At 45.5% G+C, this 45,541-nt stretch carries 34 protein-coding genes and 1 pseudogene; 1 reads left to right on the forward strand and 34 read right to left on the reverse strand.

Translation table 11 applies throughout. The features are described from left to right. Positions 1 to 437: 437 nt before the first annotated feature. The 21 genes from KKC46_15145 to KKC46_15245 form a co-directional block, all read right to left on the reverse strand. Entirely contained in the window at positions 438 to 947 is a 510-nt protein-coding gene (locus KKC46_15145; protein ID MBU1055137.1) for a GNAT family N-acetyltransferase, read from the reverse strand. Positions 948 to 979: 32 nt separating this feature from the next. Next, positions 980 to 1,981 carry an ATP-grasp domain-containing protein gene (locus KKC46_15150; protein MBU1055138.1) on the reverse strand — a complete coding sequence of 334 codons (1,002 nt, stop codon included), beginning with the start codon at positions 1,979 to 1,981 and terminating at the stop codon, positions 980 to 982. A 30-nt stretch (positions 1,982 to 2,011) separates the two neighbouring features. After that, positions 2,012 to 3,019 (reverse strand): ATP-grasp domain-containing protein, encoded by a 1,008-nt coding sequence (locus KKC46_15155; GenBank protein ID MBU1055139.1) that lies wholly within the window; start codon positions 3,017 to 3,019, stop codon positions 2,012 to 2,014. After that, positions 3,010 to 4,320 (reverse strand): KamA family radical SAM protein, encoded by a 1,311-nt coding sequence (locus KKC46_15160; protein MBU1055140.1) that lies wholly within the window; start codon positions 4,318 to 4,320, stop codon positions 3,010 to 3,012. Before KKC46_15160 ends, KKC46_15155 begins: the two co-directional genes overlap by 10 nt. A gap of 168 nt (positions 4,321 to 4,488) precedes the next feature. Beyond that, positions 4,489 to 4,767 carry a hypothetical protein gene (locus KKC46_15165; protein ID MBU1055141.1) on the reverse strand — a complete coding sequence of 93 codons (279 nt, stop codon included), beginning with the start codon at positions 4,765 to 4,767 and terminating at the stop codon, positions 4,489 to 4,491. A gap of 311 nt (positions 4,768 to 5,078) precedes the next feature. Beyond that, positions 5,079 to 5,828, reverse strand: coding sequence for a CPBP family intramembrane metalloprotease (locus KKC46_15170; GenBank protein ID MBU1055142.1), 750 nt, complete (start codon positions 5,826 to 5,828; stop codon positions 5,079 to 5,081). A gap of 49 nt (positions 5,829 to 5,877) precedes the next feature. Beyond that, positions 5,878 to 7,845 carry a RiPP maturation radical SAM C-methyltransferase gene (locus KKC46_15175; protein MBU1055143.1) on the reverse strand — a complete coding sequence of 656 codons (1,968 nt, stop codon included), beginning with the start codon at positions 7,843 to 7,845 and terminating at the stop codon, positions 5,878 to 5,880. A gap of 61 nt (positions 7,846 to 7,906) precedes the next feature. Further along, the gene (locus KKC46_15180) at positions 7,907 to 9,952 is read right to left on the reverse strand and encodes a RiPP maturation radical SAM C-methyltransferase (GenBank protein MBU1055144.1); all 2,046 of its coding nucleotides are present in this window, start codon (positions 9,950 to 9,952) and stop codon (positions 7,907 to 7,909) included. 92 nt (positions 9,953 to 10,044) lie between these two features. Beyond that, the gene (locus tag KKC46_15185) at positions 10,045 to 11,460 is read right to left on the reverse strand and encodes a radical SAM family RiPP maturation amino acid epimerase (protein ID MBU1055145.1); all 1,416 of its coding nucleotides are present in this window, start codon (positions 11,458 to 11,460) and stop codon (positions 10,045 to 10,047) included. 104 nt (positions 11,461 to 11,564) lie between these two features. Then, entirely contained in the window at positions 11,565 to 11,843 is a 279-nt protein-coding gene (locus KKC46_15190; protein ID MBU1055146.1) for a Nif11-like leader peptide family RiPP precursor, read from the reverse strand. 56 nt (positions 11,844 to 11,899) lie between these two features. After that, entirely contained in the window at positions 11,900 to 12,163 is a 264-nt protein-coding gene (locus tag KKC46_15195; protein ID MBU1055147.1) for a Nif11-like leader peptide family natural product precursor, read from the reverse strand. A gap of 120 nt (positions 12,164 to 12,283) precedes the next feature. After that, entirely contained in the window at positions 12,284 to 13,471 is a 1,188-nt protein-coding gene (locus KKC46_15200) for a hypothetical protein (GenBank protein ID MBU1055148.1), read from the reverse strand. Continuing rightward, on the reverse strand, positions 13,455 to 14,609 hold the full coding sequence (locus tag KKC46_15205) for an ABC transporter substrate-binding protein (GenBank protein ID MBU1055149.1): 1,155 nt from the start codon (positions 14,607 to 14,609) through the stop codon (positions 13,455 to 13,457). Before KKC46_15205 ends, KKC46_15200 begins: the two co-directional genes overlap by 17 nt. A gap of 83 nt (positions 14,610 to 14,692) precedes the next feature. Beyond that, positions 14,693 to 17,599 (reverse strand): NHLP bacteriocin export ABC transporter permease/ATPase subunit, encoded by a 2,907-nt coding sequence (locus tag KKC46_15210; protein ID MBU1055150.1) that lies wholly within the window; start codon positions 17,597 to 17,599, stop codon positions 14,693 to 14,695. A gap of 38 nt (positions 17,600 to 17,637) precedes the next feature. Next, positions 17,638 to 19,842, reverse strand: a complete 2,205-nt coding sequence (locus KKC46_15215) for an NHLP family bacteriocin export ABC transporter peptidase/permease/ATPase subunit (GenBank protein ID MBU1055151.1) — start codon at positions 19,840 to 19,842, stop codon at positions 17,638 to 17,640. A gap of 20 nt (positions 19,843 to 19,862) precedes the next feature. Beyond that, positions 19,863 to 21,134 (reverse strand): NHLP bacteriocin system secretion protein, encoded by a 1,272-nt coding sequence (locus KKC46_15220; protein ID MBU1055152.1) that lies wholly within the window; start codon positions 21,132 to 21,134, stop codon positions 19,863 to 19,865. Positions 21,135 to 21,159: 25 nt separating this feature from the next. Further along, positions 21,160 to 22,734: a TolC family protein gene (locus KKC46_15225; protein ID MBU1055153.1), complete on the reverse strand. Its 1,575-nt coding sequence runs from the start codon at positions 22,732 to 22,734 to the stop codon at positions 21,160 to 21,162. Positions 22,735 to 23,207: 473 nt separating this feature from the next. Beyond that, positions 23,208 to 31,889, reverse strand: coding sequence for a cyclic beta 1-2 glucan synthetase (locus KKC46_15230; protein MBU1055154.1), 8,682 nt, complete (start codon positions 31,887 to 31,889; stop codon positions 23,208 to 23,210). Between the two features lie 106 nt (positions 31,890 to 31,995). Beyond that, positions 31,996 to 32,868 (reverse strand): serine protease, encoded by an 873-nt coding sequence (locus KKC46_15235; protein ID MBU1055155.1) that lies wholly within the window; start codon positions 32,866 to 32,868, stop codon positions 31,996 to 31,998. A gap of 50 nt (positions 32,869 to 32,918) precedes the next feature. Then, positions 32,919 to 33,068, reverse strand: a complete 150-nt coding sequence (locus KKC46_15240; GenBank protein MBU1055156.1) for a lmo0937 family membrane protein — start codon at positions 33,066 to 33,068, stop codon at positions 32,919 to 32,921. Between the two features lie 80 nt (positions 33,069 to 33,148). Then, positions 33,149 to 33,370 (reverse strand): BON domain-containing protein, encoded by a 222-nt coding sequence (locus tag KKC46_15245; protein ID MBU1055157.1) that lies wholly within the window; start codon positions 33,368 to 33,370, stop codon positions 33,149 to 33,151. On the opposite strand from KKC46_15245, the gene KKC46_15250 reads away from it, so the two are divergent. Next, positions 33,362 to 33,508, forward strand: a complete 147-nt coding sequence (locus KKC46_15250; GenBank protein ID MBU1055158.1) for a hypothetical protein — start codon at positions 33,362 to 33,364, stop codon at positions 33,506 to 33,508. The genes KKC46_15245 and KKC46_15250 overlap by 9 nt on opposite strands. A gap of 5 nt (positions 33,509 to 33,513) precedes the next feature. Here KKC46_15250 and KKC46_15255 read toward each other — a convergent pair whose 3' ends face one another. From KKC46_15255 to KKC46_15315, 13 genes and pseudogenes are all read right to left on the reverse strand, one after another. Next, positions 33,514 to 33,675: a hypothetical protein gene (locus KKC46_15255; protein MBU1055159.1), complete on the reverse strand. Its 162-nt coding sequence runs from the start codon at positions 33,673 to 33,675 to the stop codon at positions 33,514 to 33,516. Between the two features lie 498 nt (positions 33,676 to 34,173). After that, the gene (locus KKC46_15260; GenBank protein ID MBU1055160.1) at positions 34,174 to 34,488 is read right to left on the reverse strand and encodes a BON domain-containing protein; all 315 of its coding nucleotides are present in this window, start codon (positions 34,486 to 34,488) and stop codon (positions 34,174 to 34,176) included. 347 nt (positions 34,489 to 34,835) lie between these two features. Then, positions 34,836 to 35,210 (reverse strand): annotated as a pseudogene (locus tag KKC46_15265) (histidine phosphatase family protein). A gap of 60 nt (positions 35,211 to 35,270) precedes the next feature. Next, positions 35,271 to 36,614 carry a DUF2254 domain-containing protein gene (locus tag KKC46_15270; GenBank protein MBU1055161.1) on the reverse strand — a complete coding sequence of 448 codons (1,344 nt, stop codon included), beginning with the start codon at positions 36,612 to 36,614 and terminating at the stop codon, positions 35,271 to 35,273. Continuing rightward, positions 36,611 to 37,219 (reverse strand): chemotaxis protein CheB, encoded by a 609-nt coding sequence (locus KKC46_15275; protein ID MBU1055162.1) that lies wholly within the window; start codon positions 37,217 to 37,219, stop codon positions 36,611 to 36,613. Before KKC46_15275 ends, KKC46_15270 begins: the two co-directional genes overlap by 4 nt. A gap of 135 nt (positions 37,220 to 37,354) precedes the next feature. Continuing rightward, complete coding sequence (locus KKC46_15280; protein MBU1055163.1) at positions 37,355 to 37,714, reverse strand: hypothetical protein; 360 nt, start codon at positions 37,712 to 37,714, stop codon at positions 37,355 to 37,357. Between the two features lie 245 nt (positions 37,715 to 37,959). Continuing rightward, the gene (gene glgP / locus KKC46_15285; GenBank protein MBU1055164.1) at positions 37,960 to 40,506 is read right to left on the reverse strand and encodes an alpha-glucan family phosphorylase; all 2,547 of its coding nucleotides are present in this window, start codon (positions 40,504 to 40,506) and stop codon (positions 37,960 to 37,962) included. A 265-nt stretch (positions 40,507 to 40,771) separates the two neighbouring features. Further along, complete coding sequence (locus tag KKC46_15290) at positions 40,772 to 41,044, reverse strand: hypothetical protein (protein ID MBU1055165.1); 273 nt, start codon at positions 41,042 to 41,044, stop codon at positions 40,772 to 40,774. A gap of 39 nt (positions 41,045 to 41,083) precedes the next feature. Further along, complete coding sequence (locus KKC46_15295; GenBank protein ID MBU1055166.1) at positions 41,084 to 42,562, reverse strand: B12-binding domain-containing radical SAM protein; 1,479 nt, start codon at positions 42,560 to 42,562, stop codon at positions 41,084 to 41,086. A gap of 132 nt (positions 42,563 to 42,694) precedes the next feature. Further along, positions 42,695 to 42,901: a hypothetical protein gene (locus KKC46_15300; GenBank protein MBU1055167.1), complete on the reverse strand. Its 207-nt coding sequence runs from the start codon at positions 42,899 to 42,901 to the stop codon at positions 42,695 to 42,697. Between the two features lie 96 nt (positions 42,902 to 42,997). Then, on the reverse strand, positions 42,998 to 43,948 hold the full coding sequence (locus KKC46_15305) for a mechanosensitive ion channel (GenBank protein ID MBU1055168.1): 951 nt from the start codon (positions 43,946 to 43,948) through the stop codon (positions 42,998 to 43,000). Between the two features lie 5 nt (positions 43,949 to 43,953). Further along, the gene (locus KKC46_15310) at positions 43,954 to 44,475 is read right to left on the reverse strand and encodes a hypothetical protein (protein ID MBU1055169.1); all 522 of its coding nucleotides are present in this window, start codon (positions 44,473 to 44,475) and stop codon (positions 43,954 to 43,956) included. 501 nt (positions 44,476 to 44,976) lie between these two features. Further along, on the reverse strand, positions 44,977 to 45,363 hold the full coding sequence (locus KKC46_15315) for an OmpA family protein (GenBank protein ID MBU1055170.1): 387 nt from the start codon (positions 45,361 to 45,363) through the stop codon (positions 44,977 to 44,979). Positions 45,364 to 45,541 lie beyond the last annotated feature (178 nt).

Here is a 45,541-nt window from a genome sequence, read left to right on the forward strand (position 1 = left end):
CGCATTTGGAATTCACATGATCTCCACGTAGATAAATCAACATCAATTCCCCCTTAACAAAGGGGGCAAGGGGGTTGTTTAGTTCGCAGACTCCAATGCCCATAGTCGTTTCATATCATACAGTATCCTACATTCTTGATATAACCTCCAATTTCGGGTTGCACAATATTTTTATTACAACCCCCTTGATCCCCCTTTTTTAAGGGGGAATCTGTCAGGGTAACCGCATTTGGATTTTTTATACACTCTGTTTTGATTAATTTACTGTTTATTGAGAAAATAGAAAGCACAATCAACACCTTTTGTCATTCCTGCGAAGGCAGGACACGCAGTGAAGCATTAGCGCTATCCAGTAATTACATTGGGTTTTTGATACCGGATCAAGTCCAGCATGACGGTTTAAGTTGTTTGTACATAACCATTATTTCTAAATGCGGTTACCCTGTCTTTTTAACAAAAATTATCTTTCCATCATCCGGAGCATAAAAGTCTACAAGATATGCATCTTCAATATATCCCGCTTTATGATAAAAAGCGCGGGTTGGTTCATATTGAGCTCTTGAGGATGTTTCGGCATAAATTCTTGTTCCACCCATTTCCCTTATAATATTCTCAGTCATTTTATTAAGAAATTTTCCAATTCCACAGCCCTGGAAGCCTTTTGCTATAACGATCCAGTAAAGATCAAAGCTTGATTGAGTTCCGGCAACAGGACCATAGCAGGTATAGCCGATAAGCTCATTGTTTTCTTCTGCGAAAACGAAATAATATCCGCTTTGAATGTCTTTTGAAAGTCTTTCCTTAACCAGTTCGGTGGCAATTTCAACTTCGCTTTCTGAAAAAAATCCGGTTGCTTTAACTATTGCGCTAACTTTTTCAGGATCATCTTTTAAAGGGATTTCACGAATTGTCAAATTACCAAGATCAGATGATGATTTTACAGCCATAATAAATTTATACTCTCCATGTAGTAAAATAATCAGATATCTTCAATTATTCTTTTGACAATATCCGTGTATCCGAGACCTGTAAAACCTGATGCCGCCACAAATCCGCCATCGGGGGAAAGGCAGGGATTGGCATTGATTTCCAGAACCCAGGGTCTGTTTGATTCATCGACTCTGAAATCTACCCTGGCATAGCCTTTCAGCCCGAAAAGATCCCAGCACTCCCTTGCTATACGTTTCATGGATTTAAGTATATCCGTGTCTTCATGGCCGAAATTAAAGGTTCTGTTTGTATGAAGATATTCAAACGAATCGGTTTTCCATTTTGCATTATAGTCTACTATTTTATACTTGTTATCCGGATAGTTTTTAAAAATAATTTCAGCCGGAGGAAGAACATCTACGCCCATTGGGCCGGAGAGCATGGAAATGTTAAATTCACGCCCTTTTATATATTCTTCGCAAAAACACTCACCATTGTTATGTTCTCTGAAAATTTCAAGCTTTGATATAAGTTCCGAAGCGCTTGTAGCAGATACTACTGAATCCTGTCCCATTCCTATTGATGCATGTTCCCAAACGGATTTGATTATATATCGACCTTCAACTTGGGCCTTTTTTTTTAATAAATCCAGGGTATAAGCTTTAGCAGTATTTATGCCGCAGGTTGCAAGATGTTTTTTCCCAAGCAGCTTGTTTGATGTCATGAACATGGCTTCAGTTTTAGAGCCTGTGTAGGGAAGTTTCATGAAATCAAGAAATGAAGGTGCAAGATGTATCAGGCTTCCGCATCCATTTACAGCTTCTACAAGATTAAATATAAAAGCAGGATTATGTTTTTTCAGGCTTATGTCAAGAGCTTCCATGTTAAAATCGAATACAAAAGAAAGCGGATCAAAGCCGAGTTCGGCAAGGGCTTTTGAAACAGCCTCAAGCTGTATAAGTACATCCTGTTCGTCTTCATTTGCATTGTCCGAAACACCGGCATGTAAAATACCGGCTTTTTGTTTTTTGGTATTATTTTTTGTTTCCATTCAATAACTAAAGTCCTATAGAAAATACCTTCATTTCCGGTTTGATTTGTTACTTTGCTTTAAAAACGGATACCTTTCTAATGCCGATTCCATTATTTCATAAATCAGTTCTTTATAGCCTGTTCCTGATAATCTGCAAAGGATAGGAAGATCGGAATGTATGGGATGAAGCCCTGCAAGAGGATTAACCTCTATAAAGTTCGGTATCCCCTTAGCATCCGATCTTATATCTATCCTTCCGGCGTCTTTACAGCCAAGGCCTGTCCATGCTTTAATAGCAACTTTTGCTGCCGCACGGGCCATTAAATCATCCGATAAACTATATGTCACAAGCTCTTCGTATTTTTTCTTATTCATATACGAATAGGAATCCGCTTCAGCCTGTTTATTTAAATGAATCTCGATTACACCTGCAACTCTTGCCTTTTTTCCTGTGCCGATAATTCCAACGGTAAATTCACGACCGGGAAGATATGTTTCAACCAAAACAGGTTGTTTGAACCTGTCAAGCAGATTCGCGCATACAGCATAAAGCTCTGCTTTGTTATGTGCTTTTGAAGCGGTACTTATTCCTTTTCCTGTCCCTTCAGCCACGGGTTTTGCAAATAGCGGGAAAGGAAGAGAAACGGAACCGACATCGGCTATTGTTTCTATAAGTGCAAAATCAGGAGTAGGTATGCCCATATTTTGCATTATACGCTTTGTAACGGCCTTGTTAAGAGTTAAACTTAAGACTAAAGGATCGGAAAAAGTGTATGCAATTTCAAAAGAATCCAGTAAAGCCGGAACCTGAGCCTCTCTTCCTGTGCCATGAACACCTTCGGCGATATTAAATACTATATCCCAGGAGTTGCCATCTGAAAGATATTTTACTAGTGTTTTGATATGTCCGATTCTTTCGGTTTTATAGCCAATGTCCAACAGTGCTGTTTCAATGGCGTCTATGGTTTCTTCGCTGTCGAACTCGGCACAATCTTCCTCGCTATAACCCATGGCAATATATTCATTGCGCAAATCATATGTTATGCCTACAAGCATGATGTTTCTTCCCCGTAGCTTCTTTTAAGCGATGTGTCGGGATAGGAAAAAATCAGTTCCTCATAATTTTTAAGAAGAATATTATCTCCGTATCTTCCCATTACATATTCAGGTAAAAGCGGTATTTTACCACCACCTCCGGGAGCATCTATAACATAATTTGGTAGTGCCAGACCACTGGTGTGTCCTCTAAGTCCTTTTATTATTTCAAGCCCTTTTTCAACCCGAGTCCGAAAATGACCGGAACCTGTAATAGGATCGCACTGGTACAGATAGTAAGGGCGAACTCTGATTTTTAAAAGCATATGGAATAAATTTTTCATAGTATCCACATCATCATTTATTCCTTTGAGAAGAACCGTCTGACTGCCAAGTGGTATTCCGGCATCTGCAAGCCGGGTACATGCAAGGCTGGTTTCAGGCGTAATCTCCTCAGGGTGCATGAAATGGACGTTTATCCATAAAGGGTGATAGCGTTTGAGCATTTTAACAAGTTTTGGCGTAATTCGCTGCGGCAGTACTACAGGAGCCTTTGTTCCAATACGAATAATTTCTATGTGCGGAATACGGCAAAGACGCGAAAGCAGCCATTCCAGGGCTTCATCTGAAAGAGTTAACGGATCGCCTCCTGAAAGGAGTACATCTCTTATGCTTGTATTGCTTTCAATATAATTGAGCGCTTTTTCCCAGTTTGCAGCTGTATAATTTAAAGATTCCGTTCCGCCGACCATCCTTGATCTTGTGCAATAGCGGCAGTATGTGGAGCAAAAACCTGTAACAAGAAATAATACGCGGTCAGGATAACGATGCACAATGCCCGGAACCGGACTATCGGCATCTTCTCCAAGAGGATCGTCTTTTTCCCCGAATGATCTGCAAAACTCGGCTCTAACGGGCACAACGGCACGTCGTAGAGGATGCAAAGGATTTGTCTTGTCCAGAAGGCTTGCATAGTAGGGAGTAATAGAAAGGGGAAGTACTTTGCTTTTAGACTCCATAGCATCTCTTTCTTCATCGGAAAGTGTCAAAATTGCAGAAAGAGTTTCAAGATTACAGATGCGGTTTTTAAGCTGCCACTGCCAGTTGTTCCATTCGCCGGGAGTTGTACGGAAAATAAACTGTTTTCTTAATATTCTTGAAGGTGGGCGTTTGGCTGGCCGAATCGGAAGAATTCCCGGTACGGGTTTTGCTGAATAGACAGATTGGTCCAAAGAATTGATCAGCGATGGAGGTTCATCTATCTCATTTTGTTCGGTCTGTTGATTATCGGATTGAACATTCCGATAATCAGGAGGCTTCATGGTTTTTCCTGAAACCGCGCCACGGTTTATTGAACGTGCAAATTTTTGCATTTTGTATGCTCCTTTATTGGGGATACTTTGTTTAATATAAGGGATATTATAGCTAAAATTATGGTCTTTAACTCAAATATTATAAAACAGATTGTTAAACGTGCAAAACGTCTTTTTTTAAGGTGGTGTAAACAGTAAGTTTTTTCTCTTTTGAAAAAAGTACTTGTTTAAAGAAAAATATGCAGACAGGTACTTAAAGATTACGGTAAGTCTATAATAAGTTTGAGAATGCCGATTTAATACGGCATGGACATTCGAACTCAATAACGCAAGCGGAGGTTCGTCAGGATCATTTGATTCAGACTTCCTTTCAGATGTTTGCGCAGAGCCGAAATGAGGCGATTCAGACCCTTTGCCATATTCATTTTTTGAAGCTAAGCATTCATATTTGTGCATTTTATAAACTCCGCAAGATATTATCATTGATAATATCATAAGCAAATTAAACCAAATATCAACAACAAAATTCATGGTTTCATAAAAACTTGAAAATACTTATAGTCATATTTTTTTGCATGTCAAATAAAATAATTATAAAAATAATGCAAAATTTATTATGTTTAATTTCAATTGTATATAACCTATTAATTGTGACAGAGGTCAAGCCTCTGGCATCATCAGGCCCGCATCTTATAACTTTTCTTGCAGGGTTGATTTGAAACCGGCTCCCCTGTTTGCAAAAGAAATACAGCGGAAGGCAGGGGTTCTTATATTACACTTCTTATAACAATCACAAGCAGCAAAACCACGACTCCTATTATGCCGTATTCGGGATGGGTCACGGTCTCGTTTTTACCGGCAAGAAGGCCCGGCAGTTCATTGCCAAGCCCATATAAAGCATATACAATCGCATTCCACATTCCATGAGCAAGTCCGGCAACAAGCAGGGATTTCGACTTATAATACAACCCGCCGAATATAAGGCCTACTAAAGAAGTTCCTATAACATACAACAGAATTTCCCATCCTTTAAGTTTATAAAAAATCCCGAAAGGCAAATGCCAGAGACCGAAAATAAACGATGCAAAGACAATAGCGTAGAAGGGAGAATAAGTTTCATATAATTCTTTCTGGACTACACCCCGAAAGAAAAGCTCTTCGGTGAAAGTGGCTATTGTTCCCAAAATTATTGCAGATATCGGGATGTTAACCGCTAATTTTAACCAATCCGTTGATGTCATTTCCTTGCCCAGCTTAAGCCCACCCGACATCCATCCTATAGCTAATGTCAAGCCAAGTACTACTGATACCATCAATATTGCTTCAAGGTAATAGGAATGGCCTCCCACTATAAAACCCATTTTTGAGACAGGTTCATCTCTTCTGAAAAGAAAATGGTATAGTAAACCTAAAAAGCCTACAATAAATGGAATATAAGAGGCTGTTTTATGTCCGAACAGACTTGGCAGAATAAATGAAAGGAGATAAACAATTAAGATAATAATAGTGATTCGCACAAAGCACCTCTTTTTCATCAAATGTTGATTAAGTTGATTCTCTTTGCTATCAACCTTTAGTAGGTTTGGCGCCTATCCAGTAACCTGCGGGGTAGTCCGTCGGTTTTGGGAAAGGCCTGTAAGGAAGCTCTATTGCCAAAGCCAAAATCCGGTCATCAATTATTAACAACAAGTTCTGATCTATTAAAAACTTTACCGTCTTATCAAAATCATTGCTTGAAGCCCCCTCCTTATTAATAAATGTTTTCCTTAATACATCAATTTTTTGAGCTGCATCGCATGCCAAATATATTTTTGCCTCTAGTCCATCTAATTCATGAATGGTACGAACTGCAATCGGACGTGTATCAATAATATATACATTTGATGCCTTTCTTACAATCAGCAGTTCAGGCCGATCAAGCTCTTTTCCCCAGAAGAGGTTGTTCCATTCTTTTACTGCTCTTTTGACTTTGTGCAGTCCGGTTCTGGAATTCGTTCCAATAAGGATAGATAAGATGGGATCATTGTCACGTTTTCTGCGTTTTACATCTTCAAAATAGCTGGATAAATCCATTAACTCTTTTTCAGGCAGGTCATAATTGAAAGCAATCAGTGGGTATGGTTTAAGATCCAGCTTGTAGCGGTCTGCATGCCAATAATAATCACTATATCTGTCATATCTGACCTGATTTACGGAATCCGGAGGCTCCAGGTGAAACAACAGGGGGATAATCTTTGCCATTTCATCATACCATTCATCTTTTTCATCCGGAAAATCAAACATGATTTTCCAGACGGAACGAATGCCATACTGGCGCGCCCACTTGAGATACTGTATGTTCTGCCAGGCAAAGGTCCCCTTTTTCATAAGGTGAAGTATTTTACTATGCAGACTCTCAATGCCCGGTTGTGTCCAGATGACGCCACTCTCCGACATAATCTTAATATCTTCCCGTTTGAGGGTTGTCCGAACCTCATAAAATATCCGGTATCTACTACCCTGGTGGATAAATTGCTTAAAAAGATCCGGAACATGTGAGGAATGTAATGCATTATCTACAGCCTCTATCCTGTCTATGTTGTAGCGGTCATGCAATTTTGCTATTTCATTAACGACTTGTTCTACCGGTTTTGCTCTTTGTCCGTTATTTCTTCCGTTCAAACCGCAGAACCTGCATTTTCCCCAGAAACAACCCCGCGATGTTTCAACAGGCAGACAGGATACAAGCGTTCGCTTCAATTCCGGAAAACCGGCGAGTGTGGCGAAATACGCATCATAATCAGGGGGCAAAATATTTTTTAAAGACGACAAGGTGGCCCTCGGGAAAGGATCAGAACACCCGTTTGATTCCTGCTTGACCTTCGGATAGCCTTTTATCCTGTGAAAAGGTGCAAAAACGCCGTAAGAAATCTCATCTATGGGCACATGAGCCCCATTGCCTAAGATAGCTTTAACGAGAGGGACTATTAACTCGTCAGCTTCACCGCTTACTACATAATCTACAAATTCAAAATTTTTGTGGGTCGCTACCCCCATGGTGGTTTCGCAATTTGCGCCACCCATCAATGTAACGATTTCGGGGCATTTTTCCCGCACCCTTTTAAGCAATGCAAGGCTTGGCAGGTGTTGTTGGAAAGTGGAAGAACACCCGACCATGCGCGGATTTTCTGCGGCAATGCGGTCTGTAATCTCTTCAATATAGCTTTTCACTGTTTTTTTGACAGCGCGAAGTCGACCCCGAAATGTATCCGGCGGTACATAAGCTGATAACTTCAACTCGCCTATGAGTTTATCAAGATATATTTCATCAGTATCGGTTTTATCCTCAAATACAAGACTTGAAAAAACCCAATCGGCTATCCCGAATGTGGAAGATGATTTTTCAATCATCACATAATCTTCTACTTTAATATGGTTACATAAAAGAAGATTGCCATAAAGGATTTGAACCTTGATTTTACTTGATGCCAGAATGGAAGAAAGTATTCCAAGCGCCAAAGATGGCCGCTCAAGAGCAGCAAAAGGCATGTTCACCAGAATTATATCACTTGAACTTTTAATTTATTCACCTCTTTTTGAAAGTGGCTCTTTTGTCTTAGATATAATATTGCATATTGTCTATCAGAACATTTCCATTTTTGTTGCAAACATCTTCGCACAGTTCCTCTTGTGCCGGATTAAAAAGCCCAAGAGGACAGTCCTCCACTTCGGATAGGGGATTCATTTCTTCATCAAAAGCAAGCGATAAAATCCTGTTGTCAATTTTAAGCATGATTTTACTGTTCAGCATATAATCGATAGCCGAATCGAAATTTTGTGCTAAGACACCATCGGATTTATATAATTTCTTTAATTTATCCGGATTTTTTGCAGCATCACATGCCAGGTATATTGAACTCTGAAGTTCATCTAACTCAATAGAGCTGTTATTGGTTACGGGACGTGTATCAACGATTTTGACTAGCGGATTTTTTTCCTTTATGAACAGAGCAGGCCTTTCATAATTTTTATCCCAGAAATTGGTTCTCCATTTACGAACGGCATTTCTTACCATTTCCAACCCATTGCGTGATCTTATTCCTATTAAATTGGAAAGTAAGGGAGTGGACTCTTTCTGGGAACGGTTTGAATCTTCAAAAAAATATGTTTGGGCCATTAAATCAGCCGGTTTTAGCCTGTAAACCATTCCATAGGAAATAAATGGTCTCAAATCCAGATCGAACTTATCCGGGTGTTTGCAATATTCGCTGTAGCGATCAAATCTAACCTGGTTTATGGCATCCGGCGGTTCCAGATGAGACAATAAGGGGATAATACCAGCCATTTCCTCATACCATTCATCTTGTTCATCAGGAAAGCCGAACATGATTTTCCATACAGACCGGATTCCATATTGACCGGCCCATTTCAATAATTGTATGTTCTGCCAGGCAGATGATCCCTTTTTCATTATATCCAGCACCTTGCTGTGAAGGCTCTCTATCCCGGGCTGAATCCAGTTTACTCCCGCTGTATGCAACAACTCAATGTCTTTTCGTTCAAGGAAAGTCCGAACCTCATAGAATATCCTGTATTTTTTGGACTGCTTTGTCAGTTTGTCAAATAAGTCCGGCAGATGTTTAGGATGCAATACGTTATCTACCATATCTATACGATCAATGCCGTAACGTTCGGCCAATGTATTGATTTCAGCAAGTACTCTTTCAGCGGGTTTTATCCGCTGGCCGTCCTTAGACCCGTTCAGGCCGCAAAAACGGCATTTCCCCCAGAAACATCCGCGGGAGGATTCTACCGGCAGAGATGATATAACCGATTTCTTTAACTCCGGCATAGAGTTTAACGTCGCAAAATAATCATCGTAATCCGGTATGGGTGATTTACTCAGAGTTTGAGAATCGGCACGGGGGTAGCCATCTTCGGAATTATCCTTGTTTATTCCCGGATAGCCCGACCGGCGGTGAAGCGGTGCAAAAACCCCATAGGGTATTATTTCAGCGGGTATGTTTATCCCATATTTTATGATTGCCTCAACGAGTGGCTTTATCAGGTCATCAGCCTCTCCGCTTACAACATAATCAATGAAATCGAAATTTTTGTGGGTCGCCACTCCCATTATAGTCTCGCAATTAGCGCCTCCTATCAATGTAATGATATCGGGGTTTCTTTCCTTTACTGTCTTAAGAAGTGCGAGACTTGCTAAATGCTGCTGAAATGTAGATGTGCATGCCAGGATGCGTGGTTTTTCTGAAAGAACAAGCCTTGCAATTTCTTCAACAAAAGCTTCTCCTGCTTCCCTGATTTTTAAGATACGTTGCTTAAAAAGGGCTTTGTCCAGACGTTTTAAAAGAGGAACATTTTCTATCAGAGCGTTTATATAGTCATCGGAATTTCCATTTGTTTCCGGAAACACCTTCCCGGAAAATATCCAATCCCCAAAGGAGTTTTCAGGCGGGATCTTTTCTACGAGAATATAGTCTTGTTTTTTGATGGTTTTAAGAAACAGGATGTTGGCATAAAGGTTGGTAACATTGATATTGCCGGCTCTAAGCAAAGATGAAAGAAGGCCCAAAGCGAGTGATGGCCTTTCTATTGCAACAAAAGGCATATTTACCAGCATTATATCAGTTTGTCCTTTAATCATATTCCATCCTTAATTCAAAATAACTTACAATCGGGATTGCTTTTACAGATACTGGTTCAAGATTAAGCCTGACCGGTCTTGTATTGGTGAGTTTATAAGGCATCGTCAAAAATTCCGTTTTGAAAAATTGATTGCAAAGTTGCGATGACCGCAAAATAATCTGCGCCGGAGGCAAGCAGTTTCCTGTTAATTTCCATCGTATTCATCTCACCTGATGCGATCATATCACCCATCTCCTTTAAAAAATCATGCCCCGAAAAACTTGTTTCCCTATACTTTGAACTAAAACATATCCCATCATTTGTAGAATGGTATTTCAGGTCCTGACGCAACTTCAGTACCTTGTCATTTTCAAGATTCGATGAAATATTTTCGGAAACGACTTTCTTTAATATTTGACGGAAATCATCCCCATTTATAAATGTTCCTTCAAAAAATACTTTATAGCCTGAAGGCCATTTTTCGGAAGCGGGGCAGGGACTGATCAGTTTGATCTTTTTGGTTGCCATGTTGACAACAAAGCCGCTCATACAGGCAATTGTACTACCATCGGCTGTTACGGTTGGATCAGCGTTTGAATACAGGTGACGTCCCGCTCTGGCTTTTTTTAGATATAACGGTTTGTTATAAAGCAATAGTCTGGCATTTACCAATTCTTCCGGGGTGAAATTATCATGAATACGCCTGAGCATAGAGGTCGAGAGAACCGAAAACCGTGTCGAAATGGCATGAAATCTATTTTGCATATTCAACAGTTCACGCGTTATCTGCACATTGCGCAAGGGCGCAGCCGTTGTGGTTTGGGGCAGTTCCCCGATAATTTCATGAAAATCCTTTATATAATCCAGATAATGTGGATTATCCATAGGCTCGGTAGCCCAGTAGCATACGGATGTCTGACAGGCATCTCCAAAAAGATCTGCCACGGCCTCCAGCACTAAACGCCATAATTTTGTATTTTGTTCCGTTCGTTCAAATGCACCCTTGAAATCCTTGGCGGATACACCACAGAAAGGACAGCCCATCGAACAGCCATCACTTAATTCAAAGGCAAAAAGAGGATAACTGAATATTTTGGAATGTCCTCCCAGTTCGCTCTCACACCTTTTGCTTTGACGCTGCCGCCAGGCATGAAAGCGCGGCTGTTTTTCCGGAGTATCGCCATGTGACCGCATAAGTTCGTTTGCATTACAGATTCCCGAGGTCCATTGTGCCCACATTTTGGCAAGCGGACTGTCCCCCATATCTTCGGCAAGAAGCGGGAGGGGATCGCTTCGGTCCCATACGGATGCCAGGTCCTGAGGGTCAATATCCGCCCCGCATCCGCGGGCAAATTCCTTTCCTCTGTCAGGGTGCTTTCTTAAAGCATCAAGAAATTCACTATCGCCATAAATGCGTTCGATAAGGCGCTTGGTATGCGCAATGGTTTTTAATTCAACCTCGCTTAAAGCTGATAATTTATCTCGAAACAGTTTAAAAACTGACTCATTTATTTTATTGGATACCATTATTCCTCTCAAAAAAAGACAATTTACTACCCGCCATAGAGCAGAGCGGGATTACCATCAAATGGTAATCCCGCTATCCTATTAATCCATAATAACGGCAGTGATCAAATAACTCCTACGCAGACCGTAACGACAACACCTGTGACCGTAACGGCTGTGGCATTACCGGCGCCGCCTGCTACCTTTTCGAGATCATCATCACTTAACTGGCTCTTGGCCTCTTCAGCAAATTTCGTCAACTCATCTTTGCTGAATTTATAGCCATTTTTATTTGCAATAGATACGATTTTGTCCATATCCGAACCTACAGCAGTTATTTCATCCTGAAGGCTCTTCTTCCCCTTGATTTCTTTCTGAAACCTCTTGATTTCTTCTTTGCTCATATCAGATCTCCATTTTATTGTTATTGATTCCGATTATTGCAATACGGTGATAGAGTCTATATCGCTGCACCGGCTAGTACTGATACAACGGCGCCGCCTGCTACCTTTTCGAGATCGTCATCACCCAGCGCGCCGTCTGCCTGGCTTGTTTTTTTGGCATCGATTGCGGCTTGAAGCTCTTTCTGTGTGAATTTATAGCCGTGTTTATTGGCACGTTCGACAATTTTAGCCAGGTCACTGCCGACTTCCACAAGTTCCTTTTGAAGCGCCTTGTTTTTATTTGCTTCGGTTTGGAATCTTTTGATTTCTTCTGCGCTCATTTTTATTTTCCTTTTTTTTGATGTTGATATTTGCGTTGCATCCATAAGATCGTCACAAGGAGCAACAGTGGGTGTAAGAGCTCTAATTATGTTTAGATTATTATCACCTCCTTTTCATTTCTACAGGTTTGATGTTTTAAGGGCCTTTTGGAGATATACAGGAGCATCGTTTGAGGCCAGCTCTTCAAGAGTCAGTAAAGTCAGTGCCAGAAAAATATCGGTTCTGTGATTAACATTGTCAGATCCATGCATAAATGCCCTGTCAAAGTGCTCTAAATTTTCAGCCGCATATTTTGCAAGTTTCTGGAGTATTTTAAAAGCGCCGTCCGATAGTGGCGGGGACCCCAGGTAATTTTCAATTCTGCCCCCTTTCCGGTACTCGGGAAAATTTTCCAGACCGAGGAAGCAAAGGAACCAGTCTGCCCGAAAGTGCCCTATCGCCGCTGTAATTCCCATGTAGTCGGCGATCAATTCGTCTAACAACCGGCTGCGCATGGAAGAGAGAACGTGCCGTGTGAAGTAGTGGGCGCACTCATGGTCACGCCGGATTATAATCGATAAACGTATCCAGTCTTCTTCGGATAGCCCCATTGCTTTGGCCGGTATGCCGCTGTAATGGCCGTCGCTAATGATGATAAACCGGTCCTGATAAAGATCCTTTTGCAAAACGAGACGTTTAAATTCTTCATTCCAGCTTTCTCCGGAAAAATCGAAAGGTTTATCAGCTTCCCATCTTTTGCGATACCTGCCAACCCTGTCCCAGTTATTGTATCCGGCTATCATGATTGCGCCCATGGATTCGGGGATAGGGGCAGGCTCATTTTTTTCGGTGAGGGCCTGAACAAGGGCTACAAAATCTTCTCTGGCAGCCGTGATAATGATGGGCACTTGTCCGGCCGCCGTTTGGTGCAGGTTCAATCTGAGGTCTTCAGGTCTTTTTAACTTCAGGCCGGTTGCCTGTGAGATTTCTTCAGGATGGATGCCCTTATTTGTGACGGATTTATAGAATTCCTCTTTGCTGATTCCCTTTTGAATGGGAAACCAGAGCTGTACCAGCGGGATTTTCAGGGAATCGAATATGCCTTTGCCGTCGGCAGATGACAGATACTCTTCCCAGGCTACAATATGAGGTTTATCAGGCAGGGGCAGGTTAAGAGGTGGTGTCAAACTGCTGTGGTCAAACAGGTTCTCGTTATATTCTATGAGTTCATCTCTCTCATTGGGTGTTGCTCCCAATGATGTGAGTACAAAAGACCGAAAATGGACACGGCTTTTGGCGAAAGAGTCTGTTTTATTGGCTGGTGACATATTCGAAACGTCCGTTTTTAACAATTTTTATGGAGATATCCATGTCCACGATATCGCCGTTTTGGGCAAAGGTGTGAGACCCTGTGACACCCTCCCATTTTTTTAGTGCGTGAAGCTCATCGGCAAGCTTTCGGGGAACGGTAGAATTTGCCTTTTCAATGGCGTATGCAAGCAGGTACACGGTATCATATCCTTGAGCGGCAGAAGAGTCGGGGTTTACTTTGTATATTTCTGAAAATTTTCGGATAAAATTCCGGGCTTTTTCTATTGGAATTTCCGTATGGAAAACTGAGCCCACAAAGGTGTTTTCAGCGCTCTCCCCGGCGATATCAACCAATTCGGGTGTATCCAGCCCATCACTGCCGATAATGGGAACCATGATGCCCAGTTTTCTCGCCTCTATCAGAAAAAGGGCTACTTGGGGTGTGACACCGGCCAGGAAAATGGCATCAAAATGGAAATTTTCTTTCCAATATAATAAATCCTTTCTGAAAGTTCTTGAACCGCTCAAAGAATCATAATCTATTCGATCAAGAATGGCTATTCCGGTTTGTTCCGCCTGCATCTCAAAAGCATTGGCCAATCCCTGGCCATACTCGTTATTGGAATGATAAATCATCATGTTTTTATAGCCACGCTTTGCACAGAAATCGGCCAGTTCGCTGCCGAAAACGGCATCGCTCGGGATGTTCCGAAAAACAAGCTTAAAACCCTGCTGGGTTAATTTGGGGCTTGTGGAGCTGGGAGACAGCATGATAAGGCCGTAATACTCGTAAATAACTGATGCCGGTATGGATACATAGGAATTATAGTGCCCTATGACTGCTATGATATCCTTGTTTTCCGCGAATTGCTGGGCCACGATCTGACCCGCGGATACGGCAGCTTTATCATCTTTCTTGATCACCTGTATTTTTCGACCGAGTACACCCCCGCTACTGTTAATTTCCTTAACGGCGAATTCTATCCCATCCCATAAACCATCCTGTAGTTCGGACCATGGTGCAGCGGCTCCAATGATAATATCGCCGGTTGATTTATCGGCACGGCGAGCCCGTTCCTCAGCAAGGTTATCCGCCTGAGTGCAGGCCATCATTACTAAAAAAAGAATTGCCGAGCCGATAAGTTTTATTTTCACGATAGTGCCTCCTGCTGCTGACTCTCATGAAATCTTTATTCCATCAAATAAAGAGACGGTATAATGAGAGTATAATAAGAAAACTATGCGAGCTGCCTTTTTGCCAGATCAGCGAAAAACCCTTCAAGGGCCATGAGTTCGTCATAGGTTCCCGTTTCCAGAATTTCACCGTGCTGAAGGACAAAAATCCGGTCAGCGTTGATAATCGTGCTGAGCCGGTGTGCGATTACCACACGGGTTACCTGAAGCTTCTCAAGGCTGCGGCTTACGATCGCCTGAGTGTGGTTGTCCAGTGCACTGGTAGCTTCATCAAAAAAAAGAATCCTGGGTCTTCTGACAATTGCCCTGGCTATGATCAATCTTTGTCTCTGGCCTCCGGATAGTGTGCCTCCGCCTGCGCTGACAACCGTATGCATACCCATGGGCATGGCTTCAATGTCTTTATCAACGCCCACCATCCTGGCCGCTGTCCAGGCATCATCAAGAGTCAGGTTGGAGGTTCCGACAATATTTTTAAAAATATCACCCGGCATTACTTTAGCATTTTGAAGCACGACACCCATCTGGCGCCTGACTTCGCGGATATCAATGGATTCCAAATCTTTACCGTCGTAATAAATGGTGCCTGCTTCCTGGGTATCAAAGCCGAGCAAAAGCCTTAACAGGGTTGATTTCCCTGATCCTGACCCTCCAACGAGTGCGATAAACTCTCCCGGTGAAATCTGCATGGAAACATCTTTCAATATGAGCGGGCCATCCGGGTTATAACGAAAATATATATTACTGACTTCAATCTCACCGGCCAACTCACCGGGTTTGGCCTTCGTTTCATCAGACTCCGGTACGTTTTCAATTATGGGCTTTATCCTCTCATAAAGAGGGATTATGTTTAAAGAGGTCGTGATGGATGCAGCCATCTGCAGCATGGCCGCCTGGAAATTACCGTAAGCGGCATTGAATGCCAGAAAATTACCCGTGCTCAATCCGCCTTCGTTTGATTTCCAGATTACCCATGCAAAGATGGCCATTGAGGCTACTAAGGGGAAGACGGCATTAAAGGAAGTTACAACGTTTTGAATCATGCCCGCCTTGTAGGCGAATTTTTTTTTCTCAGCGAAATTTCGTGTCCACTCGGCAAAAGCACGATCTTCTGTGCCGGAAACCCTAAGCTTGGCAATACCTGTAATAAACTGCAAAACCATGCCTGATATTTTACCTTCAATTTCAGTCATTTGTCTTTGATAATTTACAATCAGATAACTTGCAAAAACAGTGGAAAGAATGCTGAAAACGGATAATCCAACCCCAATTATGGCTAGCTTCCAATCGTAATAGAAAAGGAGTACCAGATTAAAAGCAGAAAAAAGACAGGCCAGTATGGCGTTTACGGTAACACCTGAAAGAATCTGCCTTATCTGGTTGATTCCCATCGCCCTTTTCGCCAGATCTCCTGCGGTGTAATTGCGAAAAAATGGTACGGGCAAGGCTATGAGTCGATCCCAGAGCGCCGTTTGAACGGTTGAATCCATTATTCCCTCTATGCGCAAAAGAGCGATTCCCTTGGTAACATTGAACATGACGGTCGCTACCGCAGATGTTGCCAGAATGATGGAGATCTGCATGAGCTGGCCTCGAGCGGCTTCGGGTATAATCGTGCCGAAGATGATGCCGGTCATGATCGGTGTGAGCAGGCCGAGAAGAGCGCCGATGATTCCCATGGAAACAACTGTTGCCAAGGTTCCTGAACATCCATGAAATCCGAACTTCAACAGGTCGGCTCCTGTGAGAGGTCGTTCCGGAAATGGTCTGTAAAAGCAGAAGGCCTCTGAATCCAGGGTATCCGCCATCTGGGAAGTTACTTTAATTTGGGTTCCCTTGACCGGATCATGGAGATGATATTTTCTTGGCGAGATGGGAATCAATGCTACCGGCTGTTTCCCTTCGTTTATAAATGCGAGCAGGGGACCGTGGTCGAAACGCCACCAGGTATCTCGTAAAATGACGCTGCGGATACGAAAACCGGAAGTTCTGGCAATATCTTCCAGTGAGGTTTTCCGGCTTTCCTCCTCCGGACCCGAGGGTGATCGCACCTTAATATTGAGGGCATTACCAACCATCTCACAGGCGGATAGCAATGCTTCCTCTTCTCCCCTCCTTGGTACGGTTTTTTCCTTTTTTGTCTCAAGAATATCCCCAAGGCGGGAAAAGGAACTCATCAGATTGTAACGGTCGGATTCGCCTTTTTTCCGGAGACGCTCCTGTTCAGCAATTTCAGTTCGGCCTCTGTTAATATCAATGCATTTCAAAACAAATTGATGGAAGGCTTCAAGCGCGTGGCATTGGGGATCTTCTAAAAGAAAGGACGACATATCAATCACATTAAAAAGTGTTTCACCGGATGTGACGAGCCATGCCTTTGTGGATAAGGGGAAAAAGCTTTTGTCTGGAATTTCGGGCCAGTCTTCCCGGCCCATCAATCGGAGTTTGCCTTCTATAAGACTGACCCAAATGGTCTCATCCGGCGTACTGAAAGTACTTCCATCCTTATCCGATATCTGAGCCCCGATTTCTATATTTTTGAAGTTTCGTGGGAAAATATTGTCATCGCGGATTCCTGACGAAAGTCCGTCAATCCACATTGCGACAAGGTTTTTGATCGTTTTACTGTGTTCCGGATCAATGGCGAGTTCAATAAATCTTGATCTTGCACATGCTACCAGTGATGTCCCAGGACCACCCACAGCCATCAGGGATGTGGCCTGACCAAGCTGGTCCACATTCATCCCAAACAGAGCCTCTCCCTTTTTAGCCCGAAAAAGATGAATGCGGGGGCCGACGGCATCTCCCTTGTCTGTCCGAACGGAAAACACATCCACCTGACCGGAAAGGACAATAAAGACCTTTTCAATATCGGCAAGAAGAAGAGGCCGGTTACCTCTTGTTTCGAAGGGGGTGCCTTCTTTTAAAAATATGTCGAGGTTCTCTTTCAAATTATTTAATTTCCCACTTGGTTAATATGTCGAGAAACTTATTGTTCCCCGATTAATTCAGCGTAAGGCCCCTCGGCATTGCGCATCTCTTCATGGGTGCCTCTTTGTAAGACCTTCCCCTGGTCAAGAACGATTATTTCATCACAATCTCTGATTGTGCTTAAACGATGTGCCACAATAATACAGGTACATCCCCGACGCCTGAGATTGTCATCAACGATTTTCTCTGTGTGGGGATCAAGGGCGCTGGTGGCTTCATCCAGGACAAGGATTGTCGGATTATTAACCAGTGCCCTGGCTATTTCCAGTCTCTGGCGTTGTCCACCGCTGAAGTTATTTCCTCCCTCTTCAACATTGCTCGAATATCCCCCCGCGCGCATAGCAATATCCGGATGGATACAGGCATCTTTTGCAGCATGGATGATTGTGGATTCCGGAATGGATTCATCCCACATGGCCAGGTTGGAACTAATTGACTCTTCAAACATAAAGATATCCTGATCAACCATGGCTAATGAATTGCAGAATATATCCCGCGGTATTTCATTCATTTTTTTGCCATCAAAAAGGATTTCACCTTCCCAGGATTCATAAAGTCCGGTAATGAGCTTTGCAATGGTTGATTTGCCGGACCCGGAACCTCCAACCAAAGCTACCCGCATTCCGGGTTTCAGGTTCATGCTGAAATTTTCTATTAATGGTGGAGCCATGCGGCTGTAACCGTAAGTAATATTATTGAGACTCAGATTACCGGATAGTTTTACGGCCGATGAATCCTCTTGTTTCGATTCCTGATCTGAAAAGTTTGGGGGGAGACCTTGCTCAATGCTAAAGCGATTGTCTACGGGATAACTCTGGACATCATCTAACCGATTCATATCGGCCTGGGTTTCCTGAAGTGTACTGCCTAAATTGACCATATGATTTACAGGCTGCATAAAGCTGCTCATGAGGCTTTGAAAGGCGACCAGCATACCCATGCTCAAATAACCGTCCATAACACGCGCGCCCCCGATACCCAGAATTACTACCGTATTCAGACTTGCAAGAAATGGCGGAACCAGCGAAAGGAGTTGGCTGGAAACGGCTAACTGCTGTTGCGCATTCAGTACCTTGGCCTGATATCCGGACCACTGGGAGAAAAAATCAGATTCTGAACCGGTGGCTTTCAGTGTTTCGATCATTTGGAGGCCGTTCATCGCGGTTCCAATCATCTTACCCGCCTCCTGCTGCAAACGCATATTAAGGTCCGTTCGTTTTCGGGATACATATTTCAAAACGGCAAGATTCAAGAGGGCGATAAAGATACCTACAAGGGTAAGCACTATGTCGTATTGTAACATCAGGATGGCATAAAACATAATCATGGCAAGATTAATGATATTTGTCGCCAACTCCCCTGAAAGTAAGTGAGCCACCTTGTCATTGAGCAATACACGGTCGCCTACCTCTCCCCCGAATCGCTGGGCAAAAAATTCAACCGGTAATCTGAATACATGCCGGAAAAATTTGCTGGAAGAGGTAAGTGCAAGCTTGGTTTCAAACCTAAGGAGGTAGTACTCCTGAAGCCATGTCAGACCGCCCCGAATAAGGGCGGTTAATCCCATTGCCAGCAGTAATGGCCTCAGCCAGCCCTCCATGCCGTCGACCAGAACATTATCCACAAAGATCTTGGAAAATATCGGAATCACGAGCCCTGGAATTACAAGAAAAAGACCGGCAAGAACCACATAGGTGAGTGCTGATTTGGTGCCGACAAAACGTTGACGAAGGGCGCGGAAGAGGCTTTTTTTCTCACCCCCCTTTTGGAAGTCTTCTGTTGGTTTAAAAACCAGGACAACCCCGGTAAAAGATTGATCGAATTCTTCTACAGAAATCACTCTGGGGCCTACGGCAGGATCATTCAAAAAAGCGCGACCGTTTTTAATCCCTTCAAGAACAACAAAGTGGTTGAAATTCCAGAAAACGATCATTGGAAGCTCAAATTCCCTAAGCCCGTCCGGTTCCTTTTTATATCCTTTGGCCTCGAAACCGTATTTTCGCGCCGCCTTAAGGATGTTACTTGCCTTGCTGCCGTCACGCGAGATGCCGCACTCAATTCTCAGCTTTTCAAGAGGAACAAAGCGATGAAAATAGGCTAAAATCATGGCAAGGGATGCCGCACCACACTCCACAGCCTCCATCTGAAGAACCGTCGGTGTTTTGACCCGCTTGTTGCTCCATACTTTTTTCGGTTCGTCCATTAAAGAATATCCTTTATAGCTTACTCCTTACCCACACCGAGGAAGCTTTTTTTGAACATGGGAACGATCAGGCTAACGGGACGTTGTTCGGAAATGGTAACCGATGAATAACAGAGTGTTCCCGTATTGACCTTGATGGGAGGCCCATTAGAGGAAGACCATTTATAGCCGCTGGGAGTTCGTGGATCAGGAATCAGATCCGCGCGTACTTCTATGGGCGCTCCTCCCTGAGAGAGATTTTGTACCAGCGCTTCGTTTTGAAGATCTCTCATCATACCCTGATGTGTAGAAGGAAACTCTGAAACATAAGTTACCATTCCCCGTATGAAGCCGTATTTTTCCTGTTTAACGGTGGATGGAGAAATCTGTGCAGCCATGCCAAGCCGAATCTTTTTTCCCTGCCTTGGGGGAAAGTACAAGACGGCTTCCAGATTCTTGATATTTTTTCCAATGAGTTCAATACTGATAAGCGGTATGCCTTTACCGACAACGGAACCTTCATCAACAGCAATTTCCAGGATGCGCCCCGTATAGGGACTGACGACTTTAGAAGTATCATTCAGATCATTTTGTAACTGATCAATGTTTCTTCTCGCCTCGCTTATTTTCTGTTCCATGGCTCTTAGATCTTTTTCCTGCTGGTTTTTGAGTTGCAGCTTTCTGATAGAGATCTGTTGCAGTTTGTTGAGGTTTTCCCTGTTCTGTTGCCGTGTATTATTTAATTCTTCCTGTGTGTCCATCATCTGTTGCTTTGTAATCAGGCCCATGTCCATAATGACTTTCTGGCTCTCAATTTTATTTTCCAGGTATTTAATGCGGACTTTCAGGGTGGCTATGGTGCGGTTCAGATTAGCCTTCTGATTTGACATGGACTCTCTTTCAAGTTTCATTTCATTTGATCCAAAAACTGCAATTTGCTCACGTTCGCCCAAAAGCTCCTGTAAAACAGCCCTGGCCGATTTTATCCGGTCTAAAATTTCGGGCTGTTCCAGGCGGGCAACGATCTGACCACTGTGAATTATATCATCCACACTAAAATAAAGGTTTTGTACACGGCCTGCGCTATTGGAAACGATTTTAAATACGCCTCCTGATTTCATTAAAATTCCCTGGCCTGCCACTTTATCCGGAATGGTTCCCCAGAACCCCCAGAAGATTGCACAGGCCAGGAGTCCCATCGCGGCGATGAGAGCAACCCAGCCCTTTGGAGTGGTGATCCTCATCAACTGATCGAGTTGCTCAGGAGAGGATAACCTCTCCAGGGCAACTTTACGAAAGATTTGATCGGCCATGGCCTGTGATCCTCCTCAATTTGTTCTAACGGTTCTGCTTGTAATCGGGAATTTCCGCCAGTTGTTCCATAGTGATAGTATACTCCCCATTGTACTCATGCAGCAGTGTTCCTGTTGCAAAACGAAGTTGCAGCAGAGCGCCTGCATATTGCCTATGAGAAACAACATCGGCTAACAGGGCATTTCTATACCTATCCTCAATTTCCACGACATCGATTACTGTGGATAGCCCCATCTTAAGTTTTAATTTTTCGTTTTTCAGAGCCTTTTTATAGCTGGCAACTGATTTTTGTGATTCCTGAAGTTCCTTTGTCCTTTGTATGAGAGCATTTATGGCTATGGCAACATCGGAATGGATATTTCTCTCCAGGTCAGTTGATCGAATACGCGCCTGTTGATAGGAAGATTTTCTCTGATAATAAAGCCCCTTAGGCGCATTGTTCCCGAAAGGATAAACTAAACTGATCATGGCTGAGCCGTTCAAACCGCTTATGTTTTCCTGAAAAGCATCATAATACCCTGATTCGCTGTCACTTTCTTCAAGTCCTTGATAGCCCAAGCTCAAAGAAAGATCCAGTTGAGGCCGCATATTTAGTCTGGCGGCCGAGAGCAGTATCCCGGCGGATTCCTGCAACTTTTTTAACGCTATCAGATCGGCGCGTTTTTCAGTTGATATCTGAAAAAATTCTTCTCTCTGGTTTATAATTGAAAGTTTCTTTTCAGACAGAAGTTCAGGAAAAACATCAGCAGGAGTGGGAAGCTCAATAATCTTGCTGTATTGAAGCCCCATAGCAATGCCTAATCGCTGATAGTTTTCATACAGATTTTGTTCTCCTTGTATTCGATTGCCTGTTTTTGAAGCCAGACTTGCCCTGAGCTGGTCAAGATCAGAAGATGGCCGCTCATCAGCTTCTACAAGTTTTTCAACATCTTCTAACAGTTGTTGCGCCCTGGATTCCGTCTCTTTGAGGATTTTGAGATTCATAAAGGCCGCTAAAAGTGTCCAGTAAGCATTTCCCGTTTCCAGCACGGATGCTGAGACCGTGTGACTAAGATCCATTTCAGAAGCTTGAAGCCGGATTTTAGCCGACATCTCTTCAGCCCCTGCGGCTTCTTTGCCGCTACCCTTGAGAAGGGGGAAAATCAAGGCGAAATTGACACTGCTTTTATTTGTGGTTCGAGCGCCAAAACTCAGATCATCGTTGCGAGTCATCTGCAGATTTGGTTTTATGGTGATGCCGTTTCTAAGCTGTTTGCTCAAGCTCATCGTATATGTGGTCAGATTTTCCACATCTTTTGAACGCCTGTATAACACCCTGTCTGCGGCTGTCAGAGGTGTGTTGTTGCGGGTACGATTAATATCAGTTATTAAGGTCGGGTCGAACTGTCCCTGAGTTTGTTGCAGCGCCCCTTTGCTGATTTGCACTTCCTCTTCTTGAATTTTTATGGAAGGTTGATGGGAGAGAGTCGTTTTGATGGCATCAATGATACTAAGCCCTTTAGATTTTTCCTGAGCAATAATTTGCGCCGGAACAAAAAGCAGCAAAGAAAAAAAGATAAGATAAACAACGCTGATATAAACCTTTTTCTGACTGAGCATAGATTACCCTGAATTAAGCCCACGATTTAAATTCTTTCTTAACTTTCAAAAAATACGGCTGGAAATAATTTAAAGCAAAGGAGCCACTTTCAAAACGTTTCAGTTTGGTCAAGCTCAAGGCGGGCGAAAATTTCAACCAAAGGAATACATTGAGTATTTCGAGGATTGAAATTTGAGCCCAACGCTTAAGATCGGCCAAAATGGGGCGTTTTGAAACTGGCTCAAAAAATATATAAGAAGAGTGAGCCACTTTCAAAATGTTCCGATTTAATTAACATTGCAAATAGTCTGCCAATGGCTGACGATAAGTAAAATGAGTTGGCTAAGCAAAAGATAACAGCATATTAAGCTAATAAAAGAAAAGAGCTGGAAAGTATGAAACAAGTTATTTGGTCTCAATATTTGGTGGAATATCTATATGCTGATGGATATATTTAAAGAGAGCCAGACAGCTTATTTATCTGGCTCTCAAGTCAATCAATTTCGTTGGTAGTCACTCTCACCTCTACCGAGTGTTCCTGATGGTCGTCAATAAGGGTAATTGTTTTATCCTGTTGCGTGGCGCCGTCGACGATCACACTCGGTGTGTTGTCGTCAGGCTGCGTGCGCAGAACTGCAATGTGGTAGACGGTTTCCCGATACCGGTAATGTAAAGTGAAGCCCTCCCAATCCGCAGGAAAAAGCGGTTTGATACTCAGCTTATCCACTTCCAGTTTCAAACCCAGAAGTGATTCCACGATCAGCCGGTACATCCAGCCTGCCGAACCGGTGTACCACGTCCATCCGCCACGGCCGGTGTGAGGTGAGACTGCATAAACATCAGCCGCAACAACATAGGGTTCGACTTTGTATGTTGCAACCGATTCAGGAGAGTTTGCGTGGTTCACCGGATTGATCATTCCCATCAGTTCCCAGGCACGCTGGCTATCACCCAATTTAGCGAAGGCCATCGCCAACCAGATTGCCCCATGAGTGTATTGCCCGCCATTCTCACGTACACCGGGGACGTATCCCTTTATATAGCCTGGATTTAAATCGGACTTGTCAAATGGCGGGTCCAGGAGTTGGATCAGCGCCTGGTCCCTGTTGATAAGATGTTGATCCGCCGCTTCCATGGCAATGCGCGCACGTTCGGCATCACCGGCGCCGGAAAGAACAGACCAGCTTTGCGCAATCGAATCAATCCGGCATTCAGGATTACTCGCCGATCCAAGAGGCGAGCCGTCATCAAAGTAAGCGCGTCGGTACCATCCACCATCCCAGCCATGTTGCTCAATATTCAGACGCAAGAGAGCCGACTCTGCTTCGCAGCGTTCGGCGAAGGATAGATCGCCACGCCTGCGGGCAACCTCTGTAAATTGCATAAGCACAGCATACAGGAAAAAACCAAGCCATATGCTTTCGCCTTTCCCCTCTATACCTACCATGTTCATGCCATCGTTCCAGTCGCAGGAGCCCATGAGCGGCAATCCGTGCTTGCCGTAGTTGAGACCTCTCAATATGGCTTTTACGCAATGTTCGTACAAACCGGCTGATTCCTGAGACCGGCCGGGCAAATCGTAATAGGAATCCTCTTTTGTGTTTATCGGGCGGCCCTGAAGAAAGTGGATGGTCTCATCCAGCACACCGTAATCTCCAGTGCTCCTAACGTAGCGGCACATGGCCAACGGCAGCCAGAGGTAATCATCAGAACATTGTGTGCGCACCCCGCGGCCAACAGGAGGATGCCACCAGTGCTGCACATCTCCCTCAAAGAATTGACGGCCTGCGGCAAGAAGGAGGTGCTCACGGACGAGGCGGGGTTCAGTGTGGATGAGTGCCATAACATCCTGTAGCTGATCGCGAAAACCGAAGGCGCCACCGGACTGGTAGTAGCCGCTGCGTGCCCATAGCCGGCATACTATAGTCTGGTACAAAAGCCAGCCATTGGTCAACATGTTGAGAGACTGGTCAGGTGTCTCCACGTTTACAGCACCGAGCGTGTGTTGCCAGTATTGCCAGACCGATTCGAGCGCCTGGCGTGCAGCAGCAGTTCCCCGGAAACGACGGACTATGTTACCGGCGTCCTCGGCATTTTGCCCTACACCAAGCCTGAATACTATTTCACGCTCCTGTCCGGCTGCCAGCTCGAAGTAAACCTGAACCGCAGCACAGGGATCCATTGCAGCTCCCACCCTGTTGGAAAGTCGCACTCGGGTCATAGCGGCCGGACTGGCAAGCCTACCATTGCGTCCGATAAATTCAGTCCGGTCACCACTTACCGTCCGGGTCGCTTCGTCCACATCGAAAAAGGCGGTACGGTCGGGGAATTCAGTATTGTAAGGATTCCGCGCGAAGAGCGCTCCGCTGTTAGGGTCAATTTCGGTTATTACATGCATGGTCGATTTGGGTCGCAGATCTCCCAGAACCCATTCAACAAATCCGGTAGCGGAAAGCCGGCGTGATCTTTCTGACTCGTTTCTCACCTTTAAGACTGTAAACTTGATTGATGCGTCCAAGTCCACATAAATCCAAACCTCGGAACAGATGCCACGTTCTGTGTGCTCAAAGACGGTGTAGCCGAATCCGTGCCGTGTAACATAAGGCGTCAGCCCACGGGTTGGCAGCGGCATGGGGGACCAGAAATGGCCGCGCTCTTCATCACGTAGGTAGAACGCTTCCCCGCTTGCATCACTCACGGAATCATTGTACCAGGGAGTGAGACGAAATTCGTGGGCATTCTCAGCCCAGGTATAGGCAGAGCCACTCTCCGAGACGACGGTTCCAAAGTGCGGATTCGCCAGTACATTCACCCATGGTGCCGGTGTAACCTGATCACGCGTAGTCGTAATGATGTACTCATGGCCGTCAGGGGTAAATCCTCCAAATCCGTTGAAAAACAGCAAATCATGGCGAGGCATAGCCGAAACTGCCTGGGGGGAAGCATCACGGTGAGTCCGCGTCTGTGTGAGGCTTGGTACCATGGATGCCACAAGGTTTCTCCGGTTAATCTGGTCAGCCAGCATACCCCTGCTGTCGGTGACTATTGCACGGGCGACTGTTTGGAGCAGGATGCGTTCCTCGCTCGATATCTGGTCCGCGGGCCTTACGAAAATGCCGCCCGGTTGATCTGTCAAATGGGCTCCGGCGCCTTCGGCGATGAGCCCCATGATTTGTTCATGGAGTTGTTGCCTGTAACCGGCGTGATCCTCGTTCCAGATCACCAGGTCTACAGCCAAGCCTTTTAAGCGCCAGTATGTATGTGCTTGTATAAGTTGACGCACCAGTTCAATATTTGCCGGATCTTGAATCCGCAGGAGTATGATCGGTAAATCACCTGAAATAGCGTAGCCCCATAGGCCGGATTGCCCACGGTTATTCTTGATAATAACACTTGCGTCGGCGCGCAGGGAAGCATTGGCATAGATCACCGAACCGGCGAGATGTCCATAGATCTGCGCTTCGCCCTCCGTGGCATTGATCTGTCGCAAAAAGATATCGCTGTGTGTCCATGCCAGATCGAAAACCCTATCCGCAAGACGCCGGTCCTGGTATTTCTTGACCAGACTTAAGGCTATTTCGCGAGTTTCACCAATGCCTGAGACAATATTGACCGTTACCGTTTCTTCAGCATCGAGTGTGATTTGATAACGGATCGAAACGATCGGATCCAGCACGGAGCCATCACTGCCCGAGAGGGGTGATGCATCACCCATTGCTTGAGGGTTTGCAACCGTATTTCCGCGGCCAATAAACCGCAAGCGGTCAGTCTCATAAGAAATTTCTCCTATCTTAGCGCCATGAACAGCCATCAAGTGAAACATCCATGGAACGTTCTCGCCCTGGGATCTGGGCCGGCGCGTGCAGAGAATCGCCCGTTGTCTCATAAGAATTTCGGTCTGAACAAAAAGATTACTAAACGCCGGATGCAATGTATCTGAGGCCGCTGAGGCAAGGACAACCTCTGCATAACTCGTAACATCTATGGATCTGCGTTTTCCGGAACGGTTGATGATTGTGATACGGCGCAGCTCGATATCATCTTCAGGCGAAACTGCAATTTCCGTATGCATATCAATGTCATGATAGCTACAACGGAACTCAGCTTTTGCCTCCGAAAATATCGTTTCATACTTATCCGCTTGTTTGAGCGCCGGTTGATAAGCCGTTGACCAGAATTCTCCGCTTTCCATGTCGCGGATGTAACAGAAGGAGCCCCAATTATCACAGGTAGTATCTTCACGCCAGCGTGTTACGGCCATATCTTTCCAGCGGCTATACCCGCCGCCGGCGTTAGTGACCATTGTGTGATATCTGCCGTTTGACAACAGGTGTACTTCCGGTTTTGGCGTGTTTGGACTGCCGAAGACGCGTATCGGCGCTTGTGCGTCCAGTAAATCTGTATGGCTGTCGGAGAGCTCGGCAGAGTGAACAAAAAACGTAGTAGCTTTGGGAATTCTCTCCTGAAGCAACAGCATGGTTGCCTGGAACATGGGTTCCGACTCAAATCGCTTCTGCATCGGGCGGTCTAAAAGCACATAAGCCAGAGAAAGAAAGCTCATGCCCAGATGATGTGCCATGAAGGACTTTACCACGGCGCTTGATTGTCCGCGCGGTAAACGTGAAGGAGTATAGTCGATTGCTTCATAGAAGCCGTATTCACCGATAAAGTTCTCAGCTGCAAGTCGCTCAAGATTCAGGCACGCCTCTTTGGGTGCAACCATCAGCGCCAACGCCGTGGCATAGGGTGCAATAACCAGATCATCTGCGAGCCCACGCTTGATACCTAAGCCGGGTATGCCAAATGCGCGATACTGGTAATTAAGTTGAACATCGGTTGCGTTGTACCCTGATTCAGAACTGCCCCATGGCACCCCTCGTTTCTTCCCATACTCTATCTGCCGGGCCACCGCCGCCTTATAAGTCTGGTCTAGCAGTGTGTGCTCGTAGGTTGGCATCACCAAAAGCGGCATAAGGTATTCGAACATTGAGCCACTCCACGAAAGGAGTATTTGTTCTCTACCGGCAGTAGTCAGCAAACGCCCAAGGGCAAACCAACTCTCCTGCGGCACATGTCCCTGAGCAATTGCTATGAAACTGCAAAATCTTGCTTCGGAAGCCAGCAGGTCGTAGTAACTTGTATCCCGCCGACGTTCACCAACGTTGTAACCTATAGCCAGTAGATTGCACGCCTCGTCGTACAGAAAGTCGTATTTCATACGGGAAAGTTCGTCGATTTTTTGTGCCAGCTCTTCGATAGTCCTAATCCTCGCAACGGCGCTCCGGGTTGCCTCCGCAAGGTAGGGACTGATCAAGTGCGCCTCTGTATCAAGGTTGGCTAATTGGCGCAGCGTTGGGATTTTATCAATATCAGGAATCTCGCTGAGCCTGTCCGGCGAATCCGGCAATGATGTCCAGGCCGTAAAAAGTATTAGCTCATCGAGGGCAGCCCGGCATTGTCCGGCAAGGGCATGCACCCACCAATGTGCCTGGCTTTCAGGTTCTGCATTGAAAGCATTGACACCGGTGATGATTTCCGCAACAGATGTTGCCAACTCATCAAGGCACAGGCGCAATGCCGCAAGCGTGGTTGGAGAGGAATCTATTGACGACTCCAGCAATTTATTAAGTTGCAGGAGTTGGCCTGAAGCAGTTTTGCCATACATGTCCCCGATGATATTTACAGTGTCTCTGATTCCTTCAAACACTCGCGGTCCTATAATCGGGTCATCAGGTAGAGCGAGCAGACCCTGCCGCAATGTCAATAGGTGGCCTGCAAGGTTTCCGCTGTCCACGGTCGAGATGTAGGCAGGTTGCAGCGGTTGCAGGGATTTTGTGTCATACCAGTTATAGAAGTGGCCACGATGACGTTCCAATTCTTCCATCGTATTGAGAGCATTTGTCGTGCGCTCGATAAGTTGTCCGGCCGTGATATAGCCGAAGTCGTAGGCAGACAAATTTGAAAGAAGCGATAGACCCATGTTGGTCGGCGACGTGCGATGCGCAATTACTGCAACCGGGTGTTCCTGATAATTGTCAGGGGGCAGCCAATGATCTTTGGGGCCAACGAAGGTTTCGAAAAAGGCCCATGTCCTGCGGGAAAGTTTCCGGAGAAAGGTGGTCTGGTCAGCCGTCAGTCTTGTTTCCCTATGAGCAACCTGTCGGCTGATCCACCAGGCAACAACAGGGGAGATAAACCAGAGTCCCAGTATAGGACCGGCTACTGCCAATGTCGTCGGCATAGAAATTGTAAGATAGATAATTGTTGCACCAGCAAGAATCGGAGCAATCCACATTGACAGACAAAAAGAACCAAGCTTCGCATTGTTACTGCTATAACGTTCGTTCGACGTGCTCCATTCAAGAAGCCGTTTGTGGGTGATCAGCATCCTCCAGCACGTACGCAAAATCGCATCGAGACTGAAAAATGCCTCATAGGGAAGGCAGATGAGCGTAAATACAGCCTGAGCAATGTGCCGGCCCATGAAGTGAATGCTGGCAGTAAGGTGCCGGCCCAGATGCACATCGCTTGGCTTCTGAATCGCTTGCAGGAGAGAGGCAATCAAAGAAGGGATCAGGATAATTCCGAGCACCGATAGGGTCCATAACAAGGACGCCGACAAGACCGTCCAGCCCAGCAGCAAAAGGATTGTCAATGCCGCAGGCACGAGACTGCGCCGCAGGTTATCGAATATTTTCCATTGGGACAGCCATGAGAGCTGATTCTTTTGAAGATGTTCATCAGGGCTTGGAACATCCGACAGCAACCATTGCAGTAGCTGCCAATCACCGCGTATCCAGCGATGCCGGCGAGTTACATCCGTATTATAGCTGGACGGATATTCCTCATAGACCATCACATCACTCAACAGGCCCGACCGCGCGTAACAACCTTCTAAAAGATCATGGCTGAGAATCCGGTTTTCGGGAAAACGTCCTTTAAGCGTTTGCTCGAAGGCATCAACCTCGTATATCCCCTTACCGACAAACGAGCCTTCGCCAAACAGGTCCTGGTAAACATCGGAAACTGTACGCGTATAGGGGTCGATGCCTGGCTCGTTTCCGCACATTGCCGCATACCGCGAGCGATTCATCCCTGGCAGGCTCTCAGCTACACGTGGCTGGAGAATACCGTATCCTTCGCAAATACGCTGCTTGTTTTTGTTATATTGCGAACGATTCAGCGGGTGCGCCATGGCGCCTACAAACTGCCAAGCCGCATCGCGTGGCAGTTGAGTATCCATATCCAGGGTGATCACATACTTCACGTTCGACAAGACCAAAGTGTTGCCAATGATGAGGGAAAAGCGATCCCCCGCATTTTCCTCGCCGCGCAACAGAGCATTCAATTCCGATAGTTTCCCCCTTTTGCGCTCATAACCCATCCATATCCGATCATGAGAATTCCATCGACGGGGGCGATGAAAAAGGAAGAAGGGGTTACCTTGAGGGTGGCTGTATTTGTTATTCAAAGCTTCTATCTTCTGACGGGCAAGCCGCAAAAGCGGTTCGTCTTCAGGAAGCGTTTCTTCATGTGCATCACTAAAATCGGTCAACAGGCCAAAGTGCAGGTTGGCGTCCCGATTTGCCAAAAATCGCACTTCCAGAGACTCTGTCAGTTCTTCTATGCTATGCGCGCTTATAAGCATTGTTGGAACTACGGTCAGAGTACGAAATTCCGGTGGGATCCCTTTTGAAAAATCCAGGCGCGGTAGTCTTTGGGGTGTCGCCAGTATAGTGGCCAGCCAATTCGTCAGAGCAACGGCAAGCTGACTTACGCTCAGAAGCGAAATGAGTCCGATCAGAACTATTGCCCATCCAGGCAATATACCGGCATCCTCCTTCATAAGTAAGCTTCCTGCGAAGATTGTTGTCAGCAGCGTGATTATACCCAGAAAGAGGGGTAAAGGAAACCGGCGGCCCAATCTCTTCAGATGCTCAGACAAGGAAAGGCGTACCTCCATCTCCTGTTCAAGTTGAAGCAATCCCTTGTCGATCAGGTAGAATCCGACATGTGACGCGCGATCATCGCCTTTGTTTCCGTCCGTACCATTTTGTGCCATCCCGATAGCTTTATTCGCCACCTCCCTTTCGGAAAAGCGGCTGTGTTTTGCTATATTTTCAATTACATGGCGGTAACGGTCACGGGTAGAAAAATCCATTTTATTGTATATGCCGGTGGGATCATTGCGCAGAGTCTGATCAACAATGCTCATTGACTCGACGAATTCTTTCCAGTCCATTGCGCCCAGAAAACGAAGACTGCCGATGCTGTTACTCATGGAAACCTGATCCGCAGCCTGTTGCTGGTTTTCCGCCTGCACAAGTTGCCGGATTGTCTGGCCGCACTCGGACAACCGCTGTTCAAACCAGGTAAGTGGTAATGACAGAGCCGGACCCTGCCCCTGTAACCGGCGTGTCATTTCCGCGATAAACGAGCCAACTAACGGCGGGTTCGATCGGGCCATGTCTGCGATTACCAGAATCAGGCTTTTAGGGTCCTTCGTAGCGCTTTCTGTCATCTGGTCTGCCCAATAATCGGCCAGATTGCGATCGATTCTATCAGTAGCGATCCGGGCGGTAACACGCCGAAGATTTTCGATCAGTGCCAGACGCAGCATAATGGGTATTGCCCATAATTCGCCTAACTTCAGTGTAGTGGCAGTCTGGTAAGCTTTGGCAAATCTGCTGAGAATCTCAGGGTCTACCCGCCCATCGCCATGAGAGATCATTTCCAGCGCAATGTCATAGACGCGCGGCAGATCAGCCGAAGGGCCATTCACCAGGCGGGGAAGTTCCCGGCTATATCCTTTAGGTAAATGCCTCCTGGCAGTGCGAATCTGCTCTTCAATCAGATAGAAGTTATCGAGCAGCCATTCCCCGGCAGGCGTAATCCGACGGTTTGCTTTTACCGCCTCTGTAAGCAAATTATGTACGTCTATAAGGATACTCTCATTTTCGGCCAATCGTCCCAGAAGTCGATCCCGAGGGTGTCCGGAACTTAAAATATGTGAATTTGCGAGTGTCTTGCCATGTTGCTCCATTTGATCGGCGCTGAACAACTCCTCTCGAAGCGGCGGCTCAACACAGGCAAGCTTTTGTGACAAATCGTTGCCGCGAAGGTTTGCCCAAATATTGGATAGGTCCTCAAAAAGGGCCTTGATGTTGAACTTCATCTTTCAAACCTCTCTAAAACTACCCATGGGTGCAAAACAAAAAGGGAAGATATCAGAATTAGATATATTCCCAAATTTCTGCGGATATACATTTATCAATAAAACTTTAGGGATTCAGTTGATATTTTGACCAATAATCATAGTTTTGTATTGGAGTTTTTATTGCTATGTCCATAATCTCTCTTATTCTTGATACAGGTTCTATTAATGCAAAGTCCGAACTGTTGGAAGCTATCAAAACTCCTAGCAGGTTTATATTCCCCGTAGCACTCATTACAGGACTTCCGCTGTTTCCGGGAAATGCTTTTATGTCTAACAAGCTGCATCTTCCATTTGCAAATTTCTTATTGTCGATTTTTATAAATTCTTCACCTGTAACCATTGCTATAATACCGAACCTACCCATAGGTCTTTGTTCTCTTAATTTAAAGCCGGTATCTCCCGGGAAACCAAATGCCACAACTTGCTCCGGCGGCAAAGCATCTTTAACCGGCAGTTGATTATCTTTTAAATTATTCGTTTCATATATAAAAGCTCCGAAACTGTTCGAAAAATCGCCTTCTATTACCGGAATCGGCAATTTGATTACTGCAACGTCAACTGCGTCGATTTTGTCATTGCCGTTATCCGGATGAAAAATCCAATTTTTCCTGGGTAATCTCAGCAAGAGAATTGAGCTTTTTTTGGTAACTTCATTAAATATGTTTACACGCGAACGCAAATCATGATCGGTATCCACCACATGTCTGGCTGTTACCAGAAATAAACTATTGCCGCTTAATATAAAGAAGCCCGTTCCTTGCGGGTTACTAGCGGTAACAGACTTAACATTACCCTCTTTTAATGTTTCTGTAAGATATTCGAGTCTTATTACTGTTCTTCCAATCTTAGCGTAAAATGATTCCTGATTATCCCCGGCAATTGCATTACCGGTTAATCCAATTAACAGTAAATATATTACGATAGCTATTCTTGCCATTTTTTACCTCATGTATAATTATTAACCGCATTAAGTTTGGGCTCCTTTATCTAAAGGGGCCTCCGCCCCTGAATTACTCTAACCAGTACAACTATAATGGCGATGACCAGCAGAATATGAATAAAACTACCCATAGTATAGCCACTCACCAGTCCTAACAGCCACAAAATTATCAGTACTACAGCGATCGTCCACAACATGTAAGCCTCCTTTTTGATTTTTAATTTCCACCGTCTGTAATTGCATCACTATGCCAGCCGGTAGTAATCATAAAGTCACTTTAGCCTTGGGCTCGGACTACTTTGATGGTCATCCGGTTATTTACGCTCTCCACACCGTTTACGTCTCTGGCGAGTTTGGTGGCCAAGTCAAATTCGGCTGCGTTGCCGGCTTTACCGTATAAAGTTACGTTGCCATTGTTCGTTATTATAGTTTCTGTCCTGTTTATCTTCATTCCCTCTTTCATGTTTTCCGTGTTGAGATTTATCTTGTTGTGGCGCATTCCGGCCTTGTTGCTGTGAGTTCTGCCGTTGGACCTTTCCGGATTGTTGTCTCGATTGTTGCGGCGTCTCCCGGTATTGTGGTTGTGAGTGCTGTTGTTGGACCTCACGGGGTTGTTGTCTCGATTGTTGTGGCCTAGCTGCCTCACGGTGTTGAGGTTGAACCTCGCGATTTTGTTCCCGGTGTTGAGTTCCGGGCCTCAAGTCCTGGACACCCCAGGTATTTTGCTTCTCCCAATGTTTGCTCTTTTCCCAGTTGTTCCAGTTCCGTTGGACTTGTTGGTGGGGTATTCTTTGGTAGTTCCATTGATGTCCTTTCCAACGATGCTCTCTGTAGTCATTCCTCCAGCCTGATGGTATCCCTCTATAAAAAGATGGAACCTGTTGATAGTAGCTCCAACCTGAATTATAGTTTTGTGAGCGATACCATCGCCCTTGCCAAGGACGCCACCACCAGCCATTATAGAAAAAAAAATCCACATCTATGTCAGGGACTGCATAGACATAAGTTTCAGGTATTACTACCACCTCCGGAGGAGCTGCAAATATGAGGGGTGGAGGCAGAGGAATGCTGACGCCTACATCTACCCTTCCCATCGCCATTGTTGTAATTGGTACTGCAATTATCAACAGAAAAAGTATTATTCCTAAAAGTAATTTTTTCATTTTGTTGCCTCACCTATAAAAGTAGAACATACTGCTGTAAAAGCATGTTCTGGTTTTGCTAATCATTATTGTTTTTATCTCTTCATTTTATTTAACCGCAGAGTTGGCCTTCTCTCAGTCAGAATCTTTCACTTTTCTCCTATTTCACGATAAGATCATTCTTTACTGACTTGACTCCATTTACACTCCTTACGATTTCACCCGCTTTATAGACGGCCTTTTGAGAATTAACGAACCCGCTTAATTGAACGGTTCCCTGGTAAGTTTTGACACTGATCTGAAATGACTTGAGAAAATCATCTGCTCCGAGCAGAGATTTTACCTTGGTAGTGATGACCGAATCGTCAATATATTCACCTGCACTTTCATGTGTGCGTGTTGATGCACAGGCTGCAAAGGTTGCGATCAGCATAAGAAGCATTAAAAAGTGGATAACGATGTTTCTTTTTTTCATAATGGGAACTCCTTTATAAGTTTGTGGTTAAATGATTGGTTGTGAAACCATTGTTCCGGCAGTATTACAATCTTTGGCAAAATTTTTCCGGACATATCGGCCGCAATCTTTTCATTTATATGATTAAAAAAATCACACCATAATAATTGCAAATAGCCTGCCAATAACCAAAGGAAAATCAGAAGTTTAGATTCAACGTTTAATAACAGGTGATTAGATTAAAAAGACATAAAAGCTAAAAGCTTTGAAATAAATTATTTAGCCTCAACATTTGGATGAACCTCAGTATATTGATGGGAGGCGGATAATCTAATGTCGATGCCGACATAACTCGTGATATCCTTATTTTATTCAAATAGCAGCAAATACCGCTGTGTCCATTGTAATTTTTTTTGAGCAGACGAACTACTCCTGGCAATATCGATACCTCTTTCCCCTCCGGTTGGAGCATTCCACCCCGGATCGGCTAATCAGCGAACATAGGTATCATGAAACTTGCGATTCACCTCTTCAGGGATTTTCCCTTCCCATTGACCGTAAGCAATTTCCCTCAGCACTTCTTTGAGTTGCATTCGTATTCCTATCGCATTGCAAAGAGGTTCGGCTGTGGCTATGGCACGGCGTAGTGGACTGAAAAAGACGGAAATCCATGGGAGAGATTTATAAGCATCGGCAAAATCTTTTGCTGAAAACGCGTACCAGTGCCTTGATTGTGTCGGCATTCATCTGTGAGCCGTAAAATTCGTAAAAATGAGGGTCATAATGCATGGTGCTTTTCCTTTTTAGTTCTCTTTCCCTGCACACAAAGCAGGTTCGGCTTCGAGCGTTTTGCGCACGCGCGCCAGCCGCGTATCGATCCTCGCACGGTCATGCGCTGACTCGAGGGTGCGTTCAGCCAGTTCAGAGATCCATAGCATTTGATTGCGAAGCGCCCGTCGCCGGTCCGGGCTGGCCGTCAGACCGGCGATTGTTTGAAGCGCCCCGAGAATCCGCAACATGATGGCGATATTGCCTTTGGCGCTGCTTCGAATTTGATCGAACGATTCGGCCAGCAAGTCTTCAAAGGTCGGTCCGATGGTGATCACCCTCAGTTCCCCTTCCTCGTGGCGGTGCGAGGAGGGTATTTGCCGAGGTGCAAGTCGCGCCAGAATCGCCGTCAGATAATCCACGCACATCACGGCCGTCGTGGTATCGTTGATGCTGGGGGAGAGTGCACGCAACGCCATATCCACGATCTGTCGGATACCGAAAGCAGAATCGTGTTCCACCGTGCGGTAACGGTTGATGCTGTATGCAGCCTGTAGGTCGGCGATGATCTCTTTTTCCGGTGGGTCCTCCAGAGCGAGCGAGGCCAGCGTAGTGTTACGGACCACAAACGCACCGATGCTTTGTTCCATCCGCACGATGGTCTGGTGTTCCCGCGCCAAACACAGGAGTGCTGCGATATCCACGTTTTGGATATAACCATTCCCCCTGGCTGCGACTGCCTGCCAACTCCACTCCGGCAGGTGGAGCGGCGACTGATACTCATCGCCGTCAACTGGTCCGTTTCCAAGCTTCTCTGGAAAATGCCGATCAACGGCTACCATAGTTTCGGTGGCAACCGAGGCTATAATGTTCGATGCCTGGATCGAAGAGGCAATGTGATGAATAAAAAAAATGAGGACGCTGATGCCACCAATTGCCAGAACGACACCGAAAGACACTGCCAGGTTCGGAATAAACCCGCTCTCCTCACCGCCGCGGATGGTGCGTAACACAACCAGGCAATAGGTGAAAATACCAGTGAAGATTCCGAGCACGACCTGCGTGACGCGGTCACGCATGAAGTTCCGCAGGATGCGCGAGGTGTATTGGCTCGAAGCCAGCGCCAGTGTTACCAAGGTCATCGAAAACGTGACCCCCGCCACGGTAATCATTGAACCGGCAATTGTGGACAACATCCCGCGCGCGCCCTCCGCGCCGCCGCCAAACAGGAGCGGCCATCGGGCCAGCCATCGGTCACTCCCGGCGGAACCCGCTTTAACCAAAGCCACCGCGATGGCGATACTGACGGCAACAATCAGCGAAGGTACGAACCAAAAGCTTGACCGCAGATTGCTCCATATTTGCTTGAGTTTATTCATAAGTCAGATCCCGTTTCCAGCTCCTGAGCGTGCGAAATTTGTACAATTTCTTGAGCAATATCCTCAGGTGAATGAATAAAATCTATAAATCCGCTTTCAATTGCGCTCTCAGGCATATCAGGCTGCTTGGCTGTATCGAGTTTCTGTGCGATGGTAATGCCCCCCATCTCTTTTATGCCGCATAACGCCGCCGACCCGTCTCCATCAGATCCGGAAACAATGACGGCAATAAGTTTGCCGTCCAAGTGCTCCGTCAGGGAACGCAGAAAAACCGTAATCACGTCAGGCCATCCCCAGGGCTTTGATATCGGCTTTAGACGGAACTCTCCTTCAAAAACGTGCAAATCACGTTTTTCCGGGATGATGAACACACGGTTTGCTTCGATGAGCAAGCTTTCCGTGATCAGCTCAACCGGCATTTCGGTAAAATGCGGGAGAATCTCGTGGAGTCTGGTGGCCACGGTTCTTAGGTGATTAACGATGACAATTGCAACACCCATATCGGCCGGCAGATGCCGCAGCAAAGGGGTATAGGCGTCAAGGCCGCCTGCCGAACCTCCCACGCAAACGACAGGAAAGTCTTTTGCAACACTTCTAATCTTCATTGGCAATTACCCCCTTTATGTAAGAAAGCCGTTTGCTTCAACGGGAATGCTCCTCGGGAGCCGATTCATCGACCCAGTATCCCTGGAGATGGTAATGTCCATTCCATTCCCCATCTTTTTAAGCAACTTTGGGATTTAGTTAAAACACTCCCGGACTTTCGCTGCAATCTGGCGATCTGTCATCTGATCAACTGTTTCCACAGCCTGGATGAGGTGATCAAGATGGTCATCTTCTAAACGTTTCTTGAGCTCACCTTTTGCCTCTCCCGGATCAAAAAGCAAAATGGATTCGGCGTTACGAAGAACCGAAATGATCTCATCGCAGTAAATGTTGAGTTGGTAGGCAAATTTTATATCCTGCCTGCCATCCGCTTGAACCTTCTGAGCTTCATAGGGGGTAGTCGAACGTACCCCGTCAAACCTTCCGGGCTGTTTTTCTGCATTTGATTGGATAAAGCTTGATTCCTCGTTCTTGCCCGAAACTGTCACAATCATCAGTGCGAATGACGCGGACTGCAACCCGGCTGGTCGCTGCGGAAATTACACTCGCATTAGCAACGTTTTGTTTTTCTTCCAGTTCGATTCCAAGAAATTCTAAACCATCGCAAACCCGGCCGTAAACAGCGCAAACTTGATGCTGGATGAACCGCCATTAATCGTCAGTATTCGTGGGTTAGTCGGTTTCATTGATTATTCTTTCGGCATTGTTGCTTTCATTTCTTTTTCATCCTTTGATCGGATCAGCGCTGCCACAGAATTTGCGGGCTTTCCAGTGGAACCGCAACACCGGAACAGAGCGGTATCAGTCTTGCTGTATAGTCTGTCGCAGGGCGGTCGGCAGATACAGCAGCGCCGTACATGTGACCACCCAACGAGCCTGTTAGTTGACGAACGGGTTTCATCTCCTGCCTTACCGGTGCATCACCGTTTATTCCGTCTGCATAAAGCTCGACTATCACCGCATCCGGATTCAGATCATTTAGATAGACCTGAACTTCATATAAATGCTGATTGTCTTCGGTCTGAATCTTCATTTCGCCGAAACGCAATGTTGGCCAAAGTTTCTCCAGCGCCTTGCGCCAATTAACTATCTGTATAGCCTTCGCACCTTTATTGGCAGCACGTTTTATGTAGGCTGACGCCGCAGGCAGGTAATGTTGTTCGGTGTATTCGCGCACCGTGCGGTTGGCGGAGAAGCGCGGTGTTAACTGCGCCATGCTTTCACGCATCCGCGCAACCCATGCGACAGGAATGCCATTGTCGTCTCTGGTATAAAACTCAGGGATTACTTCCCGCTCCAGCAGGTCGTAGAGTGCATCAGCTTCGGCAGCGTCCCATGCCGGATCATCGCCATGCTCCTGGCCGTCTCCCAACGCCCATCCCACTTCAGGTGTGTATGCTTCCGCCCACCAGCCGTCCAGTTCCGAAAGATTGATGCCTCCGTTGACAAGCACCTTCATTCCGCTTGTTCCGCAAGCCTCCCAGGGCCGCCGCGGGGTGTTGAGCCATACGTCCACACCCTGAACCAGATGCTCTGTTAACAGCATGTCGTAGTCGCTCAAAAAAACTATATGAGATCGGATTTCCGGCTGCCGGATAAAATTTATCCATTCATGGATCAGGGCCTGCCCTTCCAGATCATCCGGATGAGCCTTACCCGCAATAATGAGTTGTAGCGGGCGATTAGGGTTGGATAGCAGACGAAGCAGCCGCTTTGGGTCATGCAACAGCAGGTTAGGTCTTTTATAAGCAGCGAAGCGCCGCGCAAAACCCAGCGTTAAAACATTTGGATCAAACAGACGTTTAACATTTTCAACCACATCGTCAGGCGAGCCGTAGGCGGCCAGTTGTCTGGAAAAACGTTCGCGGGTGTATGAAACAAGAGACTTACCGGCATCTATGCGAAATTGCCAAAGGTCGGCGTCGGAAACGCGGCGAATATCCTGCTCCACAGTTTCCATTGTTCCCAGCCAGCGGTCTTTTCCACAGACCTTCGTCCAAAGATCGTCGGCTTCTGCTGAGTCCCAGCTTGGCATATGAACTCCGTTAGTTACATAACCAACGGGTACTTCGTTCGCCGGCCAGTTGTGAAAAAGTGGTTCAAAGAGGTGACGGCTGACTTTCCCATGCAAACGACTTACGCCATTCACCGCTCCGCTGCCACGGATTGCCAGGTAAGCCATATTGAAACTTTCCGACGAGTCTTTTGGGTTCCGGCGGCCCAGGGCCAGCAAATCATGAAGTGTTATGTTAAGCCTCTGCTTGGCATAACCATCAAGGTATTGTTCGATAAGAGAAGGAGCAAAAAGGTCAAATCCTGCGCTAACCGCCGTGTGGGTGGTAAACAAGTTCCCCGCCCGGGTTGCAGCCAACGCTACTTCGAATGGCTGCCCGGTTTTTTCCATGAAACTGCGGGCGCGCTCCAGTACGGCAAAGGCCGCATGTCCTTCGTTCAGATGACAGACTTCAGGATGGATGCCAAGCGCGTCAAGCAGTCTCCATCCTCCGATGCCGAGCAGCAATTCCTGCTTGAGACGCAGCTCTTGCCCGCCTCCATACAACTCGCTGGTAATTCCCCGATGTACTGGAAAATTCGCCGCATCATTGCTGTCCAGCAGGTAAAGCTTTACTCTGCCTACCTGAACCTGCCAGGCTCGCAACCAAACCGAATAACCGGGCAGAGAGATTTCCATGCGCAACCACTCGCCGTTTTCCTGGCGCAAAGGGGTGATCGGCAGCTGCCCCGGATCGTTATACGGAAAGAGTGCCTGTTGATTCCCGTACTTGTCGATTACCTGTCGAAAATAGCCTTGCTGATAGAGCAAACCTATGCCTACCACCGGTACGCCCAAGTCGCTGGCGGCTTTAAGCTGATCACCGGCCACGTTGCCGAGTCCGCCTGAATAGATGGGCAGCGCTTCGCTCAACATGAATTCCAGGCTGAAATACGCGACGCAGGTCAGAAGAGCCTGCGGATGATATTGCTGAAACCACGCCTGCGCTTTTTCCAAATGATGCTTGGCTTGCAGCAGACCATCAATGTCTTTGCGGAATTCAGGATTGGTAAGTACTTGCTCAAGCTGATCCCGCGAAACTGTCTGCAATACAACCCAGGGGTTTTGCGTAAGTTCCCAAAGAGCCGGATCAAGCTGCCGCCATACTCTATCGGTGGCATGATTCCACGATGAGTGCATATCCAGAGCAAGCTTGGCTAAGGAATCAAATCCTTCGATATCCATAGGCAGAAGACTGTATATCGGGTGGCTGGCACGTGCTTGCTCGGTCATAATTTCTCCTTATGAATTGGATTTACATGGAAGGCCTGAGATTGTGGAGCCATAGCCTAAGCGCTATGGCACTATTTTTAGGTAACCAGCATTAGATAATCATTACAGCTTGAGCCAGTTTCAAAACGTCCCATTTTGGCCGATCTCTGCGTTGGGCTCAAATTTTAATCCTCGAAATACTATATGTATTCCTGTGGTTAAAATTTTCGCCCGCCTTGACCTTGACTAAACTGAAACGTTTTGAAAGTGGCTCGCTTGTTGAAAATCAGGTTTGGTGAGTGGTAAAGTTATGCATAGCCTTAATAATATCAAGAATCGCCTCATGTATTCCTTCGGCTGATGAATGCGGTTCTATTGTTTCTTTTTCCCCGGTATGGACCTTAGACTTGAGCTCCTGCAATTTTTGAGCATGTGTTTCAAACTGGATACGATGTTCTTCTTTCAGATCTTTGATATGATCGGAATTAATTTTTTTAATAAGTTCGTCGGCCTCTGCCATTAATTGTTCTATGCTTTTTGCTTTTAAGTTTGTTGTCATAATGTTTCCTTTCCATTTTTAAAAGTAATACCGCCCAGTTTAAAGAATATATTGTTCACATATTTTGCGGTAATGATGCCCATATATTGAAAGTGTGACAGCCAATGGTATCTGCTTGGGCTTGCTGATTAGCGTCCAGATCATAAGTTTCCAGTATTGAAAACGCTCTTTCCCTAAAAAACCAAGCCGGAAAGCGGATCGAAAGAAAGAAAGGAATCGCTGAAAATTTATAGGCTGTTTGATTTCGGGCACCTTTAGTTCCTTAAGCAAAGTTCTGACCCGACGGTAGTAGTTTTTAGGAGAATATATCTGTTTCATAATCGATTTATACCCGGCTGAAAGCTTGTCTATGCCCATTTGGGGAATTATATTGGTTGTTCCGTTAACATTATCTCCTGAAAAGATATTGTCCACCCGGCTTTCCCGTTGAAGCCGCTCAAAAAGGCGTGTTCCCGGAATGGCCTGTAGCATTCCAACCATTGCGGTTACGATTCCGCTCTTTTGAATAAAATCGATCTGCCGCTGGAAAATAGAAGGCATGTCACTGTCAAAGCCCACAATAAAACCGCCCATCACCTGTAACCCGGAACGGTGGATAATTTTGATACTTTCAAGAAGATCCCGGTTTTTATTCTGGGTTTTGTGGCATTCTGTAAGGCTGACCTCATCGGGTGATTCGATACCGATAAAAACAGAATCAAATCCGGCCGTTACCATCATGTCCAGAAGCTCAGGATCATCGGCGAGATTGATAGAGGCTTCAGTGAAAAACACACATCCCTTTTTATCTTTGCGCCATTCGATAAGAGCGGGCAGTAAATGCGTTTTAAGGTAGCCCTTATTTCCAATAAAATTGTCGTCAACAAAAAATATGCTGCCGCGCCAGCCGGAAGTATAAATAATGTCCAGTTCTGAGATGATTTGCCGGGGTGTTTTCAAGCGTGACCGGTGACCGAACAGAGCCGTCACATTGCAGAATTCGCAATTGAACGGGCATCCCCTGGAAAATTGTATGTTCATGGATGCATATCGGTTCATTTTTATCAGATTCCATGAGGGAACAGGAGTATCGCTAAGATCACAGAAACCGGAAGCCCTATAGATTTTTTTTGCTTGTCCGTTTTGTAAGTCCGACAAAAAAGCTGGAAGTGTCAATTCTGCTTCGTCGAGAACTAGATGGTCTACCTCCTTGAATTCCTCTGGCTCAGAAGTAAAAAGCGGCCCTCCTGCAACGATTTTTAAATTCAAAGCCTTACAGCGGGCGATGATTTGTTTGGCTGATATACGCTGAACCGCCATGCCTCCGATAAAGACCATATCCGCCCATAAAAGATCTTTGTCCGTAAGACTATCCACATTTACGTCCACAATACGTTTAGACCATTTTTCCGGTAAAAGAGATGATACGGTAAGCAGGCCAAGCGGCGGGAAAGCCGACTTCTTTCCGATAAAACTTAAAGCGTACGTATAAGACCAAAAGGTATCCGGAAATTTTGGGTAAATCAGTAAAATGTTCATATAAGCAGACTCCTTTCTCTTCTTCCGACGGCCTTCTTGATCTTATCTTTAACTTGTTATGTATCTTCATTACGTTAGTATAAGCCGACGATTGGGAGGTGAATTTTATCAAAAACAGGTTGGTACTAAAGTTTATGAGTTTTTAAAACGAGCAATAACTTTGTCATAATTATCTCTCAGCTCATCTACTGCCTTGTCCATTCCCGATTTCACTTCATCCCAGGTTTCCCCGCTTGCTGACTTGAGCTCATTGAATTTTTCTGAAGCCGATTTTCTCTTCTTTTCTAACATAGCTATCTGATGGTTGTATTCGTCCCTAACATCATCTTGAAGGCCCATAGCCCCAGCTTTGAGTTTATCAAGTTTTTGATCATAAGCTTTAAGATCGGCTTCGATTTGTTAATAAATAGTAACGAAAAATAAATTATATAATGATCATTTATCCTTTTTAGACTCGGTCCACTCTTCCAGTTTACGGGCGGCAACATCACGTCCACCGATACCAAAGGCTATGGCAGCAGCTACAGCCATTGCTCCTAAAATCAGACCGAAGGCCAGATGGATTATCTCGTTGGCCAAACCCATATGACGGATTGCTATTGAGCCTGACAGTATCAGGATCGCCACACGAGCCACGACCGACATCAGGCCCGCTTGAGCAGTTCCACTTGCCTGTATAGCCTTAGATGCCACATTCGCCAGATACAGACCGATAACGATAATGATCAGACCCAACAGTATATGACCACCAAAGACAACAAGCTCTTCCATCAGATAAGAGAGAGATTTAAAGCCTATCAAATCAGACGCTTCAAATACTGCGATAAGCATAATCGTTATCAGTACCAGGTAGCCGGCTATTTCCGAAAGAGTTCTCTTTCCTTTTTCCGGCTCTTTACCTATACCCATCTGAAAAAGAATTGAATTGAAACCAATGCCGGTCATGAGTTCGGTGATAAATCCCGAAACTACTTTCCCGACCACATAGGCAATTGTTATGACTAACACAGCCGCAAAGATAGCCGGAAGCGCCCCCATGAACAGGTTCAACATGTTGCTGGCCGGTTGGGTGATAGAGTCCAGAGCCAGCGCATTAAGTGCGGCAATCATCACCGGGATAAGGATGAGTATGTAGACAATCAAGGCGATCATTTTGGACAGAGAAGTTACTTTTATCCGATTACTGAACTTGTCCAGGCCGGTGGCAGCCAGCAGGGTACCCACAAGTTGTCTTACTATACGGGCAACGAACCAACCGATTACCCCGATCACACCGGCAGCCAGGATATTGGGCAGGAAAGCCAAAAATTTGTCCAGCATACTCTGCACCGGCTTGAGTAAGCCCTCAAGATTCAGTGCGCCTAACACCGCAGGTAGAAACAGCAAAAAGATCAGCCAATATATTCGCCGGCCGTTTTCGTAAGTGGTACCCGCTTAGTTTCTTCATCGCTAATCCTGCCACCTATCCGCTCGTCAAATTTTGCAACACCCATTACCTTTGTGATGGCCAGGCGTGACACGGCTGCCGTTATCCAGGCAACCAGCAGTAAAATACCAGCTCCAAGCAACCGGGGAAGAAATTGAAAAATATGATTCATAAGTTGCTCCAGAGGATCTATTACCATGGTGAGCCGTAAGGCCTCGAAAAAGGCAATGAGTACCAAAGCCATGATAAGCCAGAACAGGCCCCTGCCTATCACCTGGGCTGCGCTTTGCGCTTTACTCTCTTCTTCGCCCATCGCGCCTGAGATTTTACCGGCCAGCTTTGTACGCTGAAGCACATTGCGGACGACGGTAGATACGATTAATGCAACTATCCAACCGGCAAGCAGGATGGCCAGGGCGCCGATAAGATTAGGCAAGTAAGCAACAATCGATCCGATGATCTGATTTAACATATCTTTTACTACCATCTCAGTACCTCCTTTATTTTATTGTGACTAATATCTTATTGTGGCAATGTTAAGTAACCAATCTAAAAAGGACACTCCTCTTGATTTCATCCACATTATCGACGGGCCTTTTGAGAAGTAAATAAGCAGCTCAATTGAACAACACCGTGGTAAGCTTCAACACTGAAAAGATAATATCATTATAATAGCAAAGAGCCTGCCAATACCCGGAGAAGAATTATAAGTTTGATTTTATCCTTTAATAACAGGAAAATATATTAACAGGCGATAACAGTCTAAAAGTATGAAATGATTTAATTGACCTCAATATATGGTGGAACCTCAGCATGCTGATGGGTATAAAGAGGAAGGTCGGGCTATCCTGAGCTTATGCATCCTACAGCGGATTCAATAGGGGCCCGGAAATTGACTTAAAGATATTTTCCTTCTCGATATGTGGTTTACTTCAGGAAGTGATCGGATCAACTTAAAACGTCTTTCCGGTTCCTTGCTCTCGTGCTCCTATTGTACAATGATTTCAAAAAGAACTCTCATGTTTGCCTTTTCTGCTTTTGAGTAAATCTCTTTAGGCGCTACTTCGTGGACTTTCTGGTTTGTCTTCCCGTAGCCGATTATGGAAAGCCTATCCCGTGCAATGACGACTTCGTTAATTAGGTATTCCCTAACGGCATTTGCTCTTCTTTCGCTTAACTTCTGGTTGTAAACATTCGTACCGAAAGCAGAGGTATACCCTGCAATACGGATTTTAGCATTAGGGTTTTCTTTCAGAAGCCGGACATTCCTTTTCAGTATCGTCTTTGTTTCCGGTTTAAGGGTTGAATGATCGAAATCGAAATGTATGTCCTCAAAAGCAAGAATAATGATCTTCGGCTCAACTGATGCAACCATAACCTTCTCTTCAGCATTTTCAGGCGCTTCAACAAACAGCAATTCTCGGTGAAGTTAAGAAGATGCATAATATTACCACCCAGAACAAATCTTGAATTTATTTTTCGCAATCAGTAATGGAATATTTAAAATCCGGGTATTTTCACAAAAAACTATAACATATTGATAATTAACAAAA

This window comes from Pseudomonadota bacterium (assembly GCA_018817425.1).
Classification (GTDB): domain Bacteria; phylum Desulfobacterota; class Desulfobacteria; order Desulfobacterales; family RPRI01; genus RPRI01.

What these genes read in the sequence shown, in the direction of transcription:
- KKC46_15280 (MBU1055163.1), bottom strand. Translation starts at nt 37,714, where the DNA reads ATGATTGTGACAGTTTCGGGCAAGAACGAGGAATCAAGCTTTATCCAA.
- KKC46_15180 (MBU1055144.1), bottom strand. Translation starts at nt 9,952, where the DNA reads ATGATTAAAGGACAAACTGATATAATGCTGGTAAATATGCCTTTTGTT.
- KKC46_15300 (MBU1055167.1), bottom strand. Translation starts at nt 42,901, where the DNA reads ATGGGCCTTCAAGATGATGTTAGGGACGAATACAACCATCAGATAGCT.
- KKC46_15185 (MBU1055145.1), bottom strand. Translation starts at nt 11,460, where the DNA reads ATGGTATCCAATAAAATAAATGAGTCAGTTTTTAAACTGTTTCGAGAT.
- KKC46_15240 (MBU1055156.1), bottom strand. Translation starts at nt 33,068, where the DNA reads ATGTTGTGGACGATCGCTGTAGTACTGATAATTTTGTGGCTGTTAGGA.
- glgP (MBU1055164.1), bottom strand. Translation starts at nt 40,506, where the DNA reads ATGACCGAGCAAGCACGTGCCAGCCACCCGATATACAGTCTTCTGCCT.
- KKC46_15295 (MBU1055166.1), bottom strand. Translation starts at nt 42,562, where the DNA reads ATGAACATTTTACTGATTTACCCAAAATTTCCGGATACCTTTTGGTCT.
- KKC46_15310 (MBU1055169.1), bottom strand. Translation starts at nt 44,475, where the DNA reads ATGGTAGTAAAAGATATGTTAAATCAGATCATCGGATCGATTGTTGCT.
- KKC46_15195 (MBU1055147.1), bottom strand. Translation starts at nt 12,163, where the DNA reads ATGAGCGCAGAAGAAATCAAAAGATTCCAAACCGAAGCAAATAAAAAC.
- KKC46_15150 (MBU1055138.1), bottom strand. Translation starts at nt 1,981, where the DNA reads ATGGAAACAAAAAATAATACCAAAAAACAAAAAGCCGGTATTTTACAT.
- KKC46_15315 (MBU1055170.1), bottom strand. Translation starts at nt 45,363, where the DNA reads ATGGTTGCATCAGTTGAGCCGAAGATCATTATTCTTGCTTTTGAGGAC.
- KKC46_15160 (MBU1055140.1), bottom strand. Translation starts at nt 4,320, where the DNA reads ATGAAGCCTCCTGATTATCGGAATGTTCAATCCGATAATCAACAGACC.
- KKC46_15290 (MBU1055165.1), bottom strand. Translation starts at nt 41,044, where the DNA reads ATGACAACAAACTTAAAAGCAAAAAGCATAGAACAATTAATGGCAGAG.
- KKC46_15275 (MBU1055162.1), bottom strand. Translation starts at nt 37,219, where the DNA reads ATGAAGATTAGAAGTGTTGCAAAAGACTTTCCTGTCGTTTGCGTGGGA.
- KKC46_15235 (MBU1055155.1), bottom strand. Translation starts at nt 32,868, where the DNA reads ATGGCAAGAATAGCTATCGTAATATATTTACTGTTAATTGGATTAACC.
- KKC46_15190 (MBU1055146.1), bottom strand. Translation starts at nt 11,843, where the DNA reads ATGAGCAAAGAAGAAATCAAGAGGTTTCAGAAAGAAATCAAGGGGAAG.
- KKC46_15155 (MBU1055139.1), bottom strand. Translation starts at nt 3,019, where the DNA reads ATGCTTGTAGGCATAACATATGATTTGCGCAATGAATATATTGCCATG.
- KKC46_15230 (MBU1055154.1), bottom strand. Translation starts at nt 31,889, where the DNA reads ATGAAGTTCAACATCAAGGCCCTTTTTGAGGACCTATCCAATATTTGG.
- KKC46_15200 (MBU1055148.1), bottom strand. Translation starts at nt 13,471, where the DNA reads ATGTCACCAGCCAATAAAACAGACTCTTTCGCCAAAAGCCGTGTCCAT.
- KKC46_15145 (MBU1055137.1), bottom strand. Translation starts at nt 947, where the DNA reads ATGGCTGTAAAATCATCATCTGATCTTGGTAATTTGACAATTCGTGAA.
- KKC46_15165 (MBU1055141.1), bottom strand. Translation starts at nt 4,767, where the DNA reads ATGCACAAATATGAATGCTTAGCTTCAAAAAATGAATATGGCAAAGGG.
- KKC46_15260 (MBU1055160.1), bottom strand. Translation starts at nt 34,488, where the DNA reads ATGAAAAAAAGAAACATCGTTATCCACTTTTTAATGCTTCTTATGCTG.
- KKC46_15255 (MBU1055159.1), bottom strand. Translation starts at nt 33,675, where the DNA reads ATGGAACTACCAAAGAATACCCCACCAACAAGTCCAACGGAACTGGAA.
- KKC46_15270 (MBU1055161.1), bottom strand. Translation starts at nt 36,614, where the DNA reads ATGAATAAACTCAAGCAAATATGGAGCAATCTGCGGTCAAGCTTTTGG.
- KKC46_15215 (MBU1055151.1), bottom strand. Translation starts at nt 19,842, where the DNA reads ATGGACGAACCGAAAAAAGTATGGAGCAACAAGCGGGTCAAAACACCG.
- KKC46_15245 (MBU1055157.1), bottom strand. Translation starts at nt 33,370, where the DNA reads ATGCGCCACAACAAGATAAATCTCAACACGGAAAACATGAAAGAGGGA.
- KKC46_15225 (MBU1055153.1), bottom strand. Translation starts at nt 22,734, where the DNA reads ATGCTCAGTCAGAAAAAGGTTTATATCAGCGTTGTTTATCTTATCTTT.
- KKC46_15220 (MBU1055152.1), bottom strand. Translation starts at nt 21,134, where the DNA reads ATGGCCGATCAAATCTTTCGTAAAGTTGCCCTGGAGAGGTTATCCTCT.